The 47,611-nt window shown below is 68.1% G+C and carries 49 protein-coding genes, 1 other RNA gene and 1 pseudogene; 19 read left to right on the top strand and 32 right to left on the bottom strand.

All coding sequences use genetic code 11. The annotated features are described in order from the left end of the window. Positions 1-119: 119 nt before the first annotated feature. The 3 genes from R5H32_RS18580 to hemF form a co-directional block, all read right to left on the bottom strand. On the bottom strand, positions 120-413 hold the full coding sequence (locus R5H32_RS18580; RefSeq protein WP_318340183.1) for a chorismate mutase: 294 nt from the start codon (positions 411-413) through the stop codon (positions 120-122). Between the two features lie 70 nt (positions 414-483). Continuing rightward, positions 484-1,122: a LysE family translocator gene (locus R5H32_RS18575; RefSeq protein WP_318340182.1), complete on the bottom strand. Its 639-nt coding sequence runs from the start codon at positions 1,120-1,122 to the stop codon at positions 484-486. 13 nt (positions 1,123-1,135) lie between these two features. Then, positions 1,136-2,014 carry an oxygen-dependent coproporphyrinogen oxidase gene (gene hemF, locus R5H32_RS18570; RefSeq protein WP_318340181.1) on the bottom strand — a complete coding sequence of 293 codons (879 nt, stop codon included), beginning with the start codon at positions 2,012-2,014 and terminating at the stop codon, positions 1,136-1,138. A 144-nt stretch (positions 2,015-2,158) separates the two neighbouring features. Between hemF and R5H32_RS18565 the strand changes: the two genes are divergently transcribed. From R5H32_RS18565 to R5H32_RS18555, 3 genes are read left to right on the top strand one after another with little or no spacing between them, the layout of a single operon-like run. Then, entirely contained in the window at positions 2,159-2,536 is a 378-nt protein-coding gene (locus tag R5H32_RS18565) for a hypothetical protein (protein ID WP_318340180.1), read from the top strand. Between the two features lie 11 nt (positions 2,537-2,547). Beyond that, entirely contained in the window at positions 2,548-2,940 is a 393-nt protein-coding gene (locus R5H32_RS18560; RefSeq protein WP_318340179.1) for a hypothetical protein, read from the top strand. Continuing rightward, positions 2,937-3,356 (top strand): hypothetical protein, encoded by a 420-nt coding sequence (locus R5H32_RS18555; protein WP_318340178.1) that lies wholly within the window; start codon positions 2,937-2,939, stop codon positions 3,354-3,356. Before R5H32_RS18560 ends, R5H32_RS18555 begins: the two co-directional genes overlap by 4 nt. On the opposite strand, the gene R5H32_RS18550 is transcribed toward R5H32_RS18555, so the two are convergent. Genes R5H32_RS18550 through clpS form a run of 3 tightly spaced genes read right to left on the bottom strand, consistent with a single transcriptional unit; the run spans position 3,353 to position 5,554 of the window. Next, the gene (locus tag R5H32_RS18550) at positions 3,353-4,162 is read right to left on the bottom strand and encodes an SDR family oxidoreductase (RefSeq protein WP_318340177.1); all 810 of its coding nucleotides are present in this window, start codon (positions 4,160-4,162) and stop codon (positions 3,353-3,355) included. The genes R5H32_RS18555 and R5H32_RS18550 overlap by 4 nt on opposite strands. 42 nt (positions 4,163-4,204) lie before the next feature. Next, a complete protein-coding gene (locus tag R5H32_RS18545) occupies positions 4,205-5,218 on the bottom strand; it encodes a class I SAM-dependent methyltransferase (RefSeq protein WP_318340176.1) in 1,014 nt (337 codons plus the stop codon). A 15-nt stretch (positions 5,219-5,233) separates the two neighbouring features. Then, complete coding sequence (gene clpS, locus R5H32_RS18540; protein WP_264772898.1) at positions 5,234-5,554, bottom strand: ATP-dependent Clp protease adapter ClpS; 321 nt, start codon at positions 5,552-5,554, stop codon at positions 5,234-5,236. Positions 5,555-5,724: 170 nt separating this feature from the next. On the opposite strand from clpS, the gene R5H32_RS18535 reads away from it, so the two are divergent. Then, complete coding sequence (locus R5H32_RS18535) at positions 5,725-6,438, top strand: HAD family hydrolase (protein WP_412099043.1); 714 nt, start codon at positions 5,725-5,727, stop codon at positions 6,436-6,438. 260 nt (positions 6,439-6,698) lie between these two features. Continuing rightward, on the top strand, positions 6,699-8,456 hold the full coding sequence (locus R5H32_RS18530; RefSeq protein WP_318340188.1) for a D-alanyl-D-alanine carboxypeptidase family protein: 1,758 nt from the start codon (positions 6,699-6,701) through the stop codon (positions 8,454-8,456). Here R5H32_RS18530 and ccoS read toward each other — a convergent pair whose 3' ends face one another. From ccoS to ccoG, 4 genes are read right to left on the bottom strand one after another with little or no spacing between them, the layout of a single operon-like run. After that, positions 8,457-8,615, bottom strand: coding sequence for a cbb3-type cytochrome oxidase assembly protein CcoS (gene ccoS / locus R5H32_RS18525; protein WP_318340174.1), 159 nt, complete (start codon positions 8,613-8,615; stop codon positions 8,457-8,459). Between the two features lie 10 nt (positions 8,616-8,625). After that, the gene (locus R5H32_RS18520) at positions 8,626-10,809 is read right to left on the bottom strand and encodes a heavy metal translocating P-type ATPase (protein ID WP_318340173.1); all 2,184 of its coding nucleotides are present in this window, start codon (positions 10,807-10,809) and stop codon (positions 8,626-8,628) included. Further along, positions 10,809-11,264 carry a FixH family protein gene (locus R5H32_RS18515; protein ID WP_318340172.1) on the bottom strand — a complete coding sequence of 152 codons (456 nt, stop codon included), beginning with the start codon at positions 11,262-11,264 and terminating at the stop codon, positions 10,809-10,811. The genes R5H32_RS18520 and R5H32_RS18515 overlap by 1 nt, the downstream gene beginning before the upstream one ends. A gap of 1 nt (position 11,265) precedes the next feature. Further along, positions 11,266-12,693: a cytochrome c oxidase accessory protein CcoG gene (gene ccoG / locus R5H32_RS18510; protein ID WP_318340171.1), complete on the bottom strand. Its 1,428-nt coding sequence runs from the start codon at positions 12,691-12,693 to the stop codon at positions 11,266-11,268. 197 nt (positions 12,694-12,890) lie between these two features. Here ccoG and R5H32_RS18505 point away from each other — a divergent pair, with 197 nt between their 5' ends. Beyond that, entirely contained in the window at positions 12,891-13,577 is a 687-nt protein-coding gene (locus tag R5H32_RS18505) for a DUF2270 domain-containing protein (protein ID WP_318340170.1), read from the top strand. A 175-nt stretch (positions 13,578-13,752) separates the two neighbouring features. Here the strand turns inward: R5H32_RS18505 and R5H32_RS18500 are convergent, their stop codons facing one another. The 5 genes from R5H32_RS18500 to ccoN form a co-directional block, all read right to left on the bottom strand. Continuing rightward, complete coding sequence (locus R5H32_RS18500; protein ID WP_318340169.1) at positions 13,753-14,205, bottom strand: universal stress protein; 453 nt, start codon at positions 14,203-14,205, stop codon at positions 13,753-13,755. 335 nt (positions 14,206-14,540) lie between these two features. Then, a complete protein-coding gene (gene ccoP / locus R5H32_RS18495; protein ID WP_318340168.1) occupies positions 14,541-15,410 on the bottom strand; it encodes a cytochrome-c oxidase, cbb3-type subunit III in 870 nt (289 codons plus the stop codon). Then, a complete protein-coding gene (locus tag R5H32_RS18490) occupies positions 15,407-15,604 on the bottom strand; it encodes a cbb3-type cytochrome c oxidase subunit 3 (RefSeq protein ID WP_318340167.1) in 198 nt (65 codons plus the stop codon). The genes ccoP and R5H32_RS18490 overlap by 4 nt, the downstream gene beginning before the upstream one ends. A gap of 10 nt (positions 15,605-15,614) precedes the next feature. After that, positions 15,615-16,340, bottom strand: coding sequence for a cytochrome-c oxidase, cbb3-type subunit II (gene ccoO, locus R5H32_RS18485; RefSeq protein ID WP_318340166.1), 726 nt, complete (start codon positions 16,338-16,340; stop codon positions 15,615-15,617). Between the two features lie 14 nt (positions 16,341-16,354). Continuing rightward, positions 16,355-17,956: a cytochrome-c oxidase, cbb3-type subunit I gene (gene ccoN, locus R5H32_RS18480; RefSeq protein ID WP_318340165.1), complete on the bottom strand. Its 1,602-nt coding sequence runs from the start codon at positions 17,954-17,956 to the stop codon at positions 16,355-16,357. A gap of 209 nt (positions 17,957-18,165) precedes the next feature. On the opposite strand from ccoN, the gene R5H32_RS18475 reads away from it, so the two are divergent. Further along, entirely contained in the window at positions 18,166-19,005 is an 840-nt protein-coding gene (locus R5H32_RS18475) for a universal stress protein (RefSeq protein ID WP_318340164.1), read from the top strand. 12 nt (positions 19,006-19,017) lie between these two features. Here R5H32_RS18475 and R5H32_RS18470 read toward each other — a convergent pair whose 3' ends face one another. Continuing rightward, positions 19,018-19,662, bottom strand: coding sequence for an MOSC domain-containing protein (locus R5H32_RS18470; protein WP_318340163.1), 645 nt, complete (start codon positions 19,660-19,662; stop codon positions 19,018-19,020). Positions 19,663-19,691: 29 nt separating this feature from the next. Next, complete coding sequence (locus tag R5H32_RS18465) at positions 19,692-21,254, bottom strand: trimethylamine methyltransferase family protein (protein WP_318340162.1); 1,563 nt, start codon at positions 21,252-21,254, stop codon at positions 19,692-19,694. Between the two features lie 224 nt (positions 21,255-21,478). On the opposite strand from R5H32_RS18465, the gene R5H32_RS18460 reads away from it, so the two are divergent. Further along, positions 21,479-21,898, top strand: coding sequence for an ester cyclase (locus R5H32_RS18460; protein ID WP_318340161.1), 420 nt, complete (start codon positions 21,479-21,481; stop codon positions 21,896-21,898). A 115-nt stretch (positions 21,899-22,013) separates the two neighbouring features. Here R5H32_RS18460 and fnrL read toward each other — a convergent pair whose 3' ends face one another. Then, entirely contained in the window at positions 22,014-22,760 is a 747-nt protein-coding gene (fnrL, locus tag R5H32_RS18455; RefSeq protein ID WP_318340187.1) for a transcriptional regulator FnrL, read from the bottom strand. Between the two features lie 58 nt (positions 22,761-22,818). Here fnrL and hemN point away from each other — a divergent pair, with 58 nt between their 5' ends. Further along, positions 22,819-24,174 carry an oxygen-independent coproporphyrinogen III oxidase gene (gene hemN / locus R5H32_RS18450; RefSeq protein WP_318340160.1) on the top strand — a complete coding sequence of 452 codons (1,356 nt, stop codon included), beginning with the start codon at positions 22,819-22,821 and terminating at the stop codon, positions 24,172-24,174. A gap of 56 nt (positions 24,175-24,230) precedes the next feature. On the opposite strand, the gene R5H32_RS18445 is transcribed toward hemN, so the two are convergent. The 6 genes from R5H32_RS18445 to R5H32_RS18420 form a co-directional block, all read right to left on the bottom strand. Continuing rightward, positions 24,231-25,448 (bottom strand): glycosyltransferase, encoded by a 1,218-nt coding sequence (locus R5H32_RS18445; RefSeq protein ID WP_318340159.1) that lies wholly within the window; start codon positions 25,446-25,448, stop codon positions 24,231-24,233. Further along, positions 25,445-27,052: an ABC transporter ATP-binding protein gene (locus tag R5H32_RS18440; RefSeq protein ID WP_318340158.1), complete on the bottom strand. Its 1,608-nt coding sequence runs from the start codon at positions 27,050-27,052 to the stop codon at positions 25,445-25,447. Before R5H32_RS18440 ends, R5H32_RS18445 begins: the two co-directional genes overlap by 4 nt. Beyond that, complete coding sequence (locus R5H32_RS18435; RefSeq protein ID WP_318340157.1) at positions 27,049-28,152, bottom strand: ABC transporter permease; 1,104 nt, start codon at positions 28,150-28,152, stop codon at positions 27,049-27,051. The genes R5H32_RS18440 and R5H32_RS18435 overlap by 4 nt, the downstream gene beginning before the upstream one ends. Further along, a complete protein-coding gene (locus R5H32_RS18430) occupies positions 28,152-29,237 on the bottom strand; it encodes a microcin C ABC transporter permease YejB (protein WP_318340156.1) in 1,086 nt (361 codons plus the stop codon). Before R5H32_RS18430 ends, R5H32_RS18435 begins: the two co-directional genes overlap by 1 nt. A gap of 30 nt (positions 29,238-29,267) precedes the next feature. After that, on the bottom strand, positions 29,268-31,154 hold the full coding sequence (locus R5H32_RS18425) for an extracellular solute-binding protein (RefSeq protein WP_412099044.1): 1,887 nt from the start codon (positions 31,152-31,154) through the stop codon (positions 29,268-29,270). 171 nt (positions 31,155-31,325) lie between these two features. Then, on the bottom strand, positions 31,326-31,850 hold the full coding sequence (locus tag R5H32_RS18420) for a cytochrome c family protein (protein ID WP_318340155.1): 525 nt from the start codon (positions 31,848-31,850) through the stop codon (positions 31,326-31,328). Between the two features lie 120 nt (positions 31,851-31,970). On the opposite strand from R5H32_RS18420, the gene R5H32_RS18415 reads away from it, so the two are divergent. Beyond that, a complete protein-coding gene (locus R5H32_RS18415) occupies positions 31,971-32,804 on the top strand; it encodes a prephenate dehydratase (RefSeq protein ID WP_318340154.1) in 834 nt (277 codons plus the stop codon). A gap of 10 nt (positions 32,805-32,814) precedes the next feature. Here R5H32_RS18415 and R5H32_RS18410 read toward each other — a convergent pair whose 3' ends face one another. Together R5H32_RS18410 and nudC are read right to left on the bottom strand one after the other, a co-directional pair. Continuing rightward, the gene (locus tag R5H32_RS18410; protein ID WP_318340153.1) at positions 32,815-33,282 is read right to left on the bottom strand and encodes an SRPBCC family protein; all 468 of its coding nucleotides are present in this window, start codon (positions 33,280-33,282) and stop codon (positions 32,815-32,817) included. Positions 33,283-33,321: 39 nt separating this feature from the next. Next, positions 33,322-34,281 (bottom strand): NAD(+) diphosphatase, encoded by a 960-nt coding sequence (gene nudC / locus R5H32_RS18405; RefSeq protein ID WP_318340185.1) that lies wholly within the window; start codon positions 34,279-34,281, stop codon positions 33,322-33,324. Positions 34,282-34,491: 210 nt separating this feature from the next. Here nudC and R5H32_RS18400 point away from each other — a divergent pair, with 210 nt between their 5' ends. Together R5H32_RS18400 and R5H32_RS18395 are read left to right on the top strand one after the other, a co-directional pair. Further along, a complete protein-coding gene (locus R5H32_RS18400) occupies positions 34,492-36,471 on the top strand; it encodes a bifunctional 2',3'-cyclic-nucleotide 2'-phosphodiesterase/3'-nucleotidase (RefSeq protein WP_318340152.1) in 1,980 nt (659 codons plus the stop codon). A gap of 64 nt (positions 36,472-36,535) precedes the next feature. Further along, positions 36,536-36,883, top strand: coding sequence for a hypothetical protein (locus tag R5H32_RS18395; protein ID WP_318340151.1), 348 nt, complete (start codon positions 36,536-36,538; stop codon positions 36,881-36,883). 17 nt (positions 36,884-36,900) lie between these two features. On the opposite strand, the gene R5H32_RS18390 is transcribed toward R5H32_RS18395, so the two are convergent. Both R5H32_RS18390 and R5H32_RS18385 read right to left on the bottom strand, forming a co-directional pair. Next, positions 36,901-37,677: a hypothetical protein gene (locus R5H32_RS18390; protein ID WP_318340150.1), complete on the bottom strand. Its 777-nt coding sequence runs from the start codon at positions 37,675-37,677 to the stop codon at positions 36,901-36,903. Positions 37,678-37,804: 127 nt separating this feature from the next. Further along, positions 37,805-38,284, bottom strand: coding sequence for a protein phosphatase (locus R5H32_RS18385; protein ID WP_318340149.1), 480 nt, complete (start codon positions 38,282-38,284; stop codon positions 37,805-37,807). Positions 38,285-38,475: 191 nt separating this feature from the next. Between R5H32_RS18385 and R5H32_RS18380 the strand changes: the two genes are divergently transcribed. Beyond that, on the top strand, positions 38,476-39,627 hold the full coding sequence (locus R5H32_RS18380; protein ID WP_318340148.1) for an alpha/beta hydrolase: 1,152 nt from the start codon (positions 38,476-38,478) through the stop codon (positions 39,625-39,627). Between the two features lie 73 nt (positions 39,628-39,700). On the opposite strand, the gene R5H32_RS18375 is transcribed toward R5H32_RS18380, so the two are convergent. Both R5H32_RS18375 and R5H32_RS18370 read right to left on the bottom strand, forming a co-directional pair. Beyond that, positions 39,701-40,513, bottom strand: a complete 813-nt coding sequence (locus R5H32_RS18375; protein ID WP_318340147.1) for a class I SAM-dependent methyltransferase — start codon at positions 40,511-40,513, stop codon at positions 39,701-39,703. Positions 40,514-40,675: 162 nt separating this feature from the next. Beyond that, positions 40,676-41,521 carry an alpha/beta hydrolase gene (locus R5H32_RS18370; RefSeq protein WP_318340146.1) on the bottom strand — a complete coding sequence of 282 codons (846 nt, stop codon included), beginning with the start codon at positions 41,519-41,521 and terminating at the stop codon, positions 40,676-40,678. Between the two features lie 406 nt (positions 41,522-41,927). On the opposite strand from R5H32_RS18370, the gene R5H32_RS18365 reads away from it, so the two are divergent. Beyond that, positions 41,928-42,500 (top strand): YSC84-related protein, encoded by a 573-nt coding sequence (locus R5H32_RS18365; protein ID WP_318340145.1) that lies wholly within the window; start codon positions 41,928-41,930, stop codon positions 42,498-42,500. A gap of 221 nt (positions 42,501-42,721) precedes the next feature. On the opposite strand, the gene R5H32_RS18360 is transcribed toward R5H32_RS18365, so the two are convergent. Next, complete coding sequence (locus R5H32_RS18360) at positions 42,722-43,192, bottom strand: BrnA antitoxin family protein (protein WP_318340144.1); 471 nt, start codon at positions 43,190-43,192, stop codon at positions 42,722-42,724. A 146-nt stretch (positions 43,193-43,338) separates the two neighbouring features. Between R5H32_RS18360 and ffs the strand changes: the two genes are divergently transcribed. The 5 genes from ffs to recR all read left to right on the top strand — a co-directional run bounded on the left by ffs (position 43,339) and on the right by recR (position 47,483). After that, an RNA gene (gene ffs, locus R5H32_RS18355) (signal recognition particle sRNA small type) lies at positions 43,339-43,437 on the top strand. A 153-nt stretch (positions 43,438-43,590) separates the two neighbouring features. After that, a complete protein-coding gene (gene rsgA, locus R5H32_RS18350) occupies positions 43,591-44,631 on the top strand; it encodes a ribosome small subunit-dependent GTPase A (RefSeq protein ID WP_318340143.1) in 1,041 nt (346 codons plus the stop codon). Positions 44,632-44,739: 108 nt separating this feature from the next. Continuing rightward, complete coding sequence (locus R5H32_RS18345; protein WP_318340184.1) at positions 44,740-46,521, top strand: DNA polymerase III subunit gamma/tau; 1,782 nt, start codon at positions 44,740-44,742, stop codon at positions 46,519-46,521. 10 nt (positions 46,522-46,531) lie between these two features. Next, positions 46,532-46,876 (top strand): YbaB/EbfC family nucleoid-associated protein, encoded by a 345-nt coding sequence (locus R5H32_RS18340; RefSeq protein WP_318340142.1) that lies wholly within the window; start codon positions 46,532-46,534, stop codon positions 46,874-46,876. A gap of 7 nt (positions 46,877-46,883) precedes the next feature. Next, positions 46,884-47,483: a recombination mediator RecR gene (gene recR / locus R5H32_RS18335; protein ID WP_318340141.1), complete on the top strand. Its 600-nt coding sequence runs from the start codon at positions 46,884-46,886 to the stop codon at positions 47,481-47,483. A 17-nt stretch (positions 47,484-47,500) separates the two neighbouring features. On the opposite strand, the pseudogene R5H32_RS18330 reads toward recR, so the two are convergent. Beyond that, positions 47,501-47,611, bottom strand: a pseudogene (locus R5H32_RS18330) (D-glycerate dehydrogenase); the annotation flags it as partial.

Here is a 47,611-nt window from a genome sequence, read left to right as displayed (position 1 = left end):
AGGACGGCCAGGTCGACGAGGAGGGCGCCCCGGAGAGCCTGCTCCAGAAAAACGGCCTCTTCCGAACCCTCTACGACCACCAGTTCGGACACGCGGAAGCCCGCTGAGGCAAGAGAGCCTCAGCCGCGGCCGATCACCGCTTCCTCGCGCGCGATCGACCAGTCGATGAGGCGGCGCCAGAGCGCCTCGACCAGCACCGGGTCGAGCCCTTCGGCCATCGCCCGCGCCTTGACCTTCGCCACCACGTCCTCGACCCGGTCGTCGATCCGCGCCGGCAGGCCGAGCGCGGGCTTCAGCTCCGAGGCGCGGTCGATATAGCCTGCGCGTTCAGTCAGGAGCGCCACGAGCGCGCCGTCGATCCGGTCGATCTCGGCCCGCACATCGGCCATGGTCGCGCAGTCCGCCGGTTTCATCGCGTTTCTCCGTCCAGTCCTCGGGCCACCTCATAGCGGCAGAGCGCGGGCACGACAATGCGGCCCGACGTCAGGTCGCCGGAACCGCGCTCGACCAGGCGAACCAGAGCGCGATCCCGGCCAGCGCCAGCGACAGCGCGCGGCGCACCATGCGGCTGCGCGCGGGATCGTCGAGCACCCGCCGCGCAAGGCCGGCCGCGGTGACGATCGCGGCATGGATCGCGGTCGCGACCGCGACATAGGCCATCGACAGGGTGAGCGTCTCGACCAGCACCACGCCCGCGGGATCGGCGAAGCCCGGCAGAACCGCAATGTAGAACACCGCCGCCTTGGGATTGAGCAGGTTGGTGATCAGCCCGCGGCGGAAATAACGGCCGAGCGGCGCGCGGTCCGGCAGATGCGCGATCCCGTCGCCGGCATCGCGCCAGCCATCCCAGGCGAGCCAGAGAAGATAGAGCACCCCGCCCCAGCGCAAGGCCTGATAGGCCAGCGGCGAGGCCGCGACCATCGTCGCAAGCCCCAGCGCCGCAGCTATGCCGACAATCCCGAGCCCGAGCGCCACCCCGGCAACCGCGGCATAGCCCGGCCGCCGCCCCTCGCCGGCCGCGACGATCGCGAGCCAGGCCATGTTCGGCCCCGGCGTGAGTTCGATCACCGCCGAGGTCACGAGGAAGGCCGCGAAGGAGCCGGGGGCGAGGCCGTCGATCATCGCCGCTCGCCCGTCAGACCCATTTCGCCAGGGGCGGCAGGCTCATCAGCACCGCGTTGGCGTCGTGCCCGGTCTCGAGCCCGAACTTGGTGCCGCGGTCGTAGACGAGGTTGTACTCGGCATAGAGCCCGCGATGGACAAGCTGAATGTCGCGCTCGGCCTCGCCCCACGCCGTCGCGCGGCGGCGCTCGACGAGCGGCACGAAGGCGGGCAGGAAAGCCTGGCCGACAGCCTTGGTGAAGTCGAAGTCGGCGTCCCAGTCGCCGGTGTTGAGATCGTCGAAGAAGATGCCGCCGACGCCGCGGGCGCGGAGGCGGTGGGGGACGAAGAAATACTCGTCCGCCCATTCCTTGAACCGGGTGTAATAGCCCGGGTCATGGGCGTCACAGGCGGCCTTCAGGGCCGCGTGGAAATGCGCCGTGTCCTCGGCATATTCGATGCAGGGGTTGAGGTCGGCGCCGCCGCCGAACCACCAGGCGTGCGGGGTCCAGAACATCCGCGTGTTCATGTGCACCGCCGGCACATGCGGGTTCCGCATATGCGCGACGAGGCTGATGCCCGAGGCCCAGAAGCGCGGATCCTCCGCCATGCCGGGCACGCCGCGCGCCGCCATCGCGGCTTGCGCCTTGGCCCCAAGCTGCCCGTGCACCGTCGAGACGTTGACGCCGACCTTCTCGAAGACCCGCCCGCCGCGCATCACGCTCATCAGTCCGCCGCCGGCATCCTCTCCGGCCGCACCCGCACGGCGGGTCTCGCTGACCTCGAACCGGCCCGCGGGCGCTTCACCCGGCCCGGCATCCTCGAGCGCTTCGAAGGCCGCGACGATCTCGTCGCGCAAGGAGCGGAACCAGGCCGCGGCCTCGGCCTTTCTCGTGTCGAAATCGCTGGTCATGCCGTTTCCTCCAAGCCGCCCCCGGCCTAGCAGGTCCGGTCCCGCCCCGCCAGTCCGACAAAAGCGCGCGCCCCGCGTCGCCCGAAATTGCCCCCGGCGGCAAAGCCGCTATGCTGGCCGGGCATGCAGTCCCGGAGTCGCCCGATGGCCGTATCCGCCCGCCCCTCTTTCGCCTTCGCGTTGATCCTTGCGGCGGCATCCTGCGCCGATTCCGGCCCGCGCTGCACCGCCGCCGAACGGCGCGAGCTTGCCACCATCGACGGACTCATCGCCGAGACGCGGGGCGGCTTGCAGCGCGGCTACCGCGACGTGGCCTCGACGGGCGGCGCCAGCGTCAACTTCTGCCTTGGCGGCGCCGGTTCGAATGTCGGGATGAGCTTCTGCACCGCGCCCGGACCGAGAACCCGGCCGGTCCCGATCGACCGCGCGTCCGAGGAACGCAAACTCTCCGCCCTAGAGGCCCGCCGTGGCGCGCTCGCCGCGCAGATCGAGGCCAAGGCCGCCACCTGCCCAGCCAACTGAAAGCCCCGACCATGCGCGCCCGCCCCCTCCTCTGCCTCGCCCTCCTCCTCGCCGCCTGCGGCTCGCCGCAGGAACGCTGCATCCAGAGCGCCACGCGCGAGATGCGCACCCTCGACCGTCTGATCGCCGAGACCGAGGCGACCCTCGCGCGCGGCTATGGCTACGAGACGCGCGAGGTCGTGCGCCACGTCTGGACGCGCTGCGACGACTTCATCCCGGGCTACGGCCCGCATCCCTACCGCCGAATGTGCTTCGAGCCGGTGTTCCACACCGTGAAGGAGCCGGTGGCCATCGACCCCGCGGCCGAGGCGCGCAAGCTCGACGGGCTCAAGACCCGGCGCGCGGAGCTTGCGGCCCGGGCCGCACCCGCGATCGAAGCCTGCAAGGTCGAGCATCCCGAATGAACCGCCGCATCGTGGCGGGCCGCCTGCCCCGCGCCGTCCTCGCCGCCGCGGCCGCGGCCACGCTCGCCGGGTGCGGCGCGGGTCGCGACCAATGCCTGCGCGCCGTGACCGAGGACATCCGCACGCTCGACCGCCTGATCGCCGAGACCGAGGCGGGCCGCGCCCGCGGCTACGGGACCGCGCGGCAGGAGCTTCCCTATCTCGAGCATTACCGCTGCCCCGGCTATCCGCGCGGCACCGGCCACGAGGCGCCGACCTGCCTCACCACCGAGACGATGACGATCGAGACACCGGTCGCGCTCGACCCCGCTGCCGAGGACCGCAAGCTCGCCGCGTTGAAGGCCCGGCGCGAGGCGCTGGTGCCGCGGGCGCTTGACCAGATCGCCGAGTGCAAGGCGCGCTACGGCGGGGCTTAGTAGGCAGGCGCCGGAACCGCGTCGATCAGGCTGCGGCCGCCGTCCACGGTCAGGATCTGCCCGGTGACGAAGCCCGCCCCGTCCGAGGCGAGGAACTGCACCACCTCGGCCAGCTCGGTCGGCGGCGCGATCCGTCCCATCGGCGTGCCCCTGGTGATCAGGCTGCGCCAGTCGGGGTTTTCCTTCAGGCTCGCCTGCAGGCTCGCCGTCATCACGCTGGCAAGTGCGACCCCGTTCACCCGGATCCGCTCGGGCGCGAGCGCCACGGCGAGCGAGCGCGTGGCCTGGTCGAGTGCCGCGCCCGCGATCGAATAGGCGAGAAGCTCGGGCTGGGCGCGGCAGGCCGCGAGCGTCGAGATGTTGATGATCGAGCCGACCGGCCCCTCGGTCTGCTCGTCCTTCTTGGCCTGGGCGATCATCCGCTTCGCCGCCATCTGGCTCAGCCGGAGCGAGGTCATAAGGTTCTGCTTCAGCATCGCCTCGATGCTCGGATCGTCCGGGTTGAGCGGGTCCGAGGGGATGATGCCGCGGCTCGCGTTCACCACGATGTCGATCCGTTCGAACGCGTCGACCGTGGCCGACAGGAGGTTGGCGACCGTCAGCTTCTGGCTGAGATCGCCGCCGAAACAGCGCACCGCACCCTCGGCGGCGGCCTCGGTGCCGATCTCCTCGGCAAGCTTGGCCTCGTCGTTGTCGGCGAACATGACCTTGGCACCGCGATCAACGAAGTGGCGGCCGATGGCGAGGCCGATGCCTCTCGCGGCTCCGGTGACGATGGCGGTTTTGCCGGCGATGGACAGGGTCATGGGGGTTCCGGGGTTGATTCTGTTCGGGCAGGCTAGCGGAAGTCAGCGCCGCGGGCGAGCGGGCTCGCCCGGCCGCGCGGCGCGGATAAGCTTGAAGCCGGTGTCGCCGCCGATCTCGGCCAGTTCGCGGAAGTGGCGGGCCAGCACCGCCTCGTAGGGCAGGTGCCGGTTGGCGACCATGTAGAGCGTGCCGGACGGCGCGAGCATCGCCGCCGCCGCCTCGATGAAGCCCTGGCCGAGCGCCGGTTCGGCGGCGCGCCCGGCATGGAAGGGCGGGTTCATCACCACCGCGTCGAGCTTCGCGGGCGGGCGGAAGCGGGTCGCGTCGGCCCAGTGGAATCGCGCGCGCGGATCGTCGATATTGACCTCGGCACAGGCAAGCGCGGCATGGTCGGCCTCGACGAGATGCAGTTCGCTTACCCCCGGCCGCGTGAGGATCTGCGCCGCGAGCCAGCCCCAGCCGGCCCCGAGATCGGCGACGCGGCCCTTCAGGCCCTGCGGCAGGGCCTCGGCCAGAAGCGCCGAACCGCGGTCGACCTTGTCGGCCGAGAACACGCCGGGCCGGGTCACGAAGCCGGGCGCGGGATGGATATCCGCCGCCGCCCAGCCGGCGAAGGCCTCCGGTCCCGGCGCGTCGAAGCGGAAGATCTTGCCATGCGCCTTGGCGAACGGGGCCGAGACCGCGACGCGGGCGCGAACCTCCTTCAGGATCGAGTCGATACCGTCGGTCTTCGCGCCGTCGACCCAGACCGGCCCGCCCGGCACGACCCGCGCCGCCGCCTCGACGACAAGCGCATGGGCCGCCCCCCGCGACCGCGGCAGAAAGACGATTGCGGCGGCAAAGCCCGAACCCGCCTCGGCAACCGCGGGCACGGTCCGGTAGCCGCGCGCGGCGAAAGCGTCGTGGTCGGGGCGGAAGCCCTGCACGACGGTTGTGCGCTCCTTCGGCAGCGGCAGGTCGCCCGCCGCCGCGACCGGCCCCAAAGCGAGGATCTGCCCGGAGAGCGGCAGCGCGTCGGCGCCGTCAAGCGCGAGGGAAAGCCGGGGATGCGTCATGGAGCGGGCCGCGCCCTATTCCTTTTCCATCGTGCATTGCAGCGGATGCTGGTGGCGGCGCGAGAAATCCATCACCTGGGCGACCTTGGTCTCCGCCACCTCGAAGGAGAAGACCCCGACCACCGCGAGCCCCTTCTTGTGCACCGTCAGCATGATCTCGAAGGCCTGGCTGTGGCTCATGCCGAAATAGCGTTCCAGCACATGGACGACAAACTCCATCGGCGTGTAGTCGTCGTTGAGCAAAAGCACCTTGTAGAGCGGCGGCCGCTGCGTCTTCGGCCGCGTCTTGGTGGCGACCGACGTCTCGTGGTCGTCGCCGCTCTTGCGGTCCGACATGATGATGGGGCGCAGGGGCAATGCCACACTCCTGATGGGCCGCGACCGGGATTCGGATGCGGTCGGTTCCGCATCTTATTATAAAGCCTCAGGCGCGCCAGAAAAGGCCACCATGTGCGGCGAAGGATCCGCAACCCCGAAACCGGGCAAGCATGAAGCGGGAGACAGCAGTGCCGGACCTGACCACGATCGCTTTCGACGCCGACGACACGCTCTGGCACAACGAGCGGTTCTTCCGCATGACCCAGGACCATGTCGCGGGGCTGCTGGCCGATTACGCGGAGCGCGACCATCTCGACGAGCGCCTGCTCGCGGCCGAGCGCCGCAACCTCGGCCGCTACGGCTTCGGCATCAAGGGCTTCACGCTGTCGATGATCGAGACCGCGATCGAGGTGACGGAGGACCGGGTGCCCGCGCGCGTCATCCGCGAGATCATCGCCGCCGGTCAGGAGATGCTCGCTCATCCGATCGAGCTCCTGCCCCATGCCCGCGCCGCGGTCGAGGAACTCGCGGCCGCGCACCGGATCCTCCTGATCACCAAGGGCGACCTGCTCGACCAGGAGCGCAAGCTCGCCCAGTCCGGGCTCGGCGACCTCTTCGACGGGGTGGAGATCGTCTCGGACAAGACCGCGCCCGTCTATGCGGACATCTTTGCCCGTCACGGGCTCGTGGCCGAGGCCGCGATGATGGTCGGCAATTCGCTGAAGTCAGACGTCCTGCCGATGATCCGGATCGGCGGCTGGGGCGTGCATGTGCCGCATGAACTGACCTGGGCGCTCGAGCACGAGGCGCCGCCGGAAGGCCATGCGCGGTTCCGCACGCTGCCCGATCTTGGCGAACTCACCCGCCTGGTGGAAGGGATCAAGGACGCCGAAGGCCGCTGATCTGGTGGGGGCCGTGGCCGGTTCCGCGATATCTGCGATCCTCCGGCGCGGGACCGCAACGCGGACCGAATATCGTCAAGGCTTGGGATATCAGGTGTTTCCGGCTGCTCGCGGCTATGTTATCGTCAACGTGTATAAATGAAGCTCTGGCGGAAATGACCGGGGCACGAGGCAGGATAAAGGTGAGACAGGTGTTGACTTGTCCGGGGCAGTGGTTCCATCGAACCCGCATTTTCGTCGCGGCCGCGCTCGCGGTCATCATGGTGCCGATTTTGGCACAGGCAGCTCCCTACGCGGATTTCGTCATCGACGCCCGCACCGGACAGGTGCTGCACGAGGACAATGCCGACACGCGTCTGCATCCGGCCTCGCTGACCAAGATGATGACGCTCTACGTCGCCTTCGAGGCGATCGAGCGCGGCGAGATCTCGCTCGACAGCAAGGTCAAGATTTCCAAGCACGCCGCCTCGCAGCCGCCCTCGCGGCTCGGCCTGCGCGCGGGCCAGACCATCGCGCTGCGCTACCTGATCCGTGCCGCGGCGATCAAGTCGGCCAATGACGCCGCGACCGCGATCGGCGAAGCCATCGAGGGGTCCGAGCCCGCCTTCGCCAAGCGGATGAACCGCACCGCCAAGTCGATGGGCATGAGCCGCACCACCTTCGTCAACGCCAACGGGCTGACCGCGAAGGGTCATCTCTCGACCGCGCGAGACATGACCACTCTCGGGCGCCATCTATTCTACGACTTCCCGCAGTATTACAACATCTTCTCGCGCACGACCGCCGACGCCGGCGTCGCCCAGGTCGCCCATACCAACCGCCGCTTTCTCGCCGCCTACAAGGGCGCGGACGGGATCAAGACCGGCTACACGTCGGCGGCCGGCTTCAACCTCACCGCCTCGGCCCAGCGCGGCGACAAGCGCATTATCACCACCGTCTTCGGCGGCAAGTCGACCGCTTCGCGCAATGCCCGCGTTGCCGAGCTGATGGATCTCGGCTTCGGCAAGGCACCGAACCGGGTCGCGGTGCAAAAGCCCGCGCGCCCGGTCTATGTCGCCGGCGGTGGCGCCGGCGCCGACGTGCCGGCCGACGACGTCACTCGCGTCGTCGCCGAGGCGATTTCCGGCAGCCGCACGCTGCCCGCAGGCAAGACCCTGCGCCTGAACGTGGCGGTCGCGCAAAGCCCGCGCCCGCTGCCAAGGCCGGTGCCCGGCGACTCGGCACCGGCCGACGAACTCCTCGTGGCGATGCAGGACACGATCAACGCGGTCCTCGCCGAGGCCCAGGGCGAACCCGCGCCCGAGGCCCCCGCCGCGACGGTCATTGCCGCAGCCGAAACCGAAGCCGCGCCCGCCGAAGCCGCCGAACCCGCGACCGCCCCGGCGGGGCCGACCTTCGTCCAGGAAACCGCACCGCAGCCCGAGACCGTGCTCGCCGCCGCCGCGCCGGCGCCCGAGGTCTCCGCAAAGGAGACCGAGAGCGTTGTCGCAGCTTCTATGACATTGCCCGAAACCACGCCCGCGCCGCGCCCGGCCGAACTGGTTGCGGAGGCCGCCACGCCGGTCGAGCCGGAAGCGGTCGAACCCACCGAAGCCGTCGATCTGGCCGAAGCCGCACCGGCCGCGGAACCGGCGCCCGAGCCTGCCGAGACCGTGATCGTGGCCGCCCCCGCCCCGGCTGCTACAGCCCCCGAGGCGCCCGAGCAGATCGTCCTTGCCGCCGTCACCCAGCCGGAGGAAAGCGCCGAGGACCTCGAGGTCGTCACCCGCGTCTCGACCTCGGGCGGGCGGCAATGGTCGATCAACGTCGGCCACTACTCCTCGCGCTACAATGCCGAGCGCCAGCTCCTGCAGACCGCGCTGGTGGAGATGACGACGCTCGACGACGCGCTCCGCAAGGTCGTGTCGCGCAATGGCGGCTTCGACGCGAACTTCGTCGGCATGACCGAGGAGATGGCCCAGCTCGCCTGCCGCCGCCTTCAGGCGCGGCAGACCGACTGCACGGTGGTCGGGCCCTGATCAGGGCTTCGGCCGGTCGTCCCAGTCCGTCTTGAGGATGCGCTGACTGTCGCCCTCGGGATCCTCGTATTGCCGGTGCTTCAGCGCCCATACGAACGCGACGAGCCCGATCCCTCCGAGGAGGAGCGAGACCGGGATCAGGATTGCCAGCATTTCCATCGAAGGGGCCTTACTTCAGGCGGAGCGCGTTCAGCGACACCGTGACCGAGGATGTGGACATGGCCAGGGCCGCGATCAAGGGCGTGGCGAGGCCGACGAGCGCCACCGGCACCGCCACGAGGTTGTAGGCGAGCGACAGCGCGAAGTTCTGCTTGATGCGGATCCGCGCCTGCGTGGCGATGCGGATCGCGTCGGCCAGCGGCGCGAGGTCCTGCCCCAGGAGCACGATGTCCGAGGCCACCCGCGCGGCGTCCAGCGCCGAGGCGGGCGAGATCGAGACATGGGCCGAGGCGAGCGCGGCAGTGTCGTTGAGCCCGTCGCCCACCATCACGACGCGTGCCCCCTCCCCGGTCAGCGCCGCGATGCGCGCAGCCTTGTCCTCGGGGCGCTGGCCAGCCTGCCAGTCCGCGATGCCGAGATCGGCCGCGAGACGGGCGACCGGAGCCTCGGTGTCGCCCGACAGGAGGATCACCCGCTTGCCCGCCGCCGTCAGCGCCGCCACTGCTTCGCCCGCACCAGGGCGCGGACGGTCGGTGAAGCCAAAGGCACGGGCCGGGCCCTCGCCGGCCGCAAGGTAGGTCGCGGTCCCGTCGGCGGGCGCGGACCCCACCCATTCGGCGCGGCCAAGCCGCACCGTGCGGCCGCCTTGCCGCCCCTCGACGCCGTAGCCCGGCACTTCACGGATGTCCGCAACCTTGGCCGGAACGATCTCAGCCTCCGCCAGCGCCGCGCTGAGGGCCCGCGACAGGGGGTGCGCCGAGGCGCCTGCGAGTGCCGCGGCAATCTCCAGATCGGCGCGGGAATGGGCGGCCAGGTCGACCGGCTCCGGCGCGCCCATGGTCAGCGTCCCGGTCTTGTCGAACACCACCGTATCGACCTCGGCCAGCCGTTCGAGCGCGGTGCCGTCCTTGATCAGGAAGCCCTTGCGGAAGAGCTTGCCCGAGGCCGAGGTCACCACCGCCGGCACCGCGAGCGCCAGCGCGCAGGGACAGGTGATGATCAGCACCGCCGCCGCGACGTTGACCGCGAGCCGGAGGTCGCCGGTCAGGTAGAACCACGTCGAGAAGGAGGCGAGCGCCATCAGGTGCACGACCGGCGAATAGGCCCGCGCCATGCGGTCGGCGAGCGAGGTGTAGCGGGTCTTGGCACTTTCGGCGACCGCGACCAGATCGGCCATGCGGTGAAGCGAGGTGTCGCGCCCCGCCGCGGTGACGCGCAAGGTCAGGGGCCCGGTGAGGTTCACTTCGCCGGCGCTGACCGCGCTCCCCTCGCCCGCCCAGACCGGCAGCGTCTCGCCGGTCAGGAGCGAGCGGTCGATCTCCGATGTGCCCGCGACGACGACCCCGTCCACCGGCATCCGCCCGCCGGGGCGCACCCGCACCAGATCGCCGACCGCGAGCTCGGCGATCGGCACCACGGTCTCGGCGCCATCGGTCAGCCGCGTCGCGCGCGGCACTTCGAGCGCGGTCAGCTCCTCGGCCGCCGACCGCGCCGCGGCGCGGCTGCGGTAGTCGAGATAGCGCCCCGCAAGGAGGAAGAAGCAGAGCGAGACGGCGGCGTCGAAATAGGCGTGATGACCGCCCGCGAAGGTCTCGTAGAGCGAGATCGACGAGGCGAGGATCAGCGCCAGCGAAATCGGCACATCCATCCCGAGACGGCGCGCCTTGAGCGACGCCCAGGCCGAGGCGAAGAAGGGCTGGCCGGAGAACGCAAGCGTCGGCAGCGCGATCGCGGCCGAGATCCAGTGAAAGAGATCGCGCGTCGCCGCCTCGGCGCCCGACCAGATGGCGACCGACAGGAGCATGATGTTCATCATCGCGAAGCCCGCGACTCCGAGCCGCATCAGGAGGTCGCGCCCCGCCTTGTCGGTCTCGGTCACCGACAGGAGGCCGGGATCGAGTTCGTGCGCGGGATAGCCGATCCCCTTCAGCGCGCCGATCAGGTCCTCGGCCGTGACCTCGGGCGCGGCGGCGACCGAGACCCGCTTCAAGGTCAGGTTCACCCGCGCCGACCGCACCCCCGGCAGCGCCGACAGGGTCCGCTCCACGTCCGAGATGCAGACCGCGCAATGCGCCGTCGGCAAGGAGAGCACGAGGCCCGCGTCCTTCGCCGCCCGCGCCTCGGCGATCCGTTCGGCGGCGGGCGCCGCGACACAGGCCGGACAGGCCGAGGCGGAGGGCGCGAGCGTGCTCATCAGCCCCTCACGAAGAGGTCGATGCGCTGGTGGAAGCGGGTGCCGTCCCTGGCGAAAGCCTCAAGAAGGATCATCCACTTGCCGGGGGCGAGATCGGCCTCGGCGACATAGTCGCCGTTCACCCAGCGGAACTCGGGCGTGATGTCGTTCGCGGATTCGGTCGTGCGCCCGACGGTGGCCGAAAGCCCCTCGACCCGCACCGGCAGACCGTCCGCGTCGCGGAAGGCGAGCCTGAGCTCGCCCGCCCCGTAGCTTTCGGTCAGCGTCCAGCCCAGCGCCTCCTGCGCCTTGCGCTCCGCGTCGAAGGTCTGGGAGGCGACATAGGAGTTCTTGACCTCCAGCCCGGGGAAGGTGCGCACCGCCTGCACCGCCATCACCACGTTCACGGCGATGATCACGCCAAAGGCGGCGGCGGTGATCAGGAACACCTTGCGGCCGGTCAGTTCGCGCTTCATCTCACTCGCCCTTCCCGTTGAACACGGTGTCGACATCGACCCGGTCGGTGCTCTTGCCATCGGCGATCCAGAGCCGGATGTCGGTCCGCTCCGCCTTCGCCCCAGAGGTTCCCGCCGGGGCGGTGATATAGAGCCGCTGGGTCAGGGTCGAATCCGCGGGCACCATAACCTCCAGGCTTTCGCCGCCTTCCAGCGCCAGCCGGAAGCGTGCATCCGCAGAGATGGATATCCGAAACGGCCGGTCCTCGCCATGCTTGTTGCGCAGGCGAAGCTCATAGCTGTTGCGGATCGCGCCGTCGGACATGGTGACGAAGAGCGGGTTGCGCTCCGGCGTGACGTTGACGTCGATCGGCGAGCGGATGAACAGGGCGACTACCATCGCGATGCCGATCGCCGACCAGAGCGTGGTGTAAAGGATCGTGCGCGGCCGGAAGATGTGCTTCCAGACATTCTTCGGATGGCCGCCCGCCCGCTCCGCCGTCTCGTCCTTGAGCGCCATGTAGCCGATCAGCCCGCGCGGTTTGCCGATCCGGTCCATCACCTCGTCGCAGGCGTCGATGCAGAGCGCGCATGTGATGCATTCGAGCTGCTGGCCGTTGCGGATGTCGATCCCCACCGGGCAGACATTGACGCAGGCCATGCAGTCGATGCAATCGCCCTGCTCGGGATCCTCCTCGCCCTTCTTGAGCTTGCCGCGCGGCTCGCCGCGCCACTCGCGATAGGCGACGAGCAGCGTGTCCTCGTCGATCATCGCCGACTGGATCCGCGGCCAGGGGCAGGCATAGATGCAGATCTGCTCGCGCGCGAAGCCGCCGAAGAAGAAGGTGGTGAGGGTCAGGACGGCCATCGTCGTATAGGCGATGGGATGCGCCTGCCCCGCCACGAGATCGCGGGCGAGCGTCGGCGCGTCGGTGAAGTAGAACACCCAGGCCCCGCCGGTCGCGAGCCCGATCAGGAGCCACAGCACCCACTTGGTCATCCTGAGCCGCAGCTTGCGCAGATCCCACTTCGCGTTCCAGAGCCGCACGCGGGCGTTGCGGTCGCCCTCGACCCAGCGTTCGACGAGGATGTAGAGGTCGGTCCAGACCGTCTGCGGGCAGGCATAGCCGCACCAGACCCGGCCGAGCGCCGAGGTGAAGAGAAAGAGCCCGAGCCCCGCCATGATCAGGAGCCCTGCGACGAAATAGAATTCGTCCGGCCAGATCTCGATCATGAAGAAGAAGAAGCGGCGGTTCGCGAGATCGACGAGCACCGCCTGGTCGGGCAGGTTCGGCCCCCGGTCCCAGCGCAGCAGCGGCGTGATGTAGTAGATCCCGAGGGTGATCGCCATGATCACCCATTTCAGGTTGCGGAACCGCCCGCTGACGCGCCTCGGAAAAACCGGCTCGTGCGCGGCATAAAGCGCGGGAGGGGTATCGCTGGAACTCATATTCGGATTCCCGGATTTGTCTGTTCGCGCGGCCCTCATAAGCAGTGAAGCGGAGCCGCAGCCTTGATATAGGTCAAAGGCTCCCGCTGCGATGCGGCGAATGCGCCGGGGCAACGTAGCACGAATCGGTGCCGCCGGGCTTGGAGATCGCAGCGGGATCGGGTTCAATCCTGCAGGGGCGGGATCCGGGGGAGCGAATGGCGGAAAAGCGCAAGGCGGCGGAGACGTCGGAATTCACGGCCGCCGAGATCGGCGCGATCGCCCATCTTTACCGCGCCGAGGTCTACCGCTCGACGATCTGGCGCACCCGGCTCGACACCACGACGAACTGGGCGGTGGTGACGCTCGGGGTGGCGCTGTCCATCTCCTTCTCCTCGCCCGGCGCCTCGCCGATCCCGCTTCTGATCGTCGGCGTCCTGATCCTGCTCTTCCTCGTGCTCGAGGCGCGGCGTTACCGCTATTTCAACGTCTGGCGCGCCCGCGCCCGCTGGCTCGAAAAACATTTCTACGCGCCGATGCTGACCGAGGACGGCGACCTGCACACCGAGCATAACTGGCACAGCGTGCTGGCCAACGACTACCTCCACCCGGCCTATCACATCGGCTTCATGACCGCCTTGGCCCGGCGGGTGCGGCGCAACTACCTTTGGATCCTCGCGATCCAGTCGCTGGCCTATGTCGGCAAGCTGGTGATCCACCCGGTGCCGGTGCAGAGCTTCGCCGGCTTCGTCAACCGCGCCGATATCGGGCCGATTCCGGGCGAACTGGTGCTGGCTTTCGGCGCTGTCTACTGCATCGCCGGTGCCGGGCTCGCGAACTGGGTGGTGCGGGCCGATGCGAAACGCGCCCGCGAACGGGGCGCGAAGGCGGAAGCGATGGGCTAGGCCGGAAAAAGTCAAGCACCGGAGCCCCCAGGAAACGCGCGAACAGGACGGGGCGCCGGTGCTTGGACTGGGGGTTATCTCCCAGTTCGCAGCCAATCTGCAGCGATTCCCGGCCCGCCACATTGACATAAATCAAGAGCGGAGCGATGGCCGGACCGCTCCGCCCCGGCCTGCGTCATTTGACCGTGAGAACCGGGCATTTCGACAGAAGCTCGACCCGGTGCGACACACCGCCGCGCAGCGTCGCCTCGATATTGCCGAGCCCGCGCGATCCGAGGACGATGATGTCGACCTTCTTCCGTCTGGCGATGTCGACGACTGTGCGGGCGACCGGTCCACTCTCGACCAGCTTTTCGACATCGGTCGCGCCCTTCTCGCGCGCGACGCCCTCAGCATGCGCGAGAAGGTCGCTCGACAGCAGCTTCATCGCCTCGTAGTCGGTCCCCTCGATATGCTCGAGCTCGGCGTATTTGCGCAGGGCGTCGGAAACCTTGGGCACTTGGCGCGGCTTCAGCACCGTCAGGATCAATAGCTTCGCCTTGCAAGCCGCCGCGATCGTGGCGGCATATTCCACCGCCTTCAGCGAATGGCCGGAGCCGTCGACGGCTACCAGAAGTTTCTCGATCATCCTCATACCTCCCTTGGCGCACATGAAACCCGCGGCGCGATGTCTGACAGTCGAAAAGAATCCCGACCGGGCCGCCGGCGAGAAGGGTNCCAGAAGTTTCTCGATCATCCTCATACCTCCCTTGGCGCACATGAAACCCGCGGCGCGATGTCTGACAGTCGAAAAGAATCCCGACCGGGCCGCCGGCGAGAAGGGTGCGGCGATGGCCGGCGGTGTCGTGCGCCGACCTTAGCGCAGGTCCGGCGCGTCCGTAAACGCCGGCGCCGAGGCGCGCGGCGGTGCGAAACGAAATGGGGGCCGCGGCCCCCATTCCCTTGCTTTTCGCCGCTCGCGACCTATTCGCCGCCGCCGCGGCTGTGGACCCAGGCGGACACGGCGCGGATCTCGGCTTCGCTCAGGCGGCCGGTCCAGCCCGGCATCACCCCGAAGCGGGCGTTGCTGACCGACTCCGTTAGTGCCGCGTGATCGCCTCCGTAAAGCCAGATCGCGTCGGTGAGGTTCGGCGCGCCCTGCGCCCGGTCGCCGGTGCCGTCCTCGGCATGGCAGCCCGCGCAGTTGTCGGCATAGACCGTCGCACCCTCGGCAGCGAGGCCCTCATCGGCCTCCTGGCCAGAGATCTTCAGGACGTGGTTCACGACCTGGTCGATCTGCTCGGGCTCCAGCAATTCATCGGTGCCGAAGCGCGGCATCTCCGAATAGCGGGCATCGGGGTCTTCGGTGTTGCGGATGCCGTGGCTGATCGTGGTGTGGATGTCCTCGATCGTGCCACCCCAGAGCCAGTCGTTGTCGAGAAGGTTCGGGTAGCCCACCGCCCCCGCCGCGCCCGAGCCGTGGCACTGCGCGCACCAGGTGCGGAAGATCGCGCCGCCGGCGTTCATCGTATAGTTCGTGAGCTCGGGATCGCTGGCGATCGCGTTCAGGTCGGCCGCGACGAGCTTCGCCTCGACCGGCGCGTTTGCCGCCTCGTAGCGCTCGATCTCGGCGGCGACGGCGGAGCGATTGTCGTAGCCCAGAATCCCCTGTGTCGCCTGCGTGACGAGCGGCCAGGCCGGGTAGGCGATGACATAACCGATGCCCCAGATGATCGTGGCGTAGAAGGTCCACAGCCACCAGCGCGGCATCGGGTTGTCCCACTCCTGAATGCCGTCCCATTCATGGCCGGTGGTTTCGGGATCGCCCTTTTGCTTGATCGGTTTTCTGCTCATTTCGAGGCCTCCTGCGCGGCGTCGTCGCCGGCCGCGGGTCTGTCTTCATGCCGGAACGGGATGTTGGCGATGTCGCGGTGCAGGCGGCGCGATCCAGGCCGGAAGGCCCAGACCACGACGCCGAGGAACACCGCGACGAGCGCGATGAGCGCCCAGCTGTCGGCGAAGTGCCTCAGTAGCGAATAGCTGTCCATGGCCTCCTCCTCAGCGGTTCGGGTCGGGCTGGAAGGTCGAGAAGTCGACCATCGTCCCCAGCACCTGCAGATAGGCGACGAGCGCGTCCATCTCGGAGATGCCACTCTGGCCGTCGAAGTTCGACACAGTGGCACCCGGATAGCGCTCCACGAGCCCCTCGGTATCGGCATCCGGATCGGCCTGCGCGGCGAAGTCCGCCTTTGCGAGCTCGATCATCTCCGATGTGTAGGGCACGCCGACCAGCGCGTCGGTCTTCAGCCGGTCCTCGATGTGCTTGGGCTCGATCAGCCGGTTCGACAGGAAGCCGTATTTCGGCATCACCGATTCCGGCACCACCGACTGCGGGTCGGTCAGGTGGTCGACATGCCACTCGTTCGAGTAGCGACCGCCGACCCGTGCCAGGTCCGGCCCGGTGCGCTTCGATCCCCACTGGAACGGATGGTCGTACATCGATTCCGCCGCGAGGCTGTAGTGCCCGTAACGCTCCACCTCGTCGCGCATCGGCCGGATCATCTGGCTGTGGCAGACATAGCAGCCCTCGCGGATGTAGATGTCGCGCCCGGTCAGCTCCAGCGGCGTGTAGGGCCGCACCCCTTCCACTTCCTCGATCGTGTTCTCGAGGTAGAAGAGCGGTGCGATCTCGACGATGCCGCCGATGGTGACGACCAGGAACGAGCCCACGAGCAGCAGCGTCGCGTTCTTTTCCAGTACCTTGTGCTTTTCCAGAATGGCCATGGTTCCGGCCTCCCTTATTCGGCCGGGACCGCGGCGCGGGCGCCGGCGATGGCCGGCTGCTTCGCGACGGTGGCCCAGAGGTTGTAGACCATGATGATCGCACCCGCGAGGTAGAGAACCCCGCCAAGGCCGCGCACCACATACATCGGGTACTTGGCGGCGACAGTGTCGGCGAAGGCGTTCACGAGGAAGCCCTGCGCGTCGACTTCACGCCACATCAGGCCTTCCATGATGCCGGTCACCCACATCGAGGCGGCGTAGAGCACGATGCCGATCGTGGCGAGCCAGAAGTGCCAGGAAACCAGCGTGAGCGAGTAGAGCCGCTCGCGGTTCCACAGCCGCGGCGTCAGGAAGTAGAGCGCGCCGAAGGTGATCATGCCGTTCCAGCCAAGTGCGCCGGAATGGACGTGGCCGATGGTCCAGTCGGTGTAGTGCGACAGCGAGTTCACCGCCTTGATCGACATCATCGGACCCTCGAAGGTCGACATGCCGTAGAAGCCGATCGAGACGACCATCATGCGGATGATCGGGTCGGTCCGGAGCTTGTCCCAGGCGCCCGAGAGCGTCATCAGGCCGTTGATCATGCCGCCCCAGGAGGGCATCCACAGGATGATCGAGAACACCATGCCGAGCGTCGAGGCCCAGTCCGGCAGCGCGGTGTAGTGCAGGTGGTGCGGACCGGCCCAGATGTAGAGGAAGATCAGCGCCCAGAAGTGGATGATCGAGAGCTTGTAGGAATAGACCGGGCGCTCGACCTGCTTGGGCACGAAGTAATACATCATGCCGAGGAAGCCCGCGGTCAGGAAGAAGCCCACCGCGTTGTGGCCGTACCACCACTGGGTCATCGCGTCCTGCACGCCAGAGAAGACCTGCACCGATTTCGAACCGAAGAGCGAGACCGGAATCGACATGTTGTTGACGAGATGCAGCATCGCCACGGTGACGATGAACGACAGAAGGAACCAGTTCGCCACGTAGATGTGGGGTTCCTTGCGCTTGATCAGGGTGCCGAGGAAGACCGCGAGGAAGGCGACCCAGACCACCGTCAGCCAGATGTCGACGTACCATTCCGGCTCGGCATATTCCTTCGACTGGGTGGCGCCGAGGATATAGCCGGTCGCGGCCAGCACGATGAAGAGCTGGTAGCCCCAGAACACGAACCAGGCGAGGTTGCCGCCCCAGAGGCGGGCGGCCGAGGTGCGCTGGACGATGTAGAACGACGACATGATCAGCGCGTTGCCCCCGAAGGCGAAGATCACCGCCGATGTGTGCAGCGGCCGAAGCTTGCCGAAATTCAGGTAACCATGCGTCAGGTCAGAGAAATTGAGTGCCGGATAGGCAAGCTGGAACGCGATCGTCACACCGACCAGGAATCCCACGACGCCCCAGAACGAGGTCGCGATCACGCCGGCGCGGATGACGCCGTCGCTGTACTCGTTGACCGGCGCGGGCCGGGGCTCGTCGATGCGGCGGAGCACCCAAATGAAGGTTATCGCGGCGGCGAGCATCACCGTCAGCGCGTTCACCATGTAAGCCAGGTCGTGCGCGTAGTTGGCCGCAATCGCGGCAAGTACCGCTATCGCGCCAAGCACGCCCAGTTTGATATAATCAAGCATCTCTGCGTTCCCTCGCAATGTCTTGTTGTCCGATTCGGCGGTGCCGCGGACCTTTTCTGACGGCCGGGTTGTGGCCCTTCGGGTGTAAGCGCCGCTTTGATCTGGGTCAATTCGCCACTGCGGCGCGCTTGATCCTTGTCAAAGCGCGACATTGACCTAGGCGACAAGATTTCGACTGACGCAGCCCTGGCGCTGGCAGGAGGAGCAGCATGGCCTACAAGTCGATACTCACGATCATCACTGACGCGAAAAGCGCGACATCTCAGGTCGATGCGGCCGTGGCGCTCGCCCGGCGCGAGGACGCCCATCTCGATGTGCTCTGCATCGGCGTCGACCAGACCCAGACCGGATACTACTACGCCGGCGCCACCGCGATCCTCACCCAGGAGGCCTACAACGAGGCCAGGGAAGAGGTCGCCCGCGCCGAAAAGGAGATCCGCGACCGGCTCGACGCCGAGGACATCCGCTGGGGCGTCGACACCGCCGTTGCACAAATCGGCGCGCTCGGCGGTCCGGTCGCGCTGCTTGCCCGCTTCTCCGATCTGGTCGTCCTGCAAAAGCCCTACGGGCCCGCGGGCAACCACGCCGCCGAGGCGATCCTTGAAGCCGCGCTCTTCGAGGGCAAGGCGCCGGTTCTCGTCCTGCCCGAGGGCATGTCGAACGTCGATTTCGGCACCCGGATCGCGCTCGCCTGGAACCAGAGCGACGAGGCGCTGACGGCGATGCGCGCCGCCCTTCCGCTCCTCAAGGCCGCGACGGCGGTCGACATCACCATCATCGACCCGCCAAGCCACGGTCCCGAGCGCTCCGATCCCGGCGGCATGCTCTCGCAGCTTCTGTCGCGCCACGGTATCCATGCCGAGGTCTCGGTGCTGGCCAAGACCCTGCCCAAGACCTCCGAGGTGCTGGCCCGCCATGTGCGCGACATCAACGCCGACATGGTGGTGATGGGCGCCTATGGCCATTCGCGCTTCCGCGAGGCTATCCTCGGCGGCACCACGCGCAACATGCTCGAACATGCCGAGGTGCCGGTGCTGATGGCGCACTGACCCCGCGCGGGGTCAGCCGAGCGCGGCGAGACGGGCAATGAACTCGTCGCGGAAGGCGGGGGCGAGCGCCGCGCAACCCGCCGCCCGGCGCAGCCCCGCGAGGTTGTTCCGGTCTAGGAAATAGAGCCTGTGCACCTCGGCGACGGTCGGGGCCGCCTCGTCCCAGTGCTCGGCGGCGATACGGTGGCCGGCCGCAACCTCGCCCTCCTCCACCACGCGGAGGTAGAAGCCGGTGCGCCCGCTCGCGACGCAGATCTTGATCGCCTCCCGCGATCCCATGCGCAGGCCGAACTTGAAGCAGGGCGAGCGCGGCTGCGAGACCTCGAGGAGCGCGCCGCCGATCCGGTATCGGTCGCCGATCCGCACCTCGTCCTCGCTCAGCCCGCGGGTGGTCAGGTTCTCGCCGAAATGGCCGAAGCCGAACGGACCGGGCCCGAAGCGTTCCTGGTAGAAGCCGTAATGCTCCACCGGAAAGGCATAGACCGCCTTGTGGACGCCGCCATGCACCGTCAGGTCCGCCTGCCGGTCACCGTCGACATTCAGCCGCCACACCCTCACCGGTCCCGCGACCGGCGCCTTCCAGATCCCGGTTTCGACCTCCTTGCCGTTATAGAGCGCCGGGCGCGGTTGCCCGACGCTGACCGCCAGCAGCTTCATACCGCTCTCCTTTCGCCGGGCTCACCGGCTCAGATCACCTCGACCGCCCCTGCATAGGCCGCGACGATATGCTCGTCGGCATGGGCGGCGAGGGCTGCGATCTCCTTGCGCTGGTCTTCAGACAGCACGCCCTTCTCCGGCGCCGCCGCGATCGCCGCCAGCGCCGCCTCGCGCGCCGCGTCGAAGGCGGTGCGGCGGCCCGACTTCTCGTAATCGTCCCGCCCCTGGCGCAGGAACACCTCGGGCTGGAGCTGGTCGCGGCAGGTCTCGATCGTATGCGCGCTGTCGAGGAAATGGCCGCCCTGGCGGATCCGCATCATCTCCTCCCAGTTCAGACTTTCCGCGTCGAGCGAGGGCTTGCGCAGGAAGCGCCGCATCATCGCCCCGACCTCGTTGTCGAGCACCGCCTGGACCGGGCTGAACACGGTGGCGCATTCAAGCTGCCCGACCCCGCCGAGGATGTCCGCGCCCGCCAGCGCCACCGTCTCGGTGACCAGCGCGCGTTCGGCCATCGACTGGTGATCGACGTCGGGCGTGTCCGAGCCGGACCCGTAGGTATGCGCCATCATGCCGAACCCCTGCTTCATCAGCTGGATCGACATGTTGGCGGCCTGCAGGGACTCGACGCAGGATTGCAGCGCCGATCCGGTGCGCATGTCGAGCGTGAACATCAGCGGCGTCGCGATCACCGGCGTGCCCGGTGCCAGTACATGGGCCATCACCGTCATGCCGACGATCTCGGCCGCCGCCATCACCGCCATCGACGCGGTCGACAGGGGCGCCGTGCCGCCCGAGGAGGGCAGCGAACAGGCATGGAGCGGCACCCCGTACTTGCCCGCCTGGATGATCACATGGGTGTCCATGTACTTGAATTCCAAGGGCGTGAACGAGCAGGTGATGACGCTGGTGATCGGGTTGGCGCGCAGCTCCGCCTCGCCCCCCGCCGCGATCGCGGCGATCTTCATCAGGTAGTCGACGTTCTCCCACTGGTAGGGCTGCATCCAGACATGCTTGTCGGTGCGCGCGATGAGCCGCCCGTAGCTGTGGATGTCGGCGGTCTTCTCCGGCACGCCGTGGACGAAGGGATGGGCGATGAAGCCGACCTCGTCCAGCGTGTTGGCCACCGCCGCGATCTCGCTCACCGCGGAGAGGTCCATGTTGCGATACTTGGTGTCGCGTGGATCGACATAGCCATGCGCGCCGGTCCCGGTGCGCATCACGAAGCCGCCGTCCGGCCGCGGCAGCACCAGATCGAGGCCGCGCTTCTTGCCAGCGAGCCGCGCCGCCTTCGGCGTGGCGGCAAGCGCCTCGGCGATGAGTTCCCGTGGCAGCCGCAGCCGGTCGGCCCCCGTCCCCTCGCGCGCCCCGGCTTTGATCAGCCGCGCCCGCGCCTCGGGATGCAGGACGACGACGCCGTAGTCGGAGAGCAGCTCCACCACCCGCGCCTTGAGGATGTCGAGATCGCCGCCATCGAGAAAGCCGAACCGCACCCGCGCCGCGCCCGTCTCGTCAAACCGGAACGCGTTCGCCGCGCTGGTCTGCCGCACCGGCCGCTCGCGACGGGCCGCACGGCGGGTTGTTCTGTGCTCCATAAGTACCTCCTTGGGACAGAGATAGTTACGGCACACACCGATTAGGCTGACTGCCTGCCGACTTCAGCTGCCGCGACGGTAGCAGAGGCCATGACGTCCGGCAAAGGATTTGGCGATGCCCGGATCCGGTGTCGGTTCGGTTTGAGCCCAATGGGGACTTTCCGTTGGATTGATCAACGCAGACCGCTACTCTCTTCATGCACACTCGCAGGAAGGTGATCGACATGCATCCTACCGAAAAGGTCGTTCGGCAATTCCACGAATCGTGGGACATGCGCGATCCCGAACGCGGCGTTGCGGTAATTGCGGAGGACTGCCAGTTCGAGGACGTTGCCCGAGGCGAGAGCCAGATCGGGCCCGAGGGATATCGAATGGACTACGAGCGCTGGCGGCGAGCGTTTCCCGATGGAGAGGTGAAAGTCACAAACGTGGTCGTCGACGGAGATCGGGCAGTGGTCGAGTTCGTCAATCGCGGAACCCATACCGGACCGCTTGAATCATCGCTCGGGACGTTTGCGCCGAGTGGTCGGCGGCAAGAGACGCGCTACTGCAGCGTGATGCGGGTCAAGGATGGAAAGGTGGTCGAAGGTCGAGACTACTACGACGCGGCAACGATTGCGCGTCAGCTCGGGCTAGTGTCGTGACCCCGCCTTCTCGATACTCTCGGGCTGGTCTTCCCGGACGTGTCTGAACACCGGCTTTGTCCGCGCGGCGGATGGAGACAATTTTGCGAGATCTCCCAAGATCTCGACGCTTCGCTCAGACGACGAGTCCGCCATCGGAATCGTCCCCGGCCTCCTCCATCAAACGGTCGAAATTCGGAATCGTGACGTGGCGCTTGCCCGACAACTCGATGATCCCGTCGCGTTTCAGCGCCGAGATCTGCCGGCTCACCGTCTCCAGCGTCAGGCCGAGGTAATCGGCCATCGCCTCGCGCGTCAGCGGCAGGTCGAAGACGATCCGGCCGCGCGGCGCGCGCAGGTGCAGCGAGGCCTCGCGCCGCCCGACGATCGCCAGAAGGCTCGCGATCTTCTCGCGCGCGGTCTTGCGGCCGAGGATCAGCATCCATTCCCGCGCCGCATCGAGCTCGTCCAGCGTCATTTCCAGAAGCCGCTGGCCGATATGAGGGGTGCGGCCCATCAGCTCCTCGAACGGCTTCTTGCGAAAGCAGCACATCAGGAGGTCGGTGGTGGCGATCACGTTGTAGGGCGCGGTGTCGCGTCCCGGCCGGCCGACGAAATCAGACGGGAAGAGGAGCCCCACCGCCTGGGTGCGGCCGTCCTCCAGCACCTGGGTCAGCGTCGCCACGCCGGTGACCACCGAGGCCACGAAATCCATCCGGTCGCCCGACCAGATCAGCGTCTGGCCCGCCTCGAAGCTGCGGTAGAACTTGATCGCGTCCAGCGACGCGAGTTCGTCCGACTCGCAGCGCGCGCAGACCGCCCGGTGGCGAATGGGGCAGTCGCCGCATTTCGGCGCAGAGAGAGGGGCTTCGTGAAGGGACATCTGCATTCTTTGATCTGGGTCAAGGTCCGGTTTTGTGGCGGCCACTAACGCTAGGCTCATGACAGCTGAATCGCAACTCACGCGGCTCGGGCTTTTTGACGCGCGCGTACCGCGTTATACGAGCTATCCGACCGCTCCGCACTTCAATTCCTCCACCGGTCCCGAAGATTTTCGGAACTGGATCAATGCGATCCCCGAAGGGTCGCGGATTTCGCTCTACTTGCATGTGCCGTTCTGCCGACGCCTTTGCTGGTTCTGCGCCTGCCGCACGCAAGGAACGGCCTCGGACGAGCCGGTACGGGCCTATGTCGAGGTGCTGAAGGCCGAGCTGCGGCTCCTGCAGGCAGAGCTGCCCGCCGGCGTCACGCTCTCGCGGCTGCACTGGGGCGGCGGCACGCCGACGCTGCTCGCGCCCGACCTGATGCGCGACCTCGCCCGGACGGTGTTCGACGTGGTGCCGATGGGCTATGGCGCCGAGTTTTCGGTCGAGATCGACCCGAACGAGATCGACGACGCAAGGCTCGACGCGCTGGCCGAGGCGGGGATGAACCGCGCCTCGATCGGGGTCCAGGACTTCGACCCCGACATCCAGAAAGCGATCGGCCGCGACCAGAGCTTCGAGGTCACGAAGCTCGCGGCCGACAAGCTCCGCGCCCGCGGCATCCGCTCGCTCAACGCCGACATCCTCTTCGGCCTGCCGAACCAGACCCGCGCGCGCATCTCCGATTCGGTGCAAAAGCTCTTGTCGCTCGGCCCCGACCGGGTGGCGCTCTACGGTTATGCCCATGTTCCCTGGATGGCGCGGCGGCAGGTGATGATCCCCTCCGACAGCCTGCCCCGCCCCGAGGAGCGGCTGCGCCTGTTCGAGACCGCGCGCGACCTCTTCGTCGCCGACGGCTATGACGAGATCGGGATCGACCATTTCGCGCTGCCAACCGACGGGCTCGCCATCGCCGCGCGCGAGGGGCGGCTCCGGCGCAACTTCCAGGGCTATACCGACGACCTCGCACCGGCGCTGATCGGGCTCGGCGCCTCGTCGATCTCGCGCTTCCCGCAAGGCTACGCCCAGAACGCGCCCTCCACCTCGGCCCATACCAAGGCGATCCGCGAGGGCCGGTTCTCGACCGCGAAAGGCCATGCCTTCGCCGGCCAGGACAAGCTCCGGGCGCGGATGATCGAGGCGCTGATGTGCGACTTCCGCATCGACAGCGCCGAGATGAGGGCTAGCTTCGCCGTCAGCGACGCCGAGCTGCAGGAGATGTACGCGCTCGCCGCGCGCGAGTTCGGCGGCATGGTCACGGTCGACGCCGCGGGCCTCGCGATCCCCGAGAAGGGGCGGCCGCTTACCCGGATGATCGCGCGCTGTTTCGACGCCTACGACCTCTCGAAGGCCGGCCACAGCCCGGCGGTTTGAGCCACGCGCCGCCGCACCGCCGAAACCCAGATTTTTCGCCGAAAAATCGCGCCCCGTCAGCCCTGCGCCCGGCCCTCGACGAAGGCGATCAGCCGCGGCAGGCAGACCGACTTCAGGTCGTATCCCTCGACGACCGTCCGCCGCGCCGCCGCTCTCAGATCGGCATCCCGCGCCGGATCGGCGAGTGCGGCGATCAGCGCCCGCGACCAGCCCGCAACGTCGAAGAACTCCACGAGCCGCCCGTTCCCGCCGTCGCGGATCACCTCCTCGACCGGTGGCGTACGCGAGCCCACGACCAGCGCCCCGGCGCTCATCGCCTCGAGCATCGACCATGACAGCACGAAGGGATAGCTCAGATAGGCATGGACCCGCGTCACCTGCATCAGCGCGAGAAACTGCCGGTAGGGCACCTGGCCGAGGAAATGGACCCGCGCGAGGTCGATAGAGGGCCCGAGCTCGTCGAGGAAGCGGCGCTTCCAGCTCTGTCCCGGTCTCGGTGCGGGGCCGTAGCTCTGGCCCTCGCCGCCGACGATCACCACCTCCGCCTCGGGTCGCGCCTCCAGCACCGCCGGCAGCGCGCGCAGGAAGACATGGATGCCGCGGTAGGGTTCGAGATTGCGGCTGACGAAGCTCACGACCTCGTCGCCCGGCTTGAGCACCTTCCCGCCCGGCAGCTCGAGCCGTGCCGAGGGATCGGGCCGCACCCTTTCGGTGTCGATCCCGTCATGGATCACCGTGGTCTTCGCCCGGACATGGTCCGGCAGCGTCGAGGCCTGCCAGGCGGTCGGCGCGAGCGCCGCGTCGGCATCTTCTAGCGCCATCAGCAGATGCGCCCTGCGGCTGGCGGTGCCGAGCCGAGGTCCGAGGCCGGTGCGCCGGAACTCCGGGTCGAAATCGGTGTCGAGGCCACGGCTGTGATAGTAGAACTCGGCATAGGTCAGGTGCCGAGCCTCCGGCCAAACCTCGCGAAGATACATCGTCTCGCCCCAGCCGCCGTGGCCGAAGACCACGTCGGGCACGAATCCGCGCGTCTCCGACAACTGGGCGCAGGCCCGCGCGACCGTCGCGCCGCGCTCGGCCGCCTCGGCATAGCTCCGCGCTAGTCCCTGCAGCGCGACCTCGGGCGGGGTCCGGTAACGGACGGTCGGCACCGGCGACGGGCGCTGGTTTCCCTCCGCCGTCAGCGCCAACACTTCGTGCCCGCGCGCCGCGAGTGCGGGGGCGAGATGCAGGAACTGGCCGGGAAAGTTCTGGTGGACGAAGAGGATCTTCATGCGCTGGCGCTGGCAAGGGCATGGCCGAACGCCGCCGCCATCAGCTCGCGGGTGTACTCCGTCTTCGGCGCCTCGAAGACCGCCTCGCCCGCCCCCGACTCGACGACATCGCCCGCCTTCATCACGATCACCTTGTGCGCCAGCGCCCTGACCACGCGCAGATCGTGGCTGATGAAGAGATAGGCGAGCCCGTAGCGGCGCTGGAGGTCGCGCAGAAGCTCCACGATCTGCACCTGCACCGTCATGTCGAGCGCCGAGGTCGGCTCGTCCAGCACCACCACCTTCGGCCGCAGGATCATCGCCCGGGCGATCGCGATCCGCTGCCGCTGGCCGCCGGAAAACTCGTGCGGATAGCGTTCCATCATCGCCGGGTCGAGCCCGACCTCTTCCATGATCTCCGCCACCATCTCGCGCCGGTTGCGGCCCTTTTCGACGCCGTGCACCGTCAGCCCCTCGGCGATGATCTGCTCGCAGGTCATCCGCGGCGACAGGCTGCCATAGGGGTCCTGGAACACGATCTGCATGTCGCGGCGGAGCTTCCTGAGCTCGCGCGGCCGCCAGGTCGAAATGTCCTTGCCGAGATAGACGATCGGTCCTTCGCTCTCGATCAGCCGCATGATTCCCAAGGCGAGCGTGGTCTTGCCAGACCCGCTCTCGCCGACGATGCCGAGCGTCTCGCCCGCGCGGACCGAGATCGTCGCGGCATTGACCGCCTTCACATGGCCGACGGTGCGCCGCATGAGCCCGCGCTTGATCGGGAACCAGACCCTGAGATCCTCGGTCCGCACGATCTCCTCGGCGCCCTCGGGAACCGGGTCGGGCCGGCCCTTGGGCTCGGCCGCCAGAAGCTTCTTCGTGTAGGGATGCTGCGGATTGGCGAAGATCTCCGCCACCGGCCCCTGCTCGACGATCTCGCCGCCCTGCATCACGCAGACCCGGTCGGCGATGCGCCGCACGATGCCGAGATCGTGGCTGATGAAGAGAAGCGACAGCCCCACGCGCTCCTTCAGCTCCGCCAGGAGGTCGAGGATCTGCGCCTGGATCGTCACGTCCAACGCGGTCGTCGGCTCGTCGGCGATCAAGAGTTCCGGCCCGTTGGCAAGCGCCATCGCGATCATCACCCGCTGGCGCTGGCCGCCCGAGAGCTGGTGCGGGTAATCCTGCAGCCGGCTTGCCGCATCGCGGATGCCGACCTCGTCGAGAAGCTCCACCACCCGCGCCCGCGCCGCCGCCCCGGTCAGCCCCTGGTGCAGCGCGATGCTTTCGCCAAGCTGCCGCTCGATCGTGTGCAAGGGGTTGAGCGAGGTCATCGGCTCCTGGAAGATGAAGCTGATGTCGTTGCCGCGCACATCGCGCAGCACGTCCTCCGACGCGCCGATCATCTCGCGGCCGAGATAGGTGACCGAGCCCGCGACCTCGGCATTGCCGCCGAGAAGCGCAACGGAGGCCAGCGCGGTCACCGACTTGCCCGAGCCGCTTTCGCCGACCAGCGCGACGGTCTCGCCCTTGGCGACCGAAAAGCTCACGCCCTTCACCGCGTGGATGATCCGCCCGTCCTGGCGGAAATCGACCGTCAGGTCGCGGAAGTCGAGCACCGTCGTCATTTGAAGGTCTTCCGGGGATCGAAGGCATCGCGCACGCCTTCGAAGATGAAGACCAGAAGCGAGAGCATGATGGCGAAGGTGAAGAAGGCCGAGAAGCCGAGCCACGGCGCCTGCAGGTTCGACTTGCCCTGTAGCGCCAGTTCCCCGAGCGAGGGCAGCGACGACGGCAGGCCGTAGCCGAGGTAGTCGAGTGCCGCGAGCCCGCCGATCGCGCCGGTGACGATGAACGGCAGGAGCGTCAGCGTCGCCACCATCGCGTTCGGCAGGATGTGGCGGAACATGATCACCCTATCCGCGACGCCGAGCGCGCGGGCGGCGCGGACATATTCGAAGTTCCGCGCCCGCAGGAACTCGGCCCTGACCACGCCGACGAGCGCGGGCCAGCCGAAGAGGATCGTCACGAAGACCAGCAGCCCGAAGCTGCGCCCGAGGATCGCGAAGAGGATGATGATGACGTAAAGGCCGGGCGTCGATCCCCAGATCTCCAGGAGCCGCTGGAAGGTGAGGTCGACCCAGCCGCCGAAATAGCCTTGCACCGCGCCCGCGGCGATGCCGATGAGGCTGGAGATCGTCGTCACGATCAGCGTGAAGAGGATCGAGAGCCGGAAGCCGTAGATGATCCGCGCCAGCACGTCGCGCGAGGTGTCGTCGGTGCCAAGCCAGTGGTCGGCATCGGGCGCCGAGGGCGCGGTGCCGACGTTGTTGATCGTGTTGTAGCTGAAGGGGATCGGCGGCCAGAGGATCCAGCCCGTCTCGATCGCCTCGCCCGCCAGGTCTCCGTCGGCGGCGTCTTCGATTACGCCCTCGGGGTCGTCGAAACACTCCTCGCGCCCGCCGGTCTTGATCAGGCACTGGACCTCAGGCTCGCGGTAGACCGCCTCGGTGCGGAAATCGCCGCCGAAGGCGGTCTCGGGGTAGAACTTGTAGATCGGGAAGTGAAGCTGGCCACGATAGCTCACGAGGATCGGCTTGTCATTGGCGATGACCTCGGCCACGAGCGAGAGCACGAAGAGGACGAGGAAGATCCACAGCGACCAGAACGCCCGGCGGTTGGCCTTGAAGTTGCGCCAGCGGCGCTGGTTGAGGGGGGACAGCCGCATCAGCCGGCCCGCTTCTCGAAGTCGATCCGGGGATCGACGAGGACATAGGTGAGGTCCGACAGGAGCCCGATCAGGAGGCCGAGGAGACCGAAGACATAGAGCGTGCCGAAGACCACCGGATAATCGCGCGCCACCGCCGCCTCGTAGCCAAGCCGCCCGAGCCCGTCGAGCGAGAAGATCGTCTCGATCAGGAGCCCGCCGCCGAAGAGGACCGCGATGAAGAGGCCGGGAAAGCCCGCGATCACGATCAGCATCGCGTTGCGGAAGACATGGCCGTAAAGCACACGCCCCTCGCTCAGGCCCTTGGCCTTGGCGGTCAGGACATATTGCTTGTTGATCTCGTCGAGGAAGGAGTTCTTGGTCAGGAGCGTCAGCGTCGCGAAGCTCGATATGGTGGAGGCCACGACCGGCAGGGTGATGTGCCAGAAATAGTCGGCGATCTTGCCGATCAGGCTCAGGTCTTCCCAGTTGTCCGAGGTGAGGCCGCGCAGCGGGAAGATCCGCCAGTAGCTCCCGCCCGCGAACAGCACGATGAGAAGCACCGCGAAAAGGAAGCCCGGAATCGCGTAGGCGACGATGATGGTGCCCGACGTCCAGGTGTCGAACTTCGACCCGTCCCTGACCGCCTTGCGGATACCGAGCGGAATCGAGATCAGGTAGGCCAAGAGCGTCGACCAGAGCCCGAGCGTGATCGAGACCGGCATCTTCTCGATCACCAGGTCGACCACGGAAATCTTGCGGAAATAGCTCTCGCCGAAGTCGAAGACGAGATAGTCGCCGATCATCTTGAAGAAGCGCTCATGCGCCGGCCGGTCGAGCCCGAACTGCTGCTCCAGTTCCTTGATGAACTCGGGCGGCAGGCCGCGCGCGCCGAGATAGCGTTCGTCGCCGCCGATCTGCTCCTGCTGGCCGGTGTCGCCGCCGCCGGCGATGTTGCGGAACACATCGCCCTCGCCCTCGAGCCGGGCGATGATCTGTTCGACCGGGCCGCCGGGCACGAACTGCGTCAGCGTGAAGTTGATCAGCATGATCCCGAACAGGGTCGGAATCATCAACAGCAGTCTTCGCAGGATATAGGCGCCCATCGGCCGGTCTGCTCTTTCCCTTGGGCCGCGTCAGTTCAGCGCGCCGGCCGCTTTCAGCTTTGCGGCCTTGTCTTCGTTGTACCACCAGAAATCCAGCTCGCCCAGCGCATAGGGCGGCAGCGTCTCGGGGTGCTCGTACATGTCATAATAGGCGATCGTGTGCTTGTCCTTGTACCATTGCGGAACCCAGAACCGGTAGGCGCGCAGCACCCGGTCGAGCGCGCGGGCCGCCGCCGTCAGTTCCTCGCGCGTCTGCGCGCCCTCGACGAAGGGGATGAGCTGGTCGACCGCCTGGCTTTGCAGCCCCATCAGGTTGAAGGCGTCGTCGATGGAGTTCGAGCCGAAATACTGCTGCAGGCCCGACCCCGGCGTCAGGTCCTGGCCGACATGGCCGGTGACGATGTCGAAATCGTGGCCGCGCGTGCGGTTGGTCATCTGCGCGTCGTCGACCCGGCTCATGCTCGCGTCCACGCCGAGCGCGCGCAGGTTCTCGACATAGGGGTTGATGACCCGGTCGAAGGTCTGGCTGTCGTTCAGGAACTCGACCTTCAGCACCTCGCCTCTGTCGTTGCGGCGCATCCCGTCGTCGCCGACCGTCCAGCCGGCCTCGTCGAGAAGCGCCGAGGCGCGGCGCAGGTTCTTGCGGTCGAGCTGGCGCTCGCCCGAGACCGCCGCCATGACCGGTTCCTCCTCCAGCACGCCCGGCGGCAGGAGATCCTTCAGGGGCTCGAGGAGCACGAGCTCTTCCGGCGAGGGCTGGCCGGTCGCCGCGAGATCGCTGTTTTCCCAGATTGAGTTGACCCGCGCATAGAGCCCGTAGAAGAGCGAGGCGTTCGACCATTCGAAGTTGAACATGAGCCCGATCGCCTCGCGCACCCGCGGGTCCTGGAACTTCTCGCGCCGCAGGTTGATGATGAAGGCCTGGCCCGAGGCGACGTTGCCATCGGCCAGCTCGTCCTTCCTCACCCAGCCGTTCTTGATCGCCGGGAAGTCGTAGCGCGTCGCCCAGATCAGCGAGGAGGCCTCGTTGCGGAACGTGTAGGCGCCGCCCTTGAAGCCCTCGAAGGCGGCGTCGTAATCGCCAAAATACTCGACGCGGATTCGGTCGAAATTGTGCCTGCCGCGATTGAGCGGCAGGTCCTTGCCCCAGTAGTCGGGGTTGCGCCGGTAGGTGATGCGGGTGCCGACATCCATGCTGTCGTAGAGATATGGCCCTGAGCCGAGGAACGGCTCGAGCGAGGTGGATTCGAGATCGCGTCCCTTGGCCTCGAAATCGGCCCGGGAGAAGACCGGCAGGCCGCCGACCGACTGGATCAGGTCACGCTTGGGAAAATCGGGCTTGAAGGTGAACTTGATGCGCCGCTCGTCCAGCACCTCGGCGATCTCGACCTGCTGGGCAAGCACGGCCCGGAAACTCGACAGACCCTTGTCGCGGAAGGTCTCGTAGGAGAACAGAACATCCGCCGCGGTGACCGGGCTGCCGTCGGAGAACGTCGCCTCGGGGCGAAGGGTGAAGATGACCCAGGCGCGGTCGGCGGGATATTCGATCGTCTCGCAAAGCAGGCAATAGGCAGCGTCGACCTCGTCGGCGGTGCCCTCCATCAACCCTTCGAGCATGATCGTCGCCAGCGCCGCGGCACGGCCCTTGATCGTGTATGGGTTCATCGAATCGAACCCGCCCGAGGTCCACTCGGAAATCTCGCCGCCCTTCGGCGCGTCCGGGTTGACGTAACCGAGATGGGCGAAATCGGCCGGATATTTCAGGTCGCCGAAGGCCGAGATGCCGTGCGCGGTGATCACCTCCTCGGCCAGGGCGGCGCCGCCGCCCATGCCCGCCGCCAGCGCCAGAACGCCCAGCATCCGCCGAAGTCCGGTTCCGGTCCCGGCTCCTGCCGCGCCCCGGCCCCTGTCGTCCATCTTCATGCGGTCCTCCGTCGCACCGCCCGCGCGGCGCCCCTGCTTCACGTCCCGTCGAAGCTAGAACGCGGCGGGGCCGGGCATCAAGTTGCGAATTTGTGATAGTGCCCCCGGACATGAGAAGGGCCGCCCCTCGGGGCGGCCCGGAGTCCTGCCGCGGCGCGCGCCGGATCAGCCGCCGAGCGACTGCAGATAGGCGATCAGGTTGGCGCGGTCCTCGGGCTTCTTGAGACCGGCGAAGGACATCTTGGTGCCGGCGACATTGCCCTTCGGATTCTCGAGGAAGGCCGAGAGCGTCTCGGGATCCCAGTTGCCGCCATGACCGGCCATCGCGTCCGAATAGCCGAAGCCCGCGACCGAACCGACCGCGCGGTTCACGACGCCGTCGAGATGCGGGCCGGTGCCGTTCGAGCCGTCGAGCTTGTGGCAGGCCTTGCACTTGCCGAAGACCTTCTCGCCAGCCGCGGCGTCGGCCGAAGCCAGGAGCGTCGCGAAGTCCGGGCCTTCCTCGGCCGCGGCTTCCCCGCCGCCCGCCTCGGCGCCGGTATCGATCGTGTAGGCCTGCGCGATCTCCTCGCCATGGGCGACGGGGCCGGTATGGTAGAGCGACTCGGCCGCCCACTTGCCCAGAAGGAAGATCAGGAAAGCCCCGCACAGCGCGCCGCCGGCCTTCGTTACAGTCATCGTGTCGAACATGTCGCGCCTCTACCCTGGCATTCTGTCGCGGCGTATCTACCCGCTTCCCCTGCCCGGTTTCAAGGTATAGTTAGCGCCGCGAAGCGCCCGGAGCCGGGCTGTCGCCAAGGAGCCACCCTTATGACCGGTCGGATCGCCTTCCAGGGAGAGCCCGGAGCCTATTCGCATCAGGCCTGCCACCAGGCCTATCCGGACCTGGAGGCGCTGCCCTGCGCCACCTTCGAGGACACGATCGAGACGGTGCGCAGCGGCCGCGCCGACCTCGCGATGCTGCCGGTGGAGAACTCGACCTACGGGCGCGTGGCCGACATCCACCACCTGCTGCCCGAATCCGGCCTCCACATCGTCGCCGAGACCTTCGTGCGCGTCCACATCAACCTGCTCGTGGTTCCCGGCACCCGGATCGAGCAGATCGAGGGTACGATGAGCCATACCGTGCTACTCGGCCAGTGCCGCAGCTTTCTTGCCAGGCACGGGCTGAAGCCGGTCACCGGCGCCGACACCGCCGGATCGGCGCGCCACGTCGCCGAGCTTGGCGACCCGAAGCTCGCCGCGCTGGCCTCCGAGCTCGCCGGCGAGATCTACGGGCTCGAGCTTCTCGCCCGCCACATCGAGGACCGGGCGCACAACACCACCCGCTTCCTCGTCATGGCGCGCGAGCCGAACCTCAACCGGCGCGGCGACGGCAAGATGATGACGACCTTCGTGTTCCGCGTTCGCAACATCCCGGCCGCGCTCTACAAGGCGATGGGCGGCTTCGCCACGAACGGCGTCAACATGACCAAGCTCGAAAGCTACATGATCGACGGCTCGTTCTCCGCGACCCAGTTCTACGCCGATATCGAGGGCCACCCGGACGACACCCACGTCCGGCTCGCGCTCGAGGAGCTCGACTATTTCACCTCGTCGATGTCTCTCCTCGGCGTCTACCCGGCCGACCCGTCGCGTCCCTGAGCCGCCCGGTTCACGCGACCGGGGCGTGGCGCTGCTCCAGTTCCTCGGCATAGCGTTTCACCCGGCCTTCGAACTCTCGCATGTAGCCGGCGCGTTTCAGCTTCAGCGTCTGCAGCACCAGCCGCGCGGACAGCGAGCGCGGCCGGATGTCGAGATCCAGACCAAGCCGGGTCCGTGACCGCGCAAGCGCCACCAGGCCGACGGTGAGCGTCATCTCGAAGCCGCCGCTCTCGGCGCCGACCAGCATCGCGTTCGGCGGCTCGAATCGCTGCACGTCGCAGACCAGGCGGCGCATCCGGCCCCGCAGCGGGAACCGCAGGCTCCATGTGGTGCCGAGGATCCCTTCCTCGGGCCGGTCGACCCGCGACACCTCCGCCCCGCGCCGGAGCGCGGCGCGCTCGAACGAGGCGAAGTCCGACACCGCGTCGAACACCAGTTCGGCCGGGGCCGCAATATCCTGCACCGTGGAAAACTTCACGCGCTCATCTCCCTTTGCCGCATGTTCCGTGTAATGGCGTCAATCCAGCCGGTCCGCAACCCAATGGGTCAGCAGGAACCCCGCGATCGCGCCCCGCCGTGGCCGGCGGATCGTCGGATGGTCCCCGGCCAGCACCCGCGCCGCCTCCTCGCGGCTCAGCCAGACCGCCGCCTCCAGTTCGACCGGGTCGAGCATGATCGCCTCGCTCTCGGCCTCGGCGAGGCAGCCGATCATCAGCGACGAGGGATAAGGCCAGGGCTGGCTCGCGAGATAGCTTACCCGCCCGATCCGCACCCCGGTCTCCTCGGCGACCTCGCGGCGCACCGCGGCCTCGATCGTCTCGCCCGGCTCCATGAAGCCCGCAAGGCAGGAAAACATGCCCTCCGGCCAGCCCGGCGAGCGGCCGAGCAGTGTCCGCTCGCCGCGCGTGACGAGCATGATCACCACCGGATCGGTGCGCGGGAAATGCCGCGTGCCGCAGTCCGGGCAGCGGCGCTGCCAGCCCGCCTCGATCACCGCGCTCGGGCGGCCGCAGGCAGAGCAGTACCGATGACTCCGGTGCCAGCCGAGAAGCGCCTTCGCGGTTGCCACAAGTTCCGCGTCCCCGGCCGTGAGCGCCGCCATGAGCCCGCGCAGCTCCGCGAAGCGGTGATCGCCCGGCAGGTCCGGATGGCGCTGCTCGGTCGGGTCGAAGAAGACCCCCTCCGCCGGCGCCTCGCCCACAGGGGGCTCCCAGCCCGAGACATCGACCGCGAACCGCGCCGCACCACCCGCGAGGCCGAGCAGCACCGGCGCCTCCGTGGCCTCGGCGAGCACCGCATGGCCGGGCGTCAGCCAGCCCGCGGCGGCGCCCGCGAACAGCGGCTTGCCGCGCCAGACCGGCAGGATTCGCGTCTCCCCTGCGCAGAGGAGCGCCGCGACCGCCTCCGGATCGCCGCGCAACCCGGCCGCCCGGTCGAGCCCCGCGCCTCCGAATGTCACCGTCTCCGCCAGCCGCATCGCCCGCTCCGCACCGTCGCCGCCCAGATTTGGCACGGCACATCACCGGTTGCAAACCCGCCATCTGACGCCCCCGGCAAACTCAACCCTTACGATATTCACGATGATGAATTACGCGCAAATGATCTGGAAACCGTTTACGCCAGCGATTAGTGTCGGCGCCATGTCATGATACCCTGCGACCTTGATCATCCGCGCAGGGAGGCGACCATGACAAGTGAACCGCTCAACCCACTGACCCGGAGGGATTTTCTCGCCGGAACCGCCGCCGGAGCCTCCTTGATCGCACTGCATCCCTATTCCGCTTTCGCCGCCGCCGGACAGGCGCATCTGAGGATCATGGAGACCACCGACGTCCACGTCCACGTCTTCCCCTACGACTACTATTCCGACAAGCCGGTCGACACCGTGGGCCTCGCCCGCACCGCCGCGATCATCGAGGCGATCCGCGCCGAGGCCACCAACGCGATGCTCGTCGACAACGGCGACTTCCTGCAGGGCAACCCGATGGGCGACTACATCGCCTATGAGCGCGGCATGAAGGAGGGCGACCTCCACCCGATCATCGCCGCGATGAACACGCTCGGCTTCGACGCCTCGACCTTGGGCAACCACGAGTTCAACTACGGGCTCGACTTCCTCATGAAATCGGTCGCCGGCGCCAATTTTCCGATCGTGTCGGCCAATGTGGCGACGCGGCTCGGCGCCTCCCCGCGCGAGGACGAGACGCTTCTGAAACCCTATGTCATCCTCGACCGCGCGGTGACCGACGGCGCCGGCCAGACCCATCCGATCCGGGTCGGCCTGATCGGCTTCGTGCCGCCGCAGATCATGACCTGGGACCGCCGCCACCTCGAAGGCAAGGCGCAGGCCCGCGACATCGTCGAGACGGCGCGGGCCTGGGTGCCGCAGATGCGCGACGAGGGCTGCGACATCATCGTGGCGCTCTCCCATTCCGGCATCGCGGGTGCCGAGCATACCGAGGGGATGGAGAACGCCTCGGTGCCCCTGGCCCGCGTCCAGGGGATCGACGCCGTGATGACCGGCCACAGCCACCTCGTCTTTCCCTCGCCGACCTTCGACGGCCATGCCGAGGTCGATACCGCGACCGGCACGATCTCCGGCAAGCCCGCGGTGATGGCCGGCTTCTGGGGCTCTCACATGGGGCTCATCGACCTGCTGCTCGAACGCGACGGCACCGCATGGCGGGTGATCAGCTTCGCGACCGAGGCCCGGCCGATCTCGCAACGGAACGAGGACCGCTCGGTGACGCCCCTCGTCGAGAGCGTGCCGAAGGTGCTCGACGCGGTCCGGAAGGAACACGACGAAACGCTGGACTACATCCGCCGCGCGGTGGGCAAGACCTCGGCGCCCCTGCACAGCTACTTCGCGCTCGTCGCCGACGATCCCTCGGTCCAGATCGTCTCGATCGCCCAGAAATGGTACATCGCCGAGATGATGAAGGGCACCGACCACGAGGCCCTGCCCATCCTCTCGGCGGCCGCGCCCTTCAAGGCCGGGGGCCGCGGCGGGCCGGATTACTACACCGACGTGCCGCCGGGCGATGTCGCGATCAAGAACGTCGCCGACCTCTACCTCTACCCGAACACGATCCGCGCCGTGAAGGTGACGGGGACCGAGCTGAAGGACTGGCTCGAACGCTCCGCCGGCATCTTCAACCAGGTCAGGCCGGGCGCGGCCGACCAGCCGCTCATCAACCCCGACTTCCCCTCCTACAACTTCGACGTCATCGACGGCGTGACCTACGAGATCGACCTCTCGCAGCCCTCGAAATACGGCCCCAAGGGCGAGGACCTGAACCCCGGAGCGAACCGCATCGTCAACCTGATGCACGAGGGCCAGCCCGTCGCCCCCGCGGCCGAGTTCGTGATCGCGACGAACAACTACCGCGCCTCCGGCGGCGGCGAGTTCCCCGGCGCCAAGGGCGACACCATCATCTTCGAGGGGCCCGACACCAACCGCGACATCATCGTGCGCTATATCGTCGAACAGGGCACGATCAACCCGACCGCCGATTCCAACTGGAAATTCAAGGCCCTGCCGGGGACGAGCGTCGTGTTCGACACCGGCCCGAGGGCCGCCGACCATCTCGGCGACGTCAAGGCGGTGTCGATCGAACCGGCCGGCGACGGGCCGGACGGCTTCGCACGGTTCCGCATCGCGCTCTGATGGCCGGGCCTCGACGAAGACCGCCCGGCCGGGCATAAGCGGCGGACAATCAGGAGGGCCCGTCTTGCGCTTGATCCTTTGGCTTCCCGCTCTGGCCGGCATCGCCGCCGGCGCGGCCTGGCTCACCCGGCCCGGTTCGGAGGCGTTCGACGCCCATCTGCGCGCCGGGATCGAACACCGCATCGCCACGACCGATATCGGCAGCGAGGGCGACCCGGTCGCGACCATCGCGCTCGTCGGCTGCAAGCTGCGGCCCTCGGACTGCTTCAACCTCCTGCGCCAGAGCCTCGACGTCACCATCGAGGACCGCGCGCTCTACACCCGCTTCCACGTCAAGGGGCTGAACCACACGGCCAGCTGCACCGGCGCCTTCACCCGGATCTGGTGCCGCGAGGACCCGCTCGGAAGCTGAGCCGGCACCCCGGCCCGTCAGGGCAGGAAGACCTCGCGGACATACATCGGGATCACCATCGCCGCGACGACCTTCTCGCTGCCGTCGAAGAGCCCGGCCAGCCCCTCCACGCTCGACCCGAGCGACATGTCCCCGTCGAGAGCCTTGCCCAAGGGCTCGCTCATGGCGAGATCGACGAGTTGGTCGAAGCGGTAGATGCGGTGGAAGTCGGGATTGGTGTTGGAATAGGGCAAGGCCTCGCTCGCCGACCAGGACGGCGTGCCGGACTGGTAGCGCAGCGTGAAAGTCAGCTCGCCGCCGCTCTCGGGCGCAAGCGTCCATTCCTCGGCCCATTTCGGCGCCGCGGTGCCCGCGCTTTCAAGCGTCGCCGACCGCCGGATCTCCGCCGCCTCGCCGTTGCCGTAAGGATCATAGCCCGCGGCCGTGACATAGATCCGCGTCACATAGGTCCGCACCTCGTCCGATCCCTCCGCTTTCGCGAGACTCGCGAGCGCGACCCCGCGATAGCTCGCCGGATCGGCGGGATTGCCCTCGGCATCGCGGGCAAGATAGCGGTCGACGAAGACCAGAAGCGTGTTTGCGCCCTCGAGCGCCCCGCCCGGAAACGGCATGAGCTGCCAGCCCTCGGGCAGCATCGCCTGCACCGCCGCCTCGTTGGCCTGCAGCGCAAGAACGACGCGGGCATCGTTGTTGGAGCCGACGAAGGTCTCGGCATTTGCGGGCCGGCCGGGTCCGAGGGTGAACATGGCCACCGAGGCGGCAATGAGCAGCGCGCGGGTCAGGTGATGTCTCATTTCAATCCCCCTTTCGGACGCGCAAGACGCCTGCGGCGGCGTAACCCGCGCGTCGGCTCTTCTGATTGGGCATACAGTATAGCATGGACCGCCCCGGTTTGCCGCGCGGCCCGTCCTTGCCGCGCCGCTACCGCGCCGCCCAGAGCCGCTGCGCCTCGGTCTCGACCGCGCAGGGCCGGACCGCGCGAAGCCGCGCCAGCGCCGCTTCCGGCGCCTCGCCCGCCTCGACCATGAGCCGCATCACCGCCATGCCCGAGCGGCCGCAGCCGCCCATGCAATGCGCCAGCACCCCCCGCCCCGCCGCAAGCTCCGCCCGCGCTGCTCGCGACGCCGCGCCCCAGCCCTCGCGCAGCGCCAAGCTGTCCGCGCCGAAATCCGCGACCGGCAGGTGGTGCCAGCCGATCCCCCGCGCGGCGAGATCGCCCGAAAGCCCGAGCGCGCCCATCGCGGCCAGTTCCGGTCCCGTCGCCATCGTCAGGACGAGCGAAGGCCCCCAGCCGAGGACCGCCGCGAGATCGCCCGCGTAATCCCCGCCCCGCCCCGGCATCGGGCAGAGCGCGAGCCGCCCGCCGCCCGCCGCCAGTTCCGAAATGTTGAACCTTGTCATGCAGATCCGATGGCACGTCACGGAGCCGCGATCAAGTTGGGCGTTGCACCGCCGGACCAAGGATGCCAGCATCGCCGCGAATATCCGGCCCGCACCCGTTGCGGTCCCCGGTCACCTGGTGCCGACCTTGCCGGGCGACCCGGCGGCCCGCGACCTCCGGGCCGGAACCATGTTGCGACTGGGAGAGGGTAATGGCCGAGCAAAAATCTCCGACACCGGGGCGCCGCCTGTCCGGACGATCCGCGATGTCCCTGGGCCGCCTCGGGATCGCCTGCGCGGCGCTGTGGCTCGCATCCTGCTCGAAGCCGCCCGAACTCATCGGCATCGACAATCCCGAGGTCCCGGTCGCCTCCGTGGCCGACGCCAACCGGCACAAGATCTTCATCGCCACGACGCGCGAGGCCTCCGAAGTCGTCGGCGCCCTCTACTCTGGCCAGCGCGCCCCGGAACTGGGCCTCGCCTCGGTCGAGGTGTCGATTCCCCCGAACCACATCACCGGCGATCTGGAACGCCCGAAGAAACTCCCGCCCGATCCGCGCAAGGAATTCGCGATCGTGGAGCCGTCGATCTACGCCAGCGACAAGGCCTTCGTGGCCGCCATCGATGCGGAACTGCGCAAGCGTCCACCCGGCGAGCGGGACCTCCTCCTCTTCATTCATGGCTTCAACAACACCGCAAGCGATGCCCTGCTGCGGGTCGGCCAGTTCGTCGAGGACACCGGGTTCACGGGCGTGCCCGTTCTCTTCACCTGGGCCTCGGCCGGCAAGGCGACGCGCTATGTGTACGACCTGAACAGCGCCCTCGTGGCGCGCCCCAAGCTTATCGAAGCGGCTGATATTCTTGTAAAAACGAAAGCCGAGGGCTTCGACATCTTCGCGCATTCCATGGGCACTTTCCTGACCATGGAGGCGATCGTGGACCGGGCCCAGCAAGGCCGGTTCAACCGCGGCGCCCGTGTTCAATACATTATCCTTGCGTCTCCAGACATCGACCTCGATCTCTTCCAGACGCAGATGCGGCAACTCGGCACCGATCCGGGGAACTTCTTCGTCCTGCTTTCGAAGGACGACGTGGCCCTGCGGGCCTCCCGCCGGCTGGCCGGCGGCGTTCCGCGTGTCGGCGCCGCCGATGCCGATGCGCTGTCACAACTGGGCGTGACGGCCATCGACCTCTCGGCGATCGAAGATTCCGCATCAGGCAGCCATTCCAAATACGCCGGCTCGCCGGAGGTGGTTCAGCTGATCGGCCAGGGCCTGAACAACAACCCGCGATACGGAGGCGTGCCCCAGACCCGGCTGGGCGAGATCCTGGGCGCGACGCCGATCCGCGTCGTCTTCGACTGACACGCGGCGACGCGCGGCGCCGGATGACGGCTTCGAGCTGAGAGCGGACTGGTCACGCCCTCCGTCGCCGCGCTCAATGCAAGCGGCAAACGAATGTCGTCGCCGACAGCGGCATGGCAAATCCGTTCGCGCCGAACGCATCACCGAGCGCCGACAGCAGGTCCGCCGCGATCTCCTCCGGGTTCACGCCGCCGCGATCCCGGATCTCGTCGATCAGCGGATTGCCGAAGACGAGACCGGCCGCGAAGGCCTCGGGGTTCGCGACGCGCGTGTCCAGCCGGATCGTTTCGTGCTCTACGTCGCGCCACCCGCCGGCGGCGAGGTCGGACCGGACCGCACCTGGATCACCGTAATGGAACGGCACCCTGTAAAAGCCGGGCGGATTGTCCGGAAAGAACCGCAGGCCCACGTCGTAGGCCACCTGCGAGAACGGATTTTCTGACATCGCGCTCCAGACGTTGAAGACGTAGCGCCCCCCGGGCTTCAGGACGCGCGCCGCCTCTCGGAAGGACGCCGGCTTGTCGGGAAAGAACATCACGCCGAACTGGCAGACGATGAGGTCGTACGTCTCGTCCTCGAAGGGCAGGTCCATCGCGTTCGCGACCGCGAACTCCACGTTTTCCGCATCGGAGAACTTGCTTCGCGCGACTTCCAGCATCGGGGCGTTCAGATCCGTGACCAGCAACGGCGTTCCGCCCGGCAACCTGTCCCGCAGTCTCCGGCTCAGGATGCCGGTTCCGGCGGCCAGCTCGACGGCCTTCGCGACTGGCTCCTCGCAGCATCTGTCGGCAAGGAGATCGGCGAAATCCTCGAAGATGACCGGGCCGAGGCCGTTGTCGTAGTGATCCGGGATGTCGCCCACGAAATCGGATGGATTGGTCGGCATCTGGTCCTCCTTCCCAGTTGCACCAGGCAGGCGGCAGGAGTCTAACCGAAGTTCGCTGCTCGAGCGAGCACGACAGCCGCGCCACCAAGCCCAAGCGCAGCGTCGTGCTCGCCATCCAAGATCCGGACCCCCCCGGACCTCGGCACGCGGGCGGCAGGGAAATCACGCGATACGGTCGAGAAACCGCCGGATCTCCGCGACCGCAGGGCCGGGGGCGTCACGAAGCCCCATGATGTGGTCATGGCCCGTCAACTCGACCCTCTCGGCCCAGGGATAGCGCGCGCGATTGTAGCGCACCGCCTGTTCGGTCAGCATGGACCCCGCCACCGGATCGCCATCGAGAAACAGCAAGGGGCCACGATACCGCCCCGGCCAGCGTTGCAGCTCCGGCACCAAGAGCCATTCCTCTATTCCCTCCGCCCAGGGCGCGAAGGTCTCGGGGTCTATCCCCGCAAGATGCGCGGCGCGATCGCCCAGTTCCCGCACGCTCATCTCATCCGCCCAGGTGCCACCGCCGGCGGCCGGGAGAGCCGCCAGCCGGAGCCGCAGGTCTTCGACGCCGGAAGCCGCACGCATCGCATCCAGCATGCGCCGCACCGACGACGTGTCCGCGCCGTGGGCGATGACATGATCCGCCGGGTCGAGGGGCTGGTCGATGCTGACGAAGGCGCTGAACAGGTCGGGATCGTCGTTCGCCGCCGCGAGACCGAACCACGCGCCGGCGGAATGGCCGATACCGAGGGCCGAGCGGCCGACCACCTCGCGCAGGAAGACGGCGGTATCGTCGATGTAGGACGAGATCGTATAGGGCGGCGACCGCTCCGACCGGCCCTGCCCGCGCATGCTGAGCGCAAAGAGATGGTATTGTGGCTCGAGCGCGTCGAGCACCGGCCGGTACTCGGTCCAGTACCTTGGGAAGCCCGGCAGAAAGACCAGTCTCGGGCCGTTGCCCGCGCCCTCCCCGTAGTTGAGGCGAACACCGTTTATCTCGACGAATTTCGACTCCATGGTCGCCTTTCCCGTGTCGAGGTGACGGCCGAAGCCGATCGTGTCGAGGGTCCGCCGCCTGCGATGTTTGCCAGTATGCGCCAATCCGAGGGGGTATCAAACTGCTGCGGGACCGGATCCATTGTTGCCCGGACGCGGGATGTCGCTTGCGCCCGCATCGCGCCCAAACGTTTTCGATGGGCTTGCGACGCGGCCGGGGCCACAAGCGCACCCCGTGGCGCTGCCCTCTGGCGGCAATCACATTGGCTGCCGTCGAAATCCACACCGGGTCACGGGGTCGGCAGCTTCAGCCCTGTGTACCGGAACGCGATCATTGTGATGAACGAGATTCCTGATAGATTGGCATCGTTGGTCCGAAATTCGCCAATTTGTTCAATTTAGCGAAACAATTCCTGGGGGGAAAGACATGCACAAGACCAGAAGGCAGATTTCAATGATCGTCTCGGGCGCGGCGCTCGCCCTGACGCTCGCCACACCTGCCGCGGCGAAATTCAAGGCTTCGGACGCTGCGAGGCTTGATGCGGAAGCGGCCGCAACCCTGGCTCAGTTCACGGCCAGCACAATGGGCGCGGAGGCGGTGCTCGCCGAAGCGAAAGGCGTCCTCGTGTGTCCGAAGATCACCAAGGCCGGGTTCGGCTTCGGTGCCGAGGGAGGCCAGTGCCTGTTGACAACCGCGGCGGGAGAAAAGCTCTATTATGGCACCTTCGGGGTTAAGGGCGGCTTCATTGCCGGCATCCAGTCGCACTCCATGATTCTTGCCTTGAAGACCGACGAGGCACTCGCGAAGTTCACCACCGGACAGCGCGAATGGGAGCTGGGCGTGGATGCGTCGGTCGCCGTAGCCACGGTTGGTGCTGGCGGCGACGTGGACACCTCGAACCTCAAGAGCGATGTCGTCTCCTTCATCTTCGGCCAACAGGGGCTGATGGCTGACGCGAGCTGGAAGGGATCGCGCTTCAAGCGGCTCGACATCGAGTAACCTCGTCGGGCCAACGAAAAGACGTGTCTTGGGTGGTCATCCCCCGCGTCAGTTGGGATGACCACTTTTGACTTTCCTGCGAGGGGCTTCATGGAGCGCGCGCATGAGGCGCGTCGGTGCCGCAATGCGTCCGCTTCACCTGAATAGGGCCCGGTCCCGCCAATCGGACCGTTGACAGGTGCCCACTGTCGTCTCGCGTGTCACGATCAGCTACCCGCCCGTCACACCCCCTTCACCCCGAGGGCCGCGTCAAGCACCGCCCGCGCCTCGGCGTCGAAGATGTCGCCATCCTCGCGCATCGCGAGGTAGCGTTGCCGCGCCTCCTCGGACTGGATGACGCCGTATTCCGCCATCACCGCCCGGAGCGCGCGCGCCTGCCGGTCGATCTCGCCCATCCGCATCTGCGCATAGGTGGCCAGGACATGGTTGATCCGCGCCTGGTAGCCCTTGCCCATCGCCCGGAAGAGCCTGGCCACGCTCGCGTCGAGCCTCAGCGTGACCTTCACCTTCTCCTCCTCGCAGTCGAGATCCTCCTCGACCGTCGCCCAGGCCTCGGGAGCCCGCTCCTGCACCCTGAGCCACAGCCCCTCGTCGTTGCCGAGGCCCTGCAGGTGGCGGGCGAGGCGGGCGCGGGCGAGCCGCGCGGTGCGGGTCTGGGCGAAACGCTTCGGCGGGACGGGACGGTCGGTCATCTGGGTTCCTTTCGGCTCGCCTCAGCCTCGCAGATGCGGGTTAACGCGGCCCCTGCCCGGCGCGCGGTCCAGCCAGACGCAACACCGACAGGATGCCGACATCCAGCCGCCTTGCGAATCCGCCGGCCCTCGCCTATATCGGGCCCCGAGAGGTTGGCGCGGGCGAGCGCCTCGCCAACCCGGTCAGGTCCGGAAGGAAGCAGCCGTAACGAGCCCCGCTTGGGTCGTTGTCCAGCCTCTCACCCTCGACACCCGCTTCAGGAGAAGGACATGGCAGAGCTTCATTCCCTCCGGGCCGGGGCCGTCTGAGACCTTGATCCGCCCCGCCCGTCCCGACATCACCCGCCCGCGCCGTCAACCGCCGGGCAAGGATTTCGGTCTATGACGAGGGCAGAGACTTGACCCTGAATTCCCACACGCTCGCCGATCTCGGATGGTCGGCAGATTTCCAGCGCCAGCTCGACACCGATGAGTTCGGCGCCTTTTCCCCCGCCCGCGTGACGGGCGTCCACCGCGACCGGCTGACCGCGCTGTCCGAGGCGGGGCCGCTCCTCCTGACGCTGCCGCCGGATCTTTCCGCCGGCGATGTCGCGGTCGGCGACTGGGTGCTGGCCGATCCCGTGACCGAACGCGTGGCCCGGCTCCTCGACCGCCACAGCCGGATCTTCCGCCGCGCGGCGGGCGAGGCTTCGCGCGAACAGCTCATCGTCGCCAATGTCGACACGGTCTTCATCACCACCTCTGCGACCGAGGAGTTCAACGAGGCGCGGCTCGAACGCTACCTGGCGCTTGCCCATGCGGGCGGCATCCCGCCGGTCCTCGTCGTGACCAAGGCCGACAAGTCGGGCGATCCGGAAACCTATCTAGACCGGCTCCGCGCCATCGCGCCTTCCGTCCCGGCGATCCTGCTGAACGCCAAGGCCGAGGGCGCGGCCGAGGCGCTGCGGCCCTGGTGCGGGCCGGGCCGGACCGTCGCCTTCCTCGGCATGTCCGGGGTCGGCAAGTCGACGCTCGCCTCGGCGCTCACCGGCATCGACCTCGAGACCGCCGCGGTGCGCGAAGACGACATGAAGGGCCGCCACACCACCACCGCGCGCGAGATGCATCCGATCCCGGGCGGCGGCTGGCTGATCGACACGCCGGGGATGCGGGAGCTGAGGCTCACCGACATGGCCGAGGGGATCGACGAGGCCTTCGCGGAGATCACCGGGCTGACCGGCGAATGCCGCTTTCGCGATTGCACCCACGGGCCAGAGCCCGGCTGCGCCGTGCGGGCGGCGATCGCCGCCGGCCGGGTCGACGCCGCGCGCCTCGACCGCTGGAAGAAGCTTCGAGCCGAGGACGCCGCCCATGCCGCCTCGGCCGCCGAGAAGCGCCGCCGCGGCAAGGCGTTCTCGAAGGTCGTGAAGCAGGCGAAGAAGGCGAAGCGCCCGAACTGACGCCGGGACCGGGCGCGGCCGGGCGCCCCCCACCCCCATCCCCTCCCCGCGAGGGGGAGGGTAGCCGCGAAGCCCCGTCCTCGCTCCGGGTGGACGGCGGCGCGGCGCCTGCCTAGTGTATCGGCTGATCCGAATCCCGCCCGAGGCCCAATGACCGAAGAGACCGCGACCCGCTATCAGGTCCTCGCCCGCAAGTACCGCCCCGAGACCTTCGCCGACCTCGTCGGGCAGGAGGCGATGGTCCGCACCCTGAAGAACGCCTTCGCGGCCGACCGCATCGCGCAGGCCTTCATCATGACCGGCATTCGGGGGACCGGTAAGACCACCACCGCACGCATCATCGCCAAGGGCATGAACTGCATCGGCCCCGACGGCGCCGGCGGCCCCACCACCGATCCCTGCGGCAAGTGCGAGCACTGCGTCGCGATCATGGAAGGCCGCCATGTCGACGTGATGGAGATGGACGCGGCCTCCCGCACCGGCGTGAACGACATCCGCGAGATCATCGAAAGCGTCCACTACCGGGCCGCCAGCGCGCGCTACAAGATCTACATCATCGACGAGGTCCACATGCTCTCGACGAGCGCGTTCAACGCGCTCCTCAAGACGCTGGAGGAACCCCCCGCCCATGTGAAGTTCATCTTCGCCACGACCGAGATCCGCAAGGTTCCGGTCACCGTCCTCTCCCGCTGCCAGCGCTTCGACCTCCGCCGCATCGAGCCCGAGGTGATGATCGCGCTCCTGAGGAAGATCGCCACCGCCGAGAAGGCCCAGATCACCGACGACGCGCTCGCGCTGATCACCCGCGCCGCCGAGGGCTCTGCCCGCGACGCCACCTCGCTTCTCGACCAGGCGATCAGCCACGGCGCGGGCGAGACCACCGCCGACCAGGTCCGCGCCATGCTCGGGCTGGCCGACCGCGGCCGGGTCCTCGACCTCTTCGACCTGATCCTCAAGGGCGACGCCGCCGGGGCCCTGAACGAGATCGGCGCGCAGTATTCCGACGGCGCCGACCCGATGGCGGTCCTGCGCGACCTTGCCGAGATCACCCACTGGGTCTCCGTCATCAAGATCACCCCCGAGGCCGCCGACGACCCGACCGTGCCGCCCGATGAACGCTCCCGCGGGCTCGCCATGGCCGGCGCGCTGCCGATGCGGGTGCTGACGCGGATGTGGCAGATGCTTCTGAAGGCGCTCGAGGAGGTGGCCGCCGCCCCGAACGCGATGATGGCCGCCGAGATGGCGGTGATCCGCATGACCCATGTCGCCGACCTGCCCGACCCCGAGCAGCTGATGCGGCGCCTCGCCGAGGGCCCCGGCCCTTCCGCCCCCGCCGGCCGCGGCCCCGCACCGGGCGCGGCGCCGACCCATTCCGCGCCCCGCGCGAGCGTCGCCTCGGCCCCGACCGGTGGCGGCGCCGCCACCGCCCGCGCGCTCGACCCCGAGGTCGCGCTCGCCCGCTACGCGAGCTTTCCCGCCGTCGTGGAGCTCATCCGCGCCAACCGCGACGTGAAGCTCCTGATCGAGGTCGAGAACCACCTCCGCCTCGTCCGCTACACCCCCGGCCGGATCGAGTTCGAGCCGACGCAAGAGGCCCCGCGCGATCTCGCCGCGACGCTCTCGGCCCGGCTCCAGAGCTGGACCGGCCTGCGCTGGGGCGTCTCCGTCGTGTCGGAGGGCGGCGCGCCGACCATCGCCGAGACCCGCGACGCGAAGGAAACCGCCGCCAAGGAGAAGGCGCGCGAGAATCCGCTGGTGCAGGCGGTGTTCGCGGCCTTCCCGAAGGCCCATATCACCGCTATCAGGACCCCCGACGAGGTCCAGGCCGAGGTGCAGGCGGAGGCCCTGCCCGAGGTCGAGGACGAATGGGATCCGTTCGAGGAAGGCTAAGGAGAAAGACATGCTGAAAGGTTTGGGCGGGCTCGGCGACATGGCCAAGATGATGAAGGCCGCGCAGGAGATGCAGGCCAAGATGGCCGCGCTGACCGAGGAGATGGACCGCATCACCGTCACCGGCGAAAGCGGCGCGGGGCTCGTCAAGGCGACCTGCTCGGCCAAGGGCGAGCTGAAGTCGCTCGACATCGATCCCTCGATCTTCCAGCCCTCGGAAAAGGAAGTGGTCGAGGACCTGATCCTCGCCGCGATCAAGGACGCGCAGAAGCGCGCGCAGGAACGCACCCGGACCGAGCAGCAGAAGATGATGCAGGAATTGGGCCTGCCGGCCGACACGAAGCTGCCGTTCTGAGGCGACCTTGTCGGAAGCCACCCGCGACATCGAGGCGCTGATCGAGCTGATGGCCCGCCTGCCGGGCCTCGGGCCCCGCTCGGCGCGGCGCGCGGTCTTGCACCTGATCAAGAAGCGCGGCGCGGTGATGGCGCCGCTCGCCAAGGCGATGGCCGAGGTCGCGGCCTCGGCGCGCGAATGCGCCCATTGCGGCAATATCGGCACCGCGGACATCTGCGACATCTGCCGCGACGACCGCCGCGCCACGGGCGAGATCTGCGTCGTCGAGGATGTCGCCGACCTCTGGGCGATGGAGCGCGGCCAGGCCTTCAAGGGCCGCTATCATGTGCTTGGCGGCACGCTCTCGGCGCTCGACGCGGTCGGGCCGGAGGAACTGCGGATCCCGAAGCTCCTCGCCCGCATCCGGGACGAGGGAATCCACGAGGTGATCCTCGCGCTCAACGCCACCGTCGACGGCCAGACCACCGCGCATTACATCGCCGAGGCGCTCGACGGCACCGGCGTCGCCGTCACCTCGCTCGCCCAGGGCGTGCCGATCGGCGGCGAGCTCGACTATCTCGACGACGGCACGATCCAGGCCGCGCTCCGCGCCCGCAAGCGCCTCTGACGCCCCGAAAGGCCGCCTTAGGCAACCTTGTCCTGGGGTGTTTTTCCTTCGAAGTATTCGGTGAGGTTCTGGAGGACTCGGAATCCCATGCCTTCTCGGGTTTCGCGTGTTGCGGATCCGAGGTGGGG

This window comes from Defluviimonas sp. D31 (assembly GCF_033436765.1).
In the GTDB taxonomy this organism is placed as follows: domain Bacteria; phylum Pseudomonadota; class Alphaproteobacteria; order Rhodobacterales; family Rhodobacteraceae; genus Albidovulum.
The sequence above is the reverse complement of the archived record's forward strand: the minus strand, read 5'-3'. Positions and strand labels throughout refer to the sequence as shown.

Excerpts from the sequence above, each read along its gene's own strand:
- R5H32_RS18580 (WP_318340183.1), bottom strand. The coding sequence starts at position 413 with ATGAAACCGGCGGACTGCGCGACCATGGCCGATGTGCGGGCCGAGATC.
- R5H32_RS18575 (WP_318340182.1), bottom strand. The coding sequence starts at position 1,122 with ATGATCGACGGCCTCGCCCCCGGCTCCTTCGCGGCCTTCCTCGTGACC.
- hemF (WP_318340181.1), bottom strand. The coding sequence starts at position 2,014 with ATGACCAGCGATTTCGACACGAGAAAGGCCGAGGCCGCGGCCTGGTTC.
- R5H32_RS18565 (WP_318340180.1), top strand. The coding sequence starts at position 2,159 with ATGGCCGTATCCGCCCGCCCCTCTTTCGCCTTCGCGTTGATCCTTGCG.
- R5H32_RS18560 (WP_318340179.1), top strand. The coding sequence starts at position 2,548 with ATGCGCGCCCGCCCCCTCCTCTGCCTCGCCCTCCTCCTCGCCGCCTGC.
- R5H32_RS18555 (WP_318340178.1), top strand. The coding sequence starts at position 2,937 with ATGAACCGCCGCATCGTGGCGGGCCGCCTGCCCCGCGCCGTCCTCGCC.
- R5H32_RS18550 (WP_318340177.1), bottom strand. The coding sequence starts at position 4,162 with ATGACCCTGTCCATCGCCGGCAAAACCGCCATCGTCACCGGAGCCGCG.
- R5H32_RS18545 (WP_318340176.1), bottom strand. The coding sequence starts at position 5,218 with ATGACGCATCCCCGGCTTTCCCTCGCGCTTGACGGCGCCGACGCGCTG.
- clpS (WP_264772898.1), bottom strand. The coding sequence starts at position 5,554 with ATGTCGGACCGCAAGAGCGGCGACGACCACGAGACGTCGGTCGCCACC.
- R5H32_RS18530 (WP_318340188.1), top strand. The coding sequence starts at position 6,699 with ATGGTGCCGATTTTGGCACAGGCAGCTCCCTACGCGGATTTCGTCATC.
- ccoS (WP_318340174.1), bottom strand. The coding sequence starts at position 8,615 with ATGGAAATGCTGGCAATCCTGATCCCGGTCTCGCTCCTCCTCGGAGGG.
- R5H32_RS18520 (WP_318340173.1), bottom strand. The coding sequence starts at position 10,809 with ATGAGCACGCTCGCGCCCTCCGCCTCGGCCTGTCCGGCCTGTGTCGCG.
- R5H32_RS18515 (WP_318340172.1), bottom strand. The coding sequence starts at position 11,264 with ATGAAGCGCGAACTGACCGGCCGCAAGGTGTTCCTGATCACCGCCGCC.
- ccoG (WP_318340171.1), bottom strand. The coding sequence starts at position 12,693 with ATGAGTTCCAGCGATACCCCTCCCGCGCTTTATGCCGCGCACGAGCCG.
- R5H32_RS18505 (WP_318340170.1), top strand. The coding sequence starts at position 12,891 with ATGGCGGAAAAGCGCAAGGCGGCGGAGACGTCGGAATTCACGGCCGCC.
- R5H32_RS18500 (WP_318340169.1), bottom strand. The coding sequence starts at position 14,205 with ATGATCGAGAAACTTCTGGTAGCCGTCGACGGCTCCGGCCATTCGCTG.
- ccoP (WP_318340168.1), bottom strand. The coding sequence starts at position 15,410 with ATGAGCAGAAAACCGATCAAGCAAAAGGGCGATCCCGAAACCACCGGC.
- R5H32_RS18490 (WP_318340167.1), bottom strand. The coding sequence starts at position 15,604 with ATGGACAGCTATTCGCTACTGAGGCACTTCGCCGACAGCTGGGCGCTC.
- ccoO (WP_318340166.1), bottom strand. The coding sequence starts at position 16,340 with ATGGCCATTCTGGAAAAGCACAAGGTACTGGAAAAGAACGCGACGCTG.
- ccoN (WP_318340165.1), bottom strand. The coding sequence starts at position 17,956 with ATGCTTGATTATATCAAACTGGGCGTGCTTGGCGCGATAGCGGTACTT.
- R5H32_RS18475 (WP_318340164.1), top strand. The coding sequence starts at position 18,166 with ATGGCCTACAAGTCGATACTCACGATCATCACTGACGCGAAAAGCGCG.
- R5H32_RS18470 (WP_318340163.1), bottom strand. The coding sequence starts at position 19,662 with ATGAAGCTGCTGGCGGTCAGCGTCGGGCAACCGCGCCCGGCGCTCTAT.
- R5H32_RS18465 (WP_318340162.1), bottom strand. The coding sequence starts at position 21,254 with ATGGAGCACAGAACAACCCGCCGTGCGGCCCGTCGCGAGCGGCCGGTG.
- R5H32_RS18460 (WP_318340161.1), top strand. The coding sequence starts at position 21,479 with ATGCATCCTACCGAAAAGGTCGTTCGGCAATTCCACGAATCGTGGGAC.
- fnrL (WP_318340187.1), bottom strand. The coding sequence starts at position 22,760 with ATGTCCCTTCACGAAGCCCCTCTCTCTGCGCCGAAATGCGGCGACTGC.
- hemN (WP_318340160.1), top strand. The coding sequence starts at position 22,819 with ATGACAGCTGAATCGCAACTCACGCGGCTCGGGCTTTTTGACGCGCGC.
- R5H32_RS18445 (WP_318340159.1), bottom strand. The coding sequence starts at position 25,448 with ATGAAGATCCTCTTCGTCCACCAGAACTTTCCCGGCCAGTTCCTGCAT.
- R5H32_RS18440 (WP_318340158.1), bottom strand. The coding sequence starts at position 27,052 with ATGACGACGGTGCTCGACTTCCGCGACCTGACGGTCGATTTCCGCCAG.
- R5H32_RS18435 (WP_318340157.1), bottom strand. The coding sequence starts at position 28,152 with ATGCGGCTGTCCCCCCTCAACCAGCGCCGCTGGCGCAACTTCAAGGCC.
- R5H32_RS18430 (WP_318340156.1), bottom strand. The coding sequence starts at position 29,237 with ATGGGCGCCTATATCCTGCGAAGACTGCTGTTGATGATTCCGACCCTG.
- R5H32_RS18425 (WP_412099044.1), bottom strand. The coding sequence starts at position 31,154 with ATGGACGACAGGGGCCGGGGCGCGGCAGGAGCCGGGACCGGAACCGGA.
- R5H32_RS18420 (WP_318340155.1), bottom strand. The coding sequence starts at position 31,850 with ATGTTCGACACGATGACTGTAACGAAGGCCGGCGGCGCGCTGTGCGGG.
- R5H32_RS18415 (WP_318340154.1), top strand. The coding sequence starts at position 31,971 with ATGACCGGTCGGATCGCCTTCCAGGGAGAGCCCGGAGCCTATTCGCAT.
- nudC (WP_318340185.1), bottom strand. The coding sequence starts at position 34,281 with ATGCGGCTGGCGGAGACGGTGACATTCGGAGGCGCGGGGCTCGACCGG.
- R5H32_RS18400 (WP_318340152.1), top strand. The coding sequence starts at position 34,492 with ATGACAAGTGAACCGCTCAACCCACTGACCCGGAGGGATTTTCTCGCC.
- R5H32_RS18390 (WP_318340150.1), bottom strand. The coding sequence starts at position 37,677 with ATGAGACATCACCTGACCCGCGCGCTGCTCATTGCCGCCTCGGTGGCC.
- R5H32_RS18385 (WP_318340149.1), bottom strand. The coding sequence starts at position 38,284 with ATGACAAGGTTCAACATTTCGGAACTGGCGGCGGGCGGCGGGCGGCTC.
- R5H32_RS18380 (WP_318340148.1), top strand. The coding sequence starts at position 38,476 with ATGGCCGAGCAAAAATCTCCGACACCGGGGCGCCGCCTGTCCGGACGA.
- R5H32_RS18375 (WP_318340147.1), bottom strand. The coding sequence starts at position 40,513 with ATGCCGACCAATCCATCCGATTTCGTGGGCGACATCCCGGATCACTAC.
- R5H32_RS18370 (WP_318340146.1), bottom strand. The coding sequence starts at position 41,521 with ATGGAGTCGAAATTCGTCGAGATAAACGGTGTTCGCCTCAACTACGGG.
- R5H32_RS18365 (WP_318340145.1), top strand. The coding sequence starts at position 41,928 with ATGCACAAGACCAGAAGGCAGATTTCAATGATCGTCTCGGGCGCGGCG.
- R5H32_RS18360 (WP_318340144.1), bottom strand. The coding sequence starts at position 43,192 with ATGACCGACCGTCCCGTCCCGCCGAAGCGTTTCGCCCAGACCCGCACC.
- R5H32_RS18340 (WP_318340142.1), top strand. The coding sequence starts at position 46,532 with ATGCTGAAAGGTTTGGGCGGGCTCGGCGACATGGCCAAGATGATGAAG.